At 63.4% G+C, this 56,037-nt stretch carries 53 protein-coding genes, 1 tRNA gene and 1 pseudogene (2 of these 55 running past the window's edge); 28 read left to right on the top strand and 27 right to left on the bottom strand.

What is annotated here, in order from left to right; translation table 11 throughout:
• The 11 genes from OGR47_RS12045 to OGR47_RS12095 all read left to right on the top strand — a co-directional run.
• Positions 1 to 64: the 3' end of a helix-turn-helix domain-containing protein gene (locus OGR47_RS12045; RefSeq protein ID WP_165051657.1), read on the top strand. The gene continues 269 nt to the left of window position 1, outside the view; the window shows 64 of its 333 coding nt (coding positions 270-333); the start codon falls outside the window, past its left edge; its stop codon occupies positions 62 to 64.
• Positions 65 to 228: 164 nt separating this feature from the next.
• Positions 229 to 381: a hypothetical protein gene (locus OGR47_RS12050; RefSeq protein WP_165051660.1), complete on the top strand. Its 153-nt coding sequence runs from the start codon at positions 229 to 231 to the stop codon at positions 379 to 381.
• A gap of 425 nt (positions 382 to 806) precedes the next feature.
• A complete protein-coding gene (locus tag OGR47_RS12055) occupies positions 807 to 971 on the top strand; it encodes a hypothetical protein (RefSeq protein WP_165051662.1) in 165 nt (54 codons plus the stop codon).
• 4 nt (positions 972 to 975) lie between these two features.
• Entirely contained in the window at positions 976 to 1,245 is a 270-nt protein-coding gene (locus OGR47_RS12060) for a hypothetical protein (protein WP_165051664.1), read from the top strand.
• Positions 1,242 to 1,481: a hypothetical protein gene (locus tag OGR47_RS12065; RefSeq protein ID WP_165051667.1), complete on the top strand. Its 240-nt coding sequence runs from the start codon at positions 1,242 to 1,244 to the stop codon at positions 1,479 to 1,481. The genes OGR47_RS12060 and OGR47_RS12065 overlap by 4 nt, the downstream gene beginning before the upstream one ends.
• Positions 1,478 to 1,765: a hypothetical protein gene (locus OGR47_RS12070; protein WP_165051669.1), complete on the top strand. Its 288-nt coding sequence runs from the start codon at positions 1,478 to 1,480 to the stop codon at positions 1,763 to 1,765. The genes OGR47_RS12065 and OGR47_RS12070 overlap by 4 nt, the downstream gene beginning before the upstream one ends.
• Positions 1,765 to 3,708 carry a ParB/RepB/Spo0J family partition protein gene (locus OGR47_RS12075; RefSeq protein WP_165051671.1) on the top strand — a complete coding sequence of 648 codons (1,944 nt, stop codon included), beginning with the start codon at positions 1,765 to 1,767 and terminating at the stop codon, positions 3,706 to 3,708. The genes OGR47_RS12070 and OGR47_RS12075 overlap by 1 nt, the downstream gene beginning before the upstream one ends.
• Positions 3,705 to 4,031: a hypothetical protein gene (locus OGR47_RS12080; RefSeq protein WP_165051673.1), complete on the top strand. Its 327-nt coding sequence runs from the start codon at positions 3,705 to 3,707 to the stop codon at positions 4,029 to 4,031. The genes OGR47_RS12075 and OGR47_RS12080 overlap by 4 nt, the downstream gene beginning before the upstream one ends.
• Positions 4,028 to 4,279: a hypothetical protein gene (locus OGR47_RS12085; protein ID WP_165051675.1), complete on the top strand. Its 252-nt coding sequence runs from the start codon at positions 4,028 to 4,030 to the stop codon at positions 4,277 to 4,279. The genes OGR47_RS12080 and OGR47_RS12085 overlap by 4 nt, the downstream gene beginning before the upstream one ends.
• A 158-nt stretch (positions 4,280 to 4,437) precedes the next feature.
• The gene (locus tag OGR47_RS12090; protein ID WP_165051678.1) at positions 4,438 to 4,647 is read left to right on the top strand and encodes a hypothetical protein; all 210 of its coding nucleotides are present in this window, start codon (positions 4,438 to 4,440) and stop codon (positions 4,645 to 4,647) included.
• A gap of 3 nt (positions 4,648 to 4,650) precedes the next feature.
• Entirely contained in the window at positions 4,651 to 5,724 is a 1,074-nt protein-coding gene (locus tag OGR47_RS12095; RefSeq protein ID WP_165051681.1) for a tyrosine-type recombinase/integrase, read from the top strand.
• 26 nt (positions 5,725 to 5,750) lie between these two features.
• On the opposite strand, the gene OGR47_RS12100 is transcribed toward OGR47_RS12095, so the two are convergent.
• The 3 genes from OGR47_RS12100 to OGR47_RS12110 form a co-directional block, all read right to left on the bottom strand.
• Positions 5,751 to 5,824, bottom strand: a tRNA-Cys gene (locus OGR47_RS12100).
• Between the two features lie 88 nt (positions 5,825 to 5,912).
• The gene (locus OGR47_RS12105; protein WP_165051683.1) at positions 5,913 to 6,626 is read right to left on the bottom strand and encodes an MgtC/SapB family protein; all 714 of its coding nucleotides are present in this window, start codon (positions 6,624 to 6,626) and stop codon (positions 5,913 to 5,915) included.
• An 18-nt stretch (positions 6,627 to 6,644) separates the two neighbouring features.
• Entirely contained in the window at positions 6,645 to 7,130 is a 486-nt protein-coding gene (locus tag OGR47_RS12110) for a cupin domain-containing protein (RefSeq protein WP_246729673.1), read from the bottom strand.
• Between the two features lie 105 nt (positions 7,131 to 7,235).
• Between OGR47_RS12110 and topA the strand changes: the two genes are divergently transcribed.
• A complete protein-coding gene (gene topA, locus OGR47_RS12115; protein ID WP_165051684.1) occupies positions 7,236 to 10,109 on the top strand; it encodes a type I DNA topoisomerase in 2,874 nt (957 codons plus the stop codon).
• A gap of 135 nt (positions 10,110 to 10,244) precedes the next feature.
• Here the strand turns inward: topA and OGR47_RS12120 are convergent, their stop codons facing one another.
• Both OGR47_RS12120 and OGR47_RS12125 read right to left on the bottom strand, forming a co-directional pair.
• Positions 10,245 to 10,451, bottom strand: a complete 207-nt coding sequence (locus OGR47_RS12120) for a hypothetical protein (protein WP_165051687.1) — start codon at positions 10,449 to 10,451, stop codon at positions 10,245 to 10,247.
• A 63-nt stretch (positions 10,452 to 10,514) separates the two neighbouring features.
• On the bottom strand, positions 10,515 to 11,738 hold the full coding sequence (locus OGR47_RS12125; RefSeq protein ID WP_165051689.1) for a GAF domain-containing sensor histidine kinase: 1,224 nt from the start codon (positions 11,736 to 11,738) through the stop codon (positions 10,515 to 10,517).
• A 349-nt stretch (positions 11,739 to 12,087) separates the two neighbouring features.
• Here OGR47_RS12125 and rnr point away from each other — a divergent pair, with 349 nt between their 5' ends.
• Positions 12,088 to 14,370 (top strand): ribonuclease R, encoded by a 2,283-nt coding sequence (gene rnr / locus OGR47_RS12130; protein ID WP_165051691.1) that lies wholly within the window; start codon positions 12,088 to 12,090, stop codon positions 14,368 to 14,370.
• Between the two features lie 171 nt (positions 14,371 to 14,541).
• On the opposite strand, the gene OGR47_RS12135 is transcribed toward rnr, so the two are convergent.
• The 6 genes from OGR47_RS12135 to glyA all read right to left on the bottom strand — a co-directional run bounded on the left by OGR47_RS12135 (position 14,542) and on the right by glyA (position 20,348).
• Positions 14,542 to 15,840, bottom strand: a complete 1,299-nt coding sequence (locus OGR47_RS12135; protein ID WP_165051693.1) for a TadE/TadG family type IV pilus assembly protein — start codon at positions 15,838 to 15,840, stop codon at positions 14,542 to 14,544.
• Positions 15,841 to 16,112: 272 nt separating this feature from the next.
• Positions 16,113 to 16,484, bottom strand: coding sequence for a hypothetical protein (locus OGR47_RS12140; RefSeq protein ID WP_165051695.1), 372 nt, complete (start codon positions 16,482 to 16,484; stop codon positions 16,113 to 16,115).
• A 156-nt stretch (positions 16,485 to 16,640) separates the two neighbouring features.
• Positions 16,641 to 17,246, bottom strand: coding sequence for a riboflavin synthase (locus OGR47_RS12145; RefSeq protein WP_165051698.1), 606 nt, complete (start codon positions 17,244 to 17,246; stop codon positions 16,641 to 16,643).
• Positions 17,246 to 18,370, bottom strand: a complete 1,125-nt coding sequence (ribD, locus tag OGR47_RS12150) for a bifunctional diaminohydroxyphosphoribosylaminopyrimidine deaminase/5-amino-6-(5-phosphoribosylamino)uracil reductase RibD (RefSeq protein ID WP_165051700.1) — start codon at positions 18,368 to 18,370, stop codon at positions 17,246 to 17,248. The genes OGR47_RS12145 and ribD overlap by 1 nt, the downstream gene beginning before the upstream one ends.
• The gene (gene nrdR, locus OGR47_RS12155; protein WP_165051702.1) at positions 18,367 to 18,849 is read right to left on the bottom strand and encodes a transcriptional regulator NrdR; all 483 of its coding nucleotides are present in this window, start codon (positions 18,847 to 18,849) and stop codon (positions 18,367 to 18,369) included. The genes ribD and nrdR overlap by 4 nt, the downstream gene beginning before the upstream one ends.
• A 221-nt stretch (positions 18,850 to 19,070) precedes the next feature.
• A complete protein-coding gene (gene glyA, locus OGR47_RS12160) occupies positions 19,071 to 20,348 on the bottom strand; it encodes a serine hydroxymethyltransferase (RefSeq protein ID WP_165051704.1) in 1,278 nt (425 codons plus the stop codon).
• Between the two features lie 239 nt (positions 20,349 to 20,587).
• Here glyA and OGR47_RS12165 point away from each other — a divergent pair, with 239 nt between their 5' ends.
• Positions 20,588 to 20,857 carry a DUF1778 domain-containing protein gene (locus tag OGR47_RS12165; protein ID WP_165051706.1) on the top strand — a complete coding sequence of 90 codons (270 nt, stop codon included), beginning with the start codon at positions 20,588 to 20,590 and terminating at the stop codon, positions 20,855 to 20,857.
• Between the two features lie 868 nt (positions 20,858 to 21,725).
• Here the strand turns inward: OGR47_RS12165 and OGR47_RS12170 are convergent.
• The 3 genes and pseudogenes from OGR47_RS12170 to OGR47_RS21895 all read right to left on the bottom strand — a co-directional run.
• Positions 21,726 to 23,477, bottom strand: coding sequence for a pilus assembly protein TadG-related protein (locus OGR47_RS12170; RefSeq protein WP_246729674.1), 1,752 nt, complete (start codon positions 23,475 to 23,477; stop codon positions 21,726 to 21,728).
• 18 nt (positions 23,478 to 23,495) lie between these two features.
• Positions 23,496 to 23,708: a hypothetical protein gene (locus tag OGR47_RS12175; protein ID WP_246729675.1), complete on the bottom strand. Its 213-nt coding sequence runs from the start codon at positions 23,706 to 23,708 to the stop codon at positions 23,496 to 23,498.
• A gap of 99 nt (positions 23,709 to 23,807) precedes the next feature.
• Positions 23,808 to 23,918: pseudogene (locus OGR47_RS21895) on the bottom strand (TadE/TadG family type IV pilus assembly protein); the annotation flags it as partial.
• Positions 23,919 to 24,132: 214 nt separating this feature from the next.
• Here OGR47_RS21895 and OGR47_RS12180 point away from each other — a divergent pair.
• Positions 24,133 to 24,948, top strand: a complete 816-nt coding sequence (locus tag OGR47_RS12180; RefSeq protein WP_165051713.1) for a lytic murein transglycosylase — start codon at positions 24,133 to 24,135, stop codon at positions 24,946 to 24,948.
• Between the two features lie 9 nt (positions 24,949 to 24,957).
• Here OGR47_RS12180 and OGR47_RS12185 read toward each other — a convergent pair whose 3' ends face one another.
• From OGR47_RS12185 to OGR47_RS12205, 5 genes are all read right to left on the bottom strand, one after another.
• Positions 24,958 to 26,544 (bottom strand): peptide chain release factor 3, encoded by a 1,587-nt coding sequence (locus OGR47_RS12185; RefSeq protein ID WP_165051715.1) that lies wholly within the window; start codon positions 26,542 to 26,544, stop codon positions 24,958 to 24,960.
• Positions 26,545 to 26,970: 426 nt separating this feature from the next.
• Entirely contained in the window at positions 26,971 to 27,561 is a 591-nt protein-coding gene (locus OGR47_RS12190) for a DUF3501 family protein (RefSeq protein WP_165051717.1), read from the bottom strand.
• A gap of 207 nt (positions 27,562 to 27,768) precedes the next feature.
• The gene (locus OGR47_RS12195) at positions 27,769 to 29,112 is read right to left on the bottom strand and encodes a heterodisulfide reductase-related iron-sulfur binding cluster (protein WP_165051719.1); all 1,344 of its coding nucleotides are present in this window, start codon (positions 29,110 to 29,112) and stop codon (positions 27,769 to 27,771) included.
• A 161-nt stretch (positions 29,113 to 29,273) separates the two neighbouring features.
• Entirely contained in the window at positions 29,274 to 29,693 is a 420-nt protein-coding gene (locus OGR47_RS12200) for a rubrerythrin family protein (RefSeq protein ID WP_165051722.1), read from the bottom strand.
• 137 nt (positions 29,694 to 29,830) lie between these two features.
• The gene (locus tag OGR47_RS12205; RefSeq protein WP_165051724.1) at positions 29,831 to 30,841 is read right to left on the bottom strand and encodes a methyltransferase; all 1,011 of its coding nucleotides are present in this window, start codon (positions 30,839 to 30,841) and stop codon (positions 29,831 to 29,833) included.
• Positions 30,842 to 30,875: 34 nt separating this feature from the next.
• Between OGR47_RS12205 and OGR47_RS12210 the strand changes: the two genes are divergently transcribed.
• Complete coding sequence (locus OGR47_RS12210; protein WP_165051726.1) at positions 30,876 to 31,463, top strand: poly-gamma-glutamate hydrolase family protein; 588 nt, start codon at positions 30,876 to 30,878, stop codon at positions 31,461 to 31,463.
• 370 nt (positions 31,464 to 31,833) lie between these two features.
• Here the strand turns inward: OGR47_RS12210 and der are convergent, their stop codons facing one another.
• Together der and OGR47_RS12220 are read right to left on the bottom strand one after the other, a co-directional pair.
• Positions 31,834 to 33,237, bottom strand: coding sequence for a ribosome biogenesis GTPase Der (gene der, locus OGR47_RS12215; protein ID WP_165051728.1), 1,404 nt, complete (start codon positions 33,235 to 33,237; stop codon positions 31,834 to 31,836).
• A 307-nt stretch (positions 33,238 to 33,544) separates the two neighbouring features.
• On the bottom strand, positions 33,545 to 34,852 hold the full coding sequence (locus OGR47_RS12220) for a UDP-glucose dehydrogenase family protein (protein WP_165051731.1): 1,308 nt from the start codon (positions 34,850 to 34,852) through the stop codon (positions 33,545 to 33,547).
• Between the two features lie 238 nt (positions 34,853 to 35,090).
• Between OGR47_RS12220 and OGR47_RS12225 the strand changes: the two genes are divergently transcribed.
• Together OGR47_RS12225 and OGR47_RS12230 are read left to right on the top strand one after the other, a co-directional pair.
• Positions 35,091 to 35,411, top strand: coding sequence for a DUF1778 domain-containing protein (locus OGR47_RS12225; protein ID WP_165051733.1), 321 nt, complete (start codon positions 35,091 to 35,093; stop codon positions 35,409 to 35,411).
• On the top strand, positions 35,399 to 35,911 hold the full coding sequence (locus OGR47_RS12230; protein ID WP_165051735.1) for a GNAT family N-acetyltransferase: 513 nt from the start codon (positions 35,399 to 35,401) through the stop codon (positions 35,909 to 35,911). Before OGR47_RS12225 ends, OGR47_RS12230 begins: the two co-directional genes overlap by 13 nt.
• A 45-nt stretch (positions 35,912 to 35,956) precedes the next feature.
• On the opposite strand, the gene OGR47_RS12235 is transcribed toward OGR47_RS12230, so the two are convergent.
• A complete protein-coding gene (locus OGR47_RS12235; protein ID WP_306792333.1) occupies positions 35,957 to 36,493 on the bottom strand; it encodes a DUF4180 domain-containing protein in 537 nt (178 codons plus the stop codon).
• Here OGR47_RS12235 and OGR47_RS12240 point away from each other — a divergent pair.
• Both OGR47_RS12240 and OGR47_RS12245 read left to right on the top strand, forming a co-directional pair.
• A complete protein-coding gene (locus OGR47_RS12240; protein WP_206527440.1) occupies positions 36,410 to 36,949 on the top strand; it encodes an AAA family ATPase in 540 nt (179 codons plus the stop codon). The two genes, OGR47_RS12235 and OGR47_RS12240, sit on opposite strands and share 84 nt — an antisense overlap.
• 148 nt (positions 36,950 to 37,097) lie before the next feature.
• Positions 37,098 to 39,674: a spermidine synthase gene (locus OGR47_RS12245; protein WP_165051740.1), complete on the top strand. Its 2,577-nt coding sequence runs from the start codon at positions 37,098 to 37,100 to the stop codon at positions 39,672 to 39,674.
• 26 nt (positions 39,675 to 39,700) lie between these two features.
• Here the strand turns inward: OGR47_RS12245 and OGR47_RS12250 are convergent, their stop codons facing one another.
• From OGR47_RS12250 to OGR47_RS12260, 3 genes are all read right to left on the bottom strand, one after another.
• Positions 39,701 to 40,324, bottom strand: coding sequence for a putative 2OG-Fe(II) oxygenase (locus OGR47_RS12250; RefSeq protein WP_165051742.1), 624 nt, complete (start codon positions 40,322 to 40,324; stop codon positions 39,701 to 39,703).
• A gap of 67 nt (positions 40,325 to 40,391) precedes the next feature.
• Positions 40,392 to 40,889: a hypothetical protein gene (locus OGR47_RS21800; protein ID WP_306792334.1), complete on the bottom strand. Its 498-nt coding sequence runs from the start codon at positions 40,887 to 40,889 to the stop codon at positions 40,392 to 40,394.
• A gap of 83 nt (positions 40,890 to 40,972) precedes the next feature.
• The gene (locus OGR47_RS12260; protein ID WP_165051744.1) at positions 40,973 to 42,967 is read right to left on the bottom strand and encodes a hypothetical protein; all 1,995 of its coding nucleotides are present in this window, start codon (positions 42,965 to 42,967) and stop codon (positions 40,973 to 40,975) included.
• Between the two features lie 336 nt (positions 42,968 to 43,303).
• On the opposite strand from OGR47_RS12260, the gene OGR47_RS12265 reads away from it, so the two are divergent.
• Genes OGR47_RS12265 through OGR47_RS12285 form a run of 5 tightly spaced genes read left to right on the top strand, consistent with a single transcriptional unit; the run spans position 43,304 to position 48,563 of the window.
• Positions 43,304 to 44,077, top strand: a complete 774-nt coding sequence (locus OGR47_RS12265) for a peptidylprolyl isomerase (RefSeq protein WP_306792335.1) — start codon at positions 43,304 to 43,306, stop codon at positions 44,075 to 44,077.
• A gap of 47 nt (positions 44,078 to 44,124) precedes the next feature.
• A complete protein-coding gene (locus OGR47_RS12270; RefSeq protein ID WP_165052012.1) occupies positions 44,125 to 45,054 on the top strand; it encodes a HupE/UreJ family protein in 930 nt (309 codons plus the stop codon).
• A 13-nt stretch (positions 45,055 to 45,067) separates the two neighbouring features.
• Positions 45,068 to 45,667: a HupE/UreJ family protein gene (locus OGR47_RS12275; RefSeq protein ID WP_165051749.1), complete on the top strand. Its 600-nt coding sequence runs from the start codon at positions 45,068 to 45,070 to the stop codon at positions 45,665 to 45,667.
• Positions 45,667 to 46,284 carry a HupE/UreJ family protein gene (locus OGR47_RS12280; protein ID WP_165051751.1) on the top strand — a complete coding sequence of 206 codons (618 nt, stop codon included), beginning with the start codon at positions 45,667 to 45,669 and terminating at the stop codon, positions 46,282 to 46,284. Before OGR47_RS12275 ends, OGR47_RS12280 begins: the two co-directional genes overlap by 1 nt.
• Before the next feature lie 53 nt (positions 46,285 to 46,337).
• On the top strand, positions 46,338 to 48,563 hold the full coding sequence (locus OGR47_RS12285) for a TonB-dependent receptor (protein WP_165051753.1): 2,226 nt from the start codon (positions 46,338 to 46,340) through the stop codon (positions 48,561 to 48,563).
• Between the two features lie 38 nt (positions 48,564 to 48,601).
• On the opposite strand, the gene OGR47_RS12290 is transcribed toward OGR47_RS12285, so the two are convergent.
• Both OGR47_RS12290 and OGR47_RS12295 read right to left on the bottom strand, forming a co-directional pair.
• Complete coding sequence (locus tag OGR47_RS12290) at positions 48,602 to 50,002, bottom strand: TolC family outer membrane protein (protein WP_165052014.1); 1,401 nt, start codon at positions 50,000 to 50,002, stop codon at positions 48,602 to 48,604.
• 178 nt (positions 50,003 to 50,180) lie between these two features.
• Positions 50,181 to 50,789: a TetR/AcrR family transcriptional regulator gene (locus OGR47_RS12295; RefSeq protein WP_165051755.1), complete on the bottom strand. Its 609-nt coding sequence runs from the start codon at positions 50,787 to 50,789 to the stop codon at positions 50,181 to 50,183.
• 86 nt (positions 50,790 to 50,875) lie between these two features.
• Between OGR47_RS12295 and OGR47_RS12300 the strand changes: the two genes are divergently transcribed.
• The 3 genes in view from OGR47_RS12300 to OGR47_RS12310 are tightly spaced (at most 50 nt apart) and all read left to right on the top strand, a layout consistent with a single transcriptional unit that may run on beyond the window.
• The gene (locus tag OGR47_RS12300) at positions 50,876 to 51,985 is read left to right on the top strand and encodes an efflux RND transporter periplasmic adaptor subunit (RefSeq protein ID WP_165051757.1); all 1,110 of its coding nucleotides are present in this window, start codon (positions 50,876 to 50,878) and stop codon (positions 51,983 to 51,985) included.
• The gene (locus tag OGR47_RS12305) at positions 51,982 to 55,113 is read left to right on the top strand and encodes an efflux RND transporter permease subunit (RefSeq protein ID WP_165051760.1); all 3,132 of its coding nucleotides are present in this window, start codon (positions 51,982 to 51,984) and stop codon (positions 55,111 to 55,113) included. The genes OGR47_RS12300 and OGR47_RS12305 overlap by 4 nt, the downstream gene beginning before the upstream one ends.
• Positions 55,114 to 55,163: 50 nt before the next feature.
• Positions 55,164 to 56,037, top strand: partial view of an alpha/beta fold hydrolase gene (locus OGR47_RS12310; protein ID WP_165051762.1) — the 5' portion only. It continues 107 nt past the right edge of the window; only the first 874 of its 981 coding nucleotides appear in the window; its start codon is at positions 55,164 to 55,166; its stop codon lies beyond the right edge, outside the window.

Raw genomic sequence — 56,037 nt, forward strand, 5'->3', positions numbered from 1 at the left:
GGCCCCGGCAGACGTCCGCGCGCGAGCGATCAATGTTCTCGAAGCGTTGCTGAAAGCCGGGTAGTAATCCGGTTAACCTTAAATATCAGCGCTGCCTTTACGCTCGCGACCTATGTCAGATTCCGATAATTCATTCGGAAGACGGCACGGCATGCCGCGCTTGTTTTGTTGCTTGCTCTTTCGTCTTTCCCTGCTGCAGCGGCGTAAACTTTCATTTCCGGTGAGCCAATGGGCTGGCGTGCACAACAGAACCGCGAGGACGATGAACAGCGTCAGCGGCGCAAGCTGCCGCTACGCGAGCGCTATGATTGGAGCGGATTAACGATTCTGGCCGCCATGCTCGTGACTGCTGCCGGAGCGATCATCTATTGGCGTCGCTGAATTCAGGCGGTTAACGGAGTGGTTTAATAAAAAATTAGCTCAGGTCTCACGGGGGTTTTCTCGTATTGCAGATACTCTATCGGCCGATCGAGGGAAGCCGTCTTAGTCGCTTCGTCTGCCACTCCCCAAGCCCTCGCTTTGATTGAGCCCAGCCTCGCGCTGGGCTTTTTGTTTATCCCGTCGTTTGGCGGGCAATATATATTCTTCCATAGAATATTTTTCTTGACAGGAATTATTCCGCACGAGAATATCCTCCCATCAGCCGCCACTAACGCCCCCCCTCGGGCGGCAAGGAGGACTCCATGTTCCACCTTCTCACCGAAGCCCAATTCGTCACCCTTCTCGTCGCCGCGCCCGGCCTGATCTTCTGCGCCGCCTTCGCCGGCGGCCGCTACTTCGCGCGCAACCTCATCGAGGCGTGAGCGATGGCGACCTTCTTCGCCTTCCTCTTCGGCTTCGCGCTCGCGCTGATCATCGGCTTTTTGCTCGGGTTCGCGGCGGCGGCGCAATCCGTCAAAGACGAGGCGGCGCGTGGCGTCATGTCCATCGGCGGCAACCATTATCGCTGCACGAAGATCGATGCGGAGTGACGCGATGCCTTTCAACCACAACACTCTTCTTTGGTGTTGCCATGTGCGCGGCCCAGACGATCTTTACGCCGCGAAAGATTATGAAGAAGCGCGGCAAATGGCGGACGACCTCAATTTTCTCTTCGCGCCCCGCAAAGGCGTCGAACGACATGAGTTTGACCCGATCATCATAGCAGCGCCGATGGTTTGGCCAGGGACCCGTGACGAGCACGCGAAGGATTTGATCCGCCTCATGGGCGAACGCGTGCGATTCGCTCAGCGAGGCCGCAAATGACGCAGCCGACGAAGCTCCGCACGCATCTCGAGTTGGAGGAGATTTTTACTTCTGTCGAAGAGCGCCTGCACCCGGACGAGGCGGCGGTCCTCGTCATCGCATCGCCAAAAGAAGGCGGCGGCACACATATCAGCCTTTCAATGAATTGCAGCGACGCGATCGTCCAGGCTGCCCTTACCCACGTCCTTCGCGGCTACGACGAAAAGGTGGAAATCGTCGAAGGGGGCACGCATTGAGCGCCGCCGTAATCGATTTCCGCACACGTGCGCAGGCCGGGCCCACCGAGCGCAGCCGCCTCACCACAACCTATCGCGAGATGCTCGCCGAGCCGCTCGAAGAATTCGAAATCGCCGTCGCCGGCGGCGACCTCTCGACCGCCCGCGACGCGCTTGCCGCCTTCATCGCTTTCGATCTGCCCGAGGGAACGCCGCTCGAGGCTCTCGAATGGCGCGGCGAACAAATCCGCACGCTCGCCGAGAAGCTTTGCGCGACCGAATGCGCGCCGAAAAGGACTCTCTAATGACCACGCTTCCCCTTGCCAGCATCACCCGCATTTCGCCGTTCAATCCCAACCAGGACATGGAAAGCGACGTGTCATCGCTCGCCGCGACGATCCGCGCGATCGGCATGGAATATCCCTTGAGCGTGCGCGAGCGGCCCGATGTCAGGGGCGAGTTCGAAGTTCTGGATGGCGGCCGTCGCTGGCGCGCGCTCAAGTTGCTTGCCGCGCAGGATTCTGGCTTCGAGGAACATTTTCCTGAGGTCAAGATTTTCAACGGCGACGACGCAGGGGCGCTCCAGCTCGCCCTTACGCTTTCCGTAACGCCTCGCGCGAAACATCCCGTCGACGATTTCGAGCGCTTCTCCCTTCTGGTCGAACAGCACGGCAGAACGATCGCCGACATCGCCCGAGACTTCGGCGAGACCGAGCGCCTTGTCCGCCAGCGCCTGGCGCTCGCTGCGCTGGCGCCGCGCGTGCGCGAGATGTGGCGCAAGGGCGAGATCACGCGCGAGGCCGCCGAGGCCTATACGATCGCACCGCTCGCCGCGCAGGAGGCGCTGCTCGACGATTGGGAAAAACGGGCGCCGGGCAAGATAAAGGACGCCTTCTTCATCCGCGCCGCCTTGCGCGGCGACACGATGGTCGCAGTCGAGCCCGTCGCGAAATTCATCTGCGCTGATCTTTCGCGTCTCGCCGTCTACCGCGATCGCGGCGGTCGTGTGCTGGAGGATTTGTTCTCCGAGCAACCGGGGCTGCAAGACCCTCCGATCGCCGTTGCGCTTGCCAATGATCTGCTGCGCGACGAGGCGCAATGGGTCGCCGATGCGGAGGGCTGGGGCCACGCCTTCGCGGGCGAGGACGAGGGCGGCTTCGAGGAATGCCTTCTCTCGACCGATGATGAGGAGCGGCTCAACACGATCGCACGCGAGCTCGCCGGTGAATGCTCGAAGGCAAAGCGCAAGAAGCTGATTGCCGAGCGCGAGGCGATCATGGCGGCGGTCGACGATCGCGCCGCCTATGGCGTGCGCGCCGACCTCGATGCGGCAGGCGAGATTTATTTTACCCGCGGCGTCGCGCTCCCCGACGAAGCCGCGCAAAGGCCCGGCGGCGACGACCAAGAGTCGCCGCCGGGCGAGAGTGAAGATCAGTCTTTCGCGACATGTGAACGCCCGGAGCAGGGCGATGTTCCGAAGCCTCTCGGTGATCCCGGAAAGCAGCTTCGCGCCGTCATCGACGCCGGCGCGACCCTGGCATTGCGCGACGCCGTGCGCCAGCGGCCTGACATCGCCTTGATGCTCGCCGTGGCGGCGCTCGGGTGCCAGTGGGGCGCCTTTGGCCTCGGCCTGCGTCCCGTTCAATCGCAGGAGCCAGAAGACGACGATCTCCTGAAGCGCATCCGGCCGCTCTATTTCGCCGATGCGCTCGCCGCATGCGCGGAGGCCTCGACGAACGATCTCACCGTCGCTTTCGCACGTATCGTCGCAGTAGGGATGGAAGCGCAAGGGATCGGCTTCGATGCGATCGGTAAGCTCTTCCAAGCCATCGCCGCGCGCGGCGGCGACGTGACGGGCGCGATCTTACGGGCCCACGATCACCGCGCCTTTTTCGAGGCCGCCGAGAAGGAGCGCACGCTGCGCATCATCGGCGCGCTGATCGGCCCCGCCGAGGCCGCCCGCGCCAGCCGGATGAAGAAAGACAAGCTCGCAGCACATGCCGCGACGCTCGCCAAGGAAAAGGGCTATCTCCCGCCGCCCTTCGGCAATTGGGTTTCCTTCCCCACGCGCTCCGGCGCGCTCGACGAGGCGATTTATTCTGACCGCGATACGCCGCTCGCCCAGGCGATGCGCGAGGCGATCGACAAGGATGAGGCAGGCGAGAGCACCGGCAAGGGGCGCAGGCGCGGCCCGCGCAAGACGCCGATCGAGAAGGCAATTGCTAAGACGAAAGGAGCCGCGGCGTGAGCGAGGAGACAACCAATTCAGACCTCCCGCGCGCTGACAGCGGCGGATGGGAGTGGGCGATCGTCGAGATCTTCGGACATCGCCGCCACGCCGAGCGCACACGCGAGGAAGAGCGCTTCGGCGCGAAGATGCTGCGCATCGACGTGCCGAACAAAGGCGATCCCCAGCAGCATGGTTGGACGACGCATTACTACGGCGGCTCGGCGATTTTTTCTTTCTCGCTGACGGACGAAGCGACCGCGCAGCGCGCCAACAAGCCCTATGAGCCGCCGTCACGCCTCACCTATGTTGCCGATGAAGACGAAGAGAAGTTGGAGCAATGACGGAGCGGCTCGCCCTTCAATATTCCGACAATTCTTTCGGCGTTCTCGCCGAAGGCGTGACGCTCGAAAAGGCCCATGAGGAACGCCGCCTTATCGATGAAAACGAGAGACGCCCCGAGCATCTCACGCGCATCGTCCGCGTTTCGCTCACCCTCGTCGAGACGCTCTTCGATCCGACGATCCCGCCGGCAGCCAAGAAGCCAGAGCGCTACGCGCAGTGCAAACGTCTTGTCCCGGAAGAGCCGTGATCCGGCTCGCCCGCTTCGTCGCGTGGCGCCAGGTCTGAAAGGACCAATCGACGAGGTCTGCGATGGCTGAGCTGAAATCGAACGTTTTGAAACGTGGCGCGATTGCCGATTGGAACAACGGCGACTGCGCTCTCCCAGATAACTATGAGGCCTGAAGTATGTCGCGCCGCCCTGCCCTCGTCACCAAGACCGATTTGCGCATGGCCGTCGCCGCCGCTGCGACAGCCCCATCTCCCATGGCCGTCAGGATCGACAAGGCCGGAAATATCCTCATTCTGCCGGTAAACGGGAAGCTAGACCAATCCTCCCTGAAAGCGCCCTTTGTCCTGCCGCAGGATAACGCCGACGAGAACGAGCCCGACCTTTAAGCCATGCCGCGCCGCCGCCCGATATACCTGCACAAGGAGACGACCCGCCACGGGCGCACGGTCTATTACTTCCGGCGCGACAAGGACGCGCCGCGCATTCGAATTAATGGCGAGTATGGGTCGGAGCAGTTCATGGCCGAGTATATGGCCGCGCTGGCCGGTGAACCGGTCGAGTCGGCCCCGGCAAAGACTGCACAAGGCACGCTCGCCTGGCTGATCGAGCGCTATCGGGACAGCGCCGAATGGGCAAAGTTCTCTCCCGCCACCAAGCGCCAGCGCGAAAACATCCTAAAGCAGGTCATCAAAAATGGTGGCGACTCGACGCTGACCTCGATCAAGCGTTCGACAATCGCGAAGGCTCGGGACAAGCGCGCCAATACGCCCGCTCAGGCAAACCACTTCCTGAAGGTCATGCGCTCCCTGTTCAAATGGGCGCACGAGGCCGGGCTTGTCGCCGATAATCCGACCCTCGGCGTCTCATTCGCCCGCAGCAAGACGGACGGGCACCACGTCTGGACGGAGGAAGAGGTTCAGCAGTTCAAGCGCCGCTGGCCGGTCGGGACGCGAGAGCGGCTCGCGCTTGCCATCCTGCTCTACACCGGCCTGCGCCGCGGCGACGCGGCCCGGCTCGGGCGCCAGCACGTCCGTGACGGCGTTATCATGCTGAACACAGAAAAAACCGGCACCCGGGTCGAGATCCCCATCCTGCCGGAGCTCGCCGAGATTATCGACGCGTCGCCTACGGGAGACTTGGCATTCATCGCCAAGCTAGATCGCGCCCCAATGGACAAGAACAGCTTTGGGAACTGGTTTCGAGACGCCTGCGTTGCCGCCGGCGTCCCCGGGCGCGCTCACGGACTCCGTAAAGCTGGCGCGACCCGGGCTGCTGAGAACGGGGCGACCGAGAAGGAGCTTGAGGCGATATTCGGTTGGACGGACGGCGGCAGGACGGCCGCGATCTATACGCGCGAGGCTGACCGGAAAAAGCTCGCCCGGGCGGCCGTTGGGAAGCTATCGCGACGAAAATCCAATACCCGCACCACTCTATCAGGTGCGGGGAATTTTCGAGAAAAGTAAGGTTTTACAGATACTTATAAACGGAGTGGAGGCCTCGGAGGGAATCGAACCCCCGTACAAGGATTTGCAGTCCTCTGCGTAGCCACTCCGCCACGAGGCCATCCGGCAAAGCGCTCAGCGCTTCGCGTGAGCCGCTCTTACAGGAGGGCGGCGCCGCGAGCAAGGGGATGTGACGTAAAAGCGAAGGATCAGTCTGAGGCGCGCGAGGACCAGGCGGCGTGGGCGACATTGGTCAGCCGGGCGAGCTCCTCGGCGATGGCGTCGAGCTCCTCGGCCTCGACGCTGGTCGCCGCGAGCGTGGCGACGATTTCCACGCCATCCTCCCGCTCCATTTCCCGAATTTCGCGGGCCGGATATTTCGCCGCCTCCAGCCGCTCGTCGAGCAACTCTCGCAGCGCGTCGCGGCTCTGCTCGTCGGTCGTCACGCGCATCTCGAAGATCGACTCGGTGCGGCTTTCGTCGATGGGCGCGCGCTCGATGAGATTGACGAGCGGCCGCAGGAAGGTGTTGCCGGCCAGCACGAATCCGCACAGCAGCGCCGCCTCGGCCGGATGGTCGGCCCCGGCGAAGGCGCCCGTCACCGCCGAGCACCAGACCGTCGCCGCCGTATTGAGGCCGCGGATGTTCATCCCCTCTTTCAGGATCACGCCCGCGCCCAGGAAGCCGACGCCCGAGGCGACATAGGCGAGCACCTGGGTCGCGCCCTGATTGCCCATGAGCCGCATGCCCAGATCGACGAAGGCCGAGGCGCCCAAAGCCACGAGGGCGTTGGTGCGCAGCCCGGCGTTGCGCTGGCGATATTGCCGCTCCGCGCCGATCAGCGTGCCCAGAAGCAGCGCGACGAGGAGCGAGACGAAGGTGTTGACGAATTCGACGCCATTGAAGCTGAAGATGCCGGCCATAGGCTCACATTTCTTAATTTAATAGGGACGGCCGTCCTTGTGGAAGAATCGCCAGCGCCCGTCCCGATCGAGGCGCGCCGCGAGGTCGTCCTCGGGATAGTCCGCGCGATCCCCTGCGGTTCGGTCGCCGATTTCGAGATAGACCGCATCTATGTCAGTTCGGTTGACAAGATGATGGGCAAGGCCGCCGGCCGGGAAGCCGGCGCACATGCCGGGATGAAGCGCTGTCTCGCCCGATTCGGTGACCAGCGTCGGCGCGCCTTCCAGAACATAAATGAACTCGTCCTGCCGGCTGTGCCGGTGCATCAGCGCCGAATGCGCGCCTGGCGCGAGCCGCGTGAGATTCACGCCGAAATTGCTCAATCCGAAGAGATCGCCGAGCACGCGCTTCTCGCGCCCGGCCATTCGCGCGGCGAAAGGCTCGGGGTAGATGGAGGGGCGACTGCGCGGGGCGACCGCTGCCGCCTCGACCACGGCCGGAAGCTTTTTCTCATCGTCGGCCACCCGGTCTCCCCCTTCCCGTGATTCCTCCAATTTGACAGGCGCCGCTCATTCTGCCCATCTTCGCGCCCCGTGCGCCAGAGCGGCGCCTTGTGGGATCGCGCTGAAATGAACGTCGTCATCGTCGAGTCGCCGGCCAAAGCCAAGACCATCAATAAATATCTGGGCCGCGATTTCCACGTCATCGCCAGCATGGGCCATGTCCGCGACCTGCCCGCCAAGGACGGCTCGGTCGACCCCGAGGCCGATTTCGCCATGGTCTGGGAGATGGACGCCAAGGGCTCGAAGCGCGTCACCGAGATCGCCCAGGCGGTGAAAGACGCCGACAAGGTCATCCTCGCGACCGACCCGGATCGCGAAGGCGAGGCCATCTCCTGGCATCTGATCGAGATCCTGAACAAGAAGAAGGCGCTCAAGGACAAGAAGATCGAGCGCGTCGTCTTCAACGCCATCACCAAGGACGCGGTGCGCGACGCCATGGCGCATCCGCGCCAGATCGACCAGGCGCTGGTCGACGCCTATCTCGCCCGCCGCGCGCTCGACTATCTCGTCGGCTTTACCCTCTCGCCGGTGCTGTGGCGGAAGCTCCCCGGCGCGCGTTCCGCAGGCCGCGTGCAATCGGTGGCGCTGCGCCTCGTCTGCGACCGCGAGCTGGAGATCGAGAAATTCATCTCGCAGGAATATTGGTCGCTCGTCGCGCATCTGAAAACCAAGGCGGGCGAGCCCTTCACGGCGCGGCTCGTCGGCGCGGACGGCAAGAAGATCACGCGCCTCGACATCGGCAAGGGCGAGGAGGCCGAGGACTTCAAGAAGGCCCTGCTCGCGGCGAATTTCACCGTGCGCTCGGTCGAGGCGAAGCCGGTCAAGCGCCACCCTTACGCGCCCTTCACCACCTCGACGCTGCAGCAGGAGGCCTCACGCAAGCTCGGCCTCGCGCCGGCGATCACCATGCGCATCGCGCAGCGGCTCTATGAGGGCGTCGACGTCGGCGGCGAGACCGTCGGCCTCATTACTTATATGCGAACCGACGGCGTCGACATGGCGCCCGAGGCCGTGGCGAGCGTGCGCAAGGTCATCGCCAAGGAATATGGCGACCGCTTCGTGCCCAACGCCCCGCGCAAATATACGGCCAAGGCGAAGAACGCGCAGGAAGCCCACGAGGCCATCCGCCCGACCGACGCCTCGCGCCTGCCCAAGCATGTCGCCAAACATCTCGAGCCCGACCAAGCCAAGCTCTATGAGCTGATCTGGACCCGCACCATCGCGAGCCAGATGGAGTCCGCCGAGCTGGAGCGCACAACGGTGGATATCGACGCGAAAGCCGGCGCCCGCACGCTGGACTTGCGCGCGACGGGTCAGGTGGTGCGCTTCCCGGGCTTCCTGGAGCTGTATCAGGAAGGCCGCGACGACGACGGCGACGAAGAAGGCGGCCGCCTGCCGGCGATGAAGCAAGGCGAGCCGGTGACGCGCGAGAAGATCGACGCGACCCAGCATTTCACCGAGCCGCCGCCGCGCTACACGGAAGCGACGCTCGTGAAACGCATGGAGGAGCTCGGCATCGGACGCCCTTCGACCTATGCCTCGACGCTCGCGACACTACGCGACCGCGACTATGTGCGGCTCGATAAAAAGCGTCTGGTGCCGGAGGACAAGGGCCGCCTGGTCGTGGCCTTTCTGGAAAGCTTCTTCTCGCGTTACGTGGAGTTCGACTTCACGGCGTCGCTCGAAGAAAAGCTCGATCTCGTCTCCAATAATGAGATCGACTGGAAGCAGGTGCTGCGCGATTTCTGGCGCGACTTCTCGGCGGCCGTGAACGAGACGAAGGATCTGCGCACGACGCAGGTGCTCGACAGCCTCAACGAGCTTCTCGGGCCGCATATCTTCCCGGCCAAGGAAGACGGCTCCGATCCGCGCCTCTGCCCTGCCTGCAGCGCCGGGCAATTGTCGCTCAAGGTCGGCAAATTCGGCGCCTTCATCGGCTGCTCGAACTATCCCGAATGCCGCTACACGCGCACGCTCTCGCCGCCGACCGGCGACGCCGCGGCGGACGGCCGCCCCGGCGTGAAGGTGCTGGGCCAGGACCCCGAGACCGGCGCCGAGATCACGCTACGCGACGGCCGCTTCGGCGCCTATGTGCAGGAGGGCGAGCAGGAGGACGGCGGCGAGAAGCCCAAGCGCGCTTCCCTGCCCAAAAACATCAAGCCCGACGATCTCACTTTGCAGCAGGCGCTGGCTTTGCTTTCGCTGCCGCGCGAGGTCGCCAAACATCCGACGACAGGCGAGCCGATCATCGCCAATATCGGCCGCTTCGGGCCCTATGTTCAGCACGGCAAGACCTACGCCAATGTCGGCCGCGACGACGATGTGCTGACGATCGGCGCCAATCGCGCCATCGACCTCATCGTGCAGAAGGAATCCGGCGGCGGCGGCTCGCGCTTCTCGCGCGCCTCGGAGCCCGGCCGCACGCTCGGCGACCACCCCGAAGGCGGCGCCGTGACGGTGAAGTCCGGCCGCTTCGGTCCCTATGTGAATTGGAAGAAGGTCAACGCCACCCTCCCCAAGGGCGTCGACCCGGCGAGCGTGACGTTGGCGCAGGCGCTGGAGATGATCGCTGCAAAATCGGCGGGCGGCGGGGGCGGCTCGGCCGGCGGGCGCGCGCTCGGCGAACATCCGGACGGTGGAACCATCACCGTGCGCGCCGGGCGTTTCGGGCCTTACGTCAATCTCGGCAAGGTGAACGCCACTCTGCCAAAGAGCATGTCCGCCGAGGACGTGACGCTCGAGGACGCGATCAAGCTCATCGAGGAAAAGGGCGGCGCGCCGAAGAAGAAAGCCCCGGCCAAGAAGGCGCCCGCCAAGACGAAGAAGGCCATCGAGGACAGCGACGAGGCGCCCTTCGACGACGCCAAGCCCGTGAAGAAAACGGCGGCGAAAAAGGCGCCGGCAAAGAAGCCCGCGACGAAGAAACGAGAGACAGCTTAGGCTCGTCCGTCATTCCCGACGGGCCACAGCCCCGATCGGGAATTCAGAGCCGCAATAGCCAACTTTGCTCTGGATTCCCGATCGCTCGCTCACGCGAGCGTCGGGAATGACAAGCCCATTGCGATGATTTCCCGTTCAGTAATCCCCGCTGCCGACCAGCGGATGGATTCCGCTGGACGCGCTGCTCTTTTGGCGGCGCGGCGGCGCGCGCGTCTTCTTCGCGACCGGTGTGATCGCCTCCGCCTTCGACATCTCTAGGGATTTTGAACCGATCGTCGGCAGGGCGAACGCCGCAGGCGCGCCGATCGTGCAAATGAGAACAGCGGCAAGGATATAACGCATTTAAGTCACTCCTTCGGGCTCTCTGGCGGCTTGGATGCTAACACAGTTTGCCGAAGTGTCGCCCTAAGGCGCCCACAAAGGCAGGCGAAGCGAAAATTCGCTCCCACGGCCGAGCCCTTCGCTCCTTGCCTGCAATGTCCCGCCATGCATTTCGATGATGCGCCGCGACAGGTTCAAGCCAATGCCGAGACCGCCGCTATAGCCCTCGATTTGCTCGAACATCATGAAGATCGACTCCAGCCTCTCCGCCGGAATCCCGACCCCATTGTCGCGCACTCTCACAACTGCTTCCCTGCCCGCCCACGTCGCCGCGACGTCGATTTCTCCGTTGGAGGACGTATATTTCGCCGCATTGTCGATCAGATTGGCGATGGCCTGAACCAAACGCACCGGATCGCCGCGCACATGCAGAGATTCCGACGGAAGAGATAACGCCAGCGTGTGATTTCTCGACGTCAAAGCGAATTCACAGGCCTCGATCGACCGATTTACCACCCCGGTGAGATCGATCACCTCCATCTTGACTTCGATCTTGCCGGTCGCGATCCGTCCCATATCCAAGAGATCGTCGACGAGGCGAACCATGTGCGAGAGCTGCCGTTCGATGATCGGCTGCAATACCGGCATCGCTTCGTCGCCGATCCTGGCCATCGCATGAAAGCCATGGTGGATCGCTGCGAGCGGATTGCGCAGCTCATGCGCAAGCGTTGCGATAAACTCGTCCTTGCGCCTCGCGCACTCGCGCAGCGCCTGTTCCATATGCGACCGGGCGACCGCTATCGATACGAAATGGCTCAGGGTTTCCATCAGCATTATCTCGGAATCGTCGAACGACTGACGCGTCTGCGATCCGAAGGAGAGCGTGCCGATGATCCGGCCGTAGCTTGTGAGCGGGAAGCAGCAATAGCCGGTAAGGCCGTAGGCGCTGGCCAGCGACTCGCGCAAAGCGCGCGCGGGGCACGAATTTTGACATTCGCAGTCGCGGATCGCGCAGCCGCGCAGGGCTATATTATAGTCGAGGGTCTCGAATTTGCGCGCTTCCTCTTCGGGGAGCCCGGCGAAGGCGTTCAGCCGCAGCCCATGCGTATGCTCGTCGAAAAGGAAGTTGAAGAAAAACTGACAATCGAGGTCGGTCATCGCTGCTCTGCAAATATCCGCGATAACGTCTTTTGGATTGTCTACTTGCAGGAGCTGGCCTGCGGCATGAGACAGAAACGCGTTGCGGCGCGCGCCCGCTCGCAGGGTGTCGTCAGACTCGCAGCCATTGCCCACCAAGGCATCGAACACTTGCTGCCCCATCGATATTACCTTCAACGCACGCGCTTAGATCGATAGGGCAGCCTATCGATCGTTCCTTGAGTCCGCCATTTCAAGAAATTTAACCTAGGCGGCGCCCGCCTTTTAGCTTGGAGGATCACTTAGGACATTGCGCGCTTATCGAGCAATACGTAAAATTACCTAAACTTTTCCGTTGTTTCACTCAACGCAACATGGCCAGATTCTACTTTGACGTGCAACGGGAAACCGCGTCGGCGCATGCCCGGCGAATTTCAACCACGATGGCGCGCCGGCGTATTTGCCAATATTATGAAGAGGCATTGCATTGTCGCGCGCTGCCCTTATCTTGAGCCATATCTTGACAACTAAGAAAACACCCCAACAACCCTCCCGCGAGGACATCCTCGCCTTCCTTCAGCGCGAACGCGAAGCCACGGGCGCCCGCAAGATCGGCGTGCGCGAGATCGCCCGCGCCTTCGGCGTCAAGGGCGAGGACCGCGTCGCCTTGAAGCGCATGATTGCGACGCTTGCCGACGAGGGCGCGATCGAGAAACGTGGTCGCCGCGTCAACAAAAAGGGCGCCCTGCCGCCCGTCGTGCTGGTCGACATTACCGGTCGGGACCGTGACGGCGAGCTAATCGCAACGCCCGTTGAGTGGGACGAAGACGAGCTCGGCCCCGCCCCGCGCATCCTCATCCGCTCCGGACGCGGCGTCGCCTTCGGCAAAAAGCTTTCCGGCGAGCCCGTGGGCGGCGTCGGCGACCGCGCGCTGGTGCGGGCCGAGCCGGACCACGACGCCGAAGCCGGCGAGCCGCCCTATACCGGCCGCGTCGTCAAACTCCTCTCTCGCGCGCGCAACCGCGTGCTGGGCGTGTTGAAGATCGAGCCCAACGGCAATGGCCGCATTCTGCCAATCGACAAGAAACAGGCGGGCCGCGGCGAGCTTTCGGTCGCGTCGGCCGACATCGGCGAAGGCAAGGACGGCGATCTCGTCTCAGTCGATGTCGCCGGCAAGACGCGTTTCGGCGCGCCGCGCGCCCGCGTGCGCGAGACGCTTGGGTCAGTCACGAGCGAAAAGGCCGTGAGCCTCATCGCGCTGCGCGCCCATGACATTCCCGACGTCTTCCGCCCGGAAGCCATCTCGGAAGCCGAACGCGCCAAGCCCGCGACCATGCATGGCCGCGAAGATTGGCGCGACCTGGCGCTCGTCACCATCGATCCGCCGGACGCGAAAGACCATGACGACGCCGTGCACGCCGCGCCGGATTTGGCGCCCGATAATGACGGCGGATTCATCCTCACAGTCGCCATCGCGGACGTGGCGCATTATGTGAAGCCGCATTCGCCCTTGGACAAAGACGCGGTGGAGCGCGGCAACTCGGTCTATTTCCCCGACCGCGTCGTGCCCATGCTGCCCGAGCGCATCTCCAACGATCTCTGCTCGCTGCGCGAGAACGAGGACCGGCCCGCCATGGCCGTGCGCATGCGCGTGACAAGCAAAGGCAGGAAGATCGGCCACAGCTTCCATCGCGTCATGATGCGCTCGCGCGCGAAGCTCTCCTACCAACAGGCGCAGGCGGCGATCGACGGCGCGCCCGACCAGAAGACGAAGCCGCTTCTCGAAAATGTGCTGCGGCCGCTCTACGCCGCGCATGAAGCGCTGCAACATGCGCGCAATCTACGCGCGCCGCTCGATCTCGATCTCCCCGAGCGCAAGATCTTGTTGAAGCCCGACGGCGGCTTCGATCGCGTCGTCATTCCGCCGCGCCTCGACGCGCATCGGCTGATCGAGGAGTTCATGATCCTCGCCAATGTCGCCGCCGCCGAGACATTGGAGGAGCATCGCCAGCAGCTCATCTATCGCGCCCATGACGAGCCCTCGAAAGAGAAAGTGACGGCGCTGGGCGAGTTCCTCGCCACCATCGGCGTGAAGCTCGCCAAGGGACAGGTGCTCAAGCCCGAGCATTTCAACGTGATCCTGGCGCGCGTGAAGGGGCTGGAGCACGAGAACATCGTTAATGAGATCATTCTGCGCACACAGGCGCAGGCCGAATATACGCACGAAAACTATGGTCACTTCGGCCTGAACTTGCGCCGCTACGCGCATTTCACCTCGCCCATCCGGCGCTATGCCGATCTCATCGTGCATCGCGCGCTCGTCCGCGCTTTGAAACTCGGCGACGGCGCGCTGCCGGAAATGCCCGTGGGAGAGCTCGCGGAAATCGCCGCGCGCATTTCGGCGGCCGAGCGTCGCGCCATGGCGGCGGAGCGCGAAACAGTGGACCGGCTGATCGCGCATTATCTTGCGGATCAACTCGGCGCGCGTTTCGGCGCGCGCATTTCGGGCGTCACCAAATCGGGGCTGTTCGTGCGGCTGATCGAAACGGGCGCCGATGGCTTCGTGCCGGCCGCGACGCTCGGGCGCGAATATTATTCCTATGATGAAGCGAGCCATTCGCTCACCTCGCGCTCAGGGATGAGCTATCGGCTCGCGGACATTATCGAAGTGCGGCTCGTCGAGGCCGCGCCCATCGCCGGCGCGCTGCGCTTCGAGGTGGTGGGCGGCGGCGAGCGGCGAACGCCGCCGCGCAATCCCAAATCCTTCAAGCCCGGCCCGCGCGGCGGCCGCTCGAAACGGTGAGCCGGGCGTAAGCGGCCTTTGTCATTCCCGACGCTCACGAAGCGAGCGATCGGGAATCCAGAGCAACTATTGCTATTTTGGCTCTGGATCCCCGGTCGGGCTTTCAGCCCGCCGGAAATGACATGCGACAATGCGAGCTGTTCAACGGTATGTCGCCCGCCCGCGGCTGCCTCATTTAACGAGCCTCGTCACGGCGCTCGACTGAAGAATCGACGTAAAGGCCGATTGAATCGACGACACGCTGGACGCCGAGATAAAGAGGTTTCCGGCGCAGCTCTGCAAATAGGGCGCGATATCGTCGCGACGCGTCGCCCCAATCGTCCCTGGCTGGCCGAGAGTCGCATTGTAGCCCCAGTCCCAGCTCATCGGAAGATAGGGCGTGTTGATGATGCCGACCTGCACATTATTGGCCTTCAGCGTATCGCAGAAGCTCACGTCGAAGCTTTTCACCTGCGATTGAAGCCAAGTCTGGTAGGTCCATTGGCGGCCGGGATCCTCGACCCCGTCGGTGGCGATGATGAGCAGTTTTTTCGGGTTGGTCGAGGTCGAGCCGTCGCCGCCCTTCCCGATCGCCGTGACGACCGACGAAATATTCTCGTTGAACCATGTCGCGCCATTCGTGTCGTTGCTGTCGATCGCAGGGGCCGGATAGTTGCTCATGATTTGCGACCAGTTGCTCGACAACGGACTTACGACCGTGAGCGACTGGTCGAACGTATAGAGAGCCATTTTGAACTTGGAGCCGGCGGGATCGAGCCCCTTCATGTAGTTCACGAGTTGCGACACGCCGGATTGGACGACCTGATAGCGCGTCGTGACATTATTGAGTGTCGCCCATTGATACGCGTCGCCGAAGTAAGAGCCGTTCCAGACGGTATTTGATCCGTCATGACAGGCGAAGACGCAGCCGAACTTGGAGCTGAGCGTGTTCATGTCCGCCTGAGTGGCGCCGATCAACATCGAACCGGAGATGTCGACCATCACATAGACATTCACATAGGAGGAGGCGCTCACCGCTCCGGCTTTCAGCGCGATTTGCACGAATGGCAGACGCGCGAGCTGCAATATGTACGTCGGCGCCTGAAGAGTGACCGAGGGATTGAAAGCGGCGGTGGTGGAGGTGACGTTTGCCCCCGTATTCAAGCTGACGACGCTGACATTGCGGCTGGCGATGCCGGCGCCAAGATAGGTCCTGAGGGTATTCTCTCCCGCTGTCGTGGCCGCGGCGACCGTTCCCCCGGAGCGCAATACGGCCGCTGCGGCGTTCGAAGCCGCGAGCGCCGCCTCGTCCAGCGCCGCCTGGCCATAGGACCGCGCCCTGGCGATGTTGTAAAAGTCGATTGCGCCGCCGACTGCCAGCATGAGGCAGAGGAAGACGACGCCGAATATAATAGCAACGGAGCCGTCACGGTCAGAGGCCAGGCGCTTGAGATCAGGGAGCGGGAGCTTTACTCGCGACCAGGACGTCATTTTATTCCCTCAGCCAACGGCCCGCGCTGCATCCCCGCATCTGGATGCTAGGCGAGGGGTGAGACGACCGCCGCTGCAGCGATCGTTTTCGCCCGCTAATAGCCTCGGCCGGAGGGGCGAAGGCTCAGCCGTCAGGACCCGACTTAAGCCTAGAGTCCCTAACAATTTTTTGTCTGAAATTGCCTAAATTTCAGCCGATCGCGGGCAACGTTTGGCGCGAGACGACCGTCATGGCGGGGCTTGTCCTCGGCGCCCTCGCTGGATAGGCCGGCTCAAAACTGAAATTTAAGCCCGACCCCGCCGCCTATGGGTTGCTTCAAGTTCGGATCGTCGATGATATTCTGGCCTGGGCCTTTTAAGAACAGCTTCGGCGTCGTGGCGTTGTCGCCTGCTCGCCCGCCGCCATAGCCTTTGACCCGCGTCGGCGAAGCATTGAGATCGCTGGCGCCTAAACAGATCGGATCGTCCTTCTGTTGTCCGCCGCGTGGACAAGGCGGTGCAGCCTCTTTGGGTTTGGTTTTCTTCGGCTTACCGACGGGCTGCATCGATGGTTGTGCGGCCGGCGCCAGGCCTTCCTCCGAAGCGGCGGCGCAGGACGTCGCAATCGTCAAACAGGACAGAAAGATCGCGAGTTTCGAAATCATAACGGCGCTCCTAAAATAGTGGGCGCATTCCGGGGTTATCTTGATTGGCCAAATTAGTCGAAGACGCTTCCTCGAGCGGCGTGGCGAGCGTCAGCTTGCCCGAATCCCACAGGGAAAGAAAGTGTCGGGTCGCCTGTTCTGCAACGCGCGGAACAACTACCGGGCGGCCTCGCTCAACCGCGCCGCATAGCGCGCCATCAAATCGACTTCGATATTCAAGGCATCCCCTGCCCCGCGCGTCCCGAAAGCCGTGACGGCGAGCGTATGCGGGATGAGCAAAATGGAGAAACGGTCGCCTTCGACCTCATTCACCGTCAGCGACACGCCGTCGAGTGCGACGGAGCCCTTTTGCGCGACGAAGCGCGACAGCGCGTGCGGCGTCTCGATCCAGAAGCGCGCCATACCGTCGAAGTCGTCCCGCGAGACAATGCGCGCGACGCCGTCGACATGGCCGGTGACGATATGGCCTCCGAGCTCGTCGCCGATCTTCAGCGCGCGTTCGAGATTGACGCGCGTTCCCGCTTTCCAGCTCCCCACGGTCGTTTTCGCCAGCGTCTCGGCGGCGGCGTCGACGTCGAAAACCGTGCGCGAGCCTTCTTGCGCCACAGCCACCACGGTCAGGCAGACTCCGGAATTGGCGATGGAGGCGCCGAGCGCGATCGTCTCAGCGTCATAGGCGCAGGCGATGCGCAGCCGCCTGAGATCGCCGCGCGGCTCGACCGAGATGACCTCGCCAACATCCGTGACAATGCCTGTAAACATCAGTCCATCCTCGCATAGCGCGTCATCTGGTCCGCGCCGAGCATGCGGTTTTCGATCATGCGGTAGCGGCTTTCCAGCGCCGCGCGCGCGGCCGGGGTGAGCGCCGGCCGGCCAGGACGTCCCAACGGCTTGAAGCCGGTGTGGATGATGACCTCGTCGGCAAGCCCCGCCGCCAGCAGGCTCTCCGCCACAAGCGGCCCGCCTTCGCTGAAGACGCGCGTGATCCCGCGATCCGCCAGCAAGCGCAGGGCCGCGAGCAGATCCAGCCGGCCGTCGATCGTCGGAATGCGCGCCACATCCGCGCCCGTGGCTTCCATGAAGGCGCGCGTCGCCTCTTCGCTCACATTCTCGCCGGCAATCACGAGCACAGGCGTCTCCCGCGCGGTCGCGGCGAGACGCGACCGCGGCGAGAGCGTCAATCTTCGGTCCAGCACCACGCGCAGCCGCTTGGCGCCGTCGAGGCCCGGCAGCCGCACGGTCATCAGCGGATCGTCCTCGCGCGCCGTGCCGGAGCCGACCATGATGGCGTCATGGAGCGAGCGCTGCACATGGGTGAAGGCGTCGGCGATGGGGCCGGTGATATGCAGGCGCGGGTCATGCGCGGCGCCGGCGGCGTAGCCGTCCGCCGTCTGCGCGAGTTTCAGCGTCACCGTCGGCCGATGCTTGGTGACGCGCAGTATATGGCCGAGATGGTCGCAGCGCGCGGCCGCCTTCTCAGGGCCGACAACGACCTCGATCCCCGCCTCGCGCAGCAGCGCATGCCCCCTACCCGCGACGCGCGGGTCCGGGTCTTCGATCGCCGTCACGACACGGGCGATCCCCGAAGCGATGATGGCGTCGACGCAGGGCGGCGTACGGCCGTGATGCGAACAGGGCTCCAGCGTGACATAGAGCGTCGCCCCGCGCGCTTCGGCGCCGGCGGCGGCGAGCGCGATGGTCTCGGCGTGCGGGCGCCCGCAGTCCGCCGTATAGCCCCGCGCGATGATCACGCCGTCCTTGACCACCAAGGCGCCGACGGCCGGATTGGGGGCCGTGCGGCCCATATTGCGGCGCCCGAGCGCCAGCGCCGCCGCCATATAGGCGCCATCGGTCGGGGCGAGCAGGATCTTTTCGTGGAGGCTCATTCGTCTTCGGCCGCGTCGGCCGTTTCGGCCCCGCTTTCCAATTCGTCGATCAGGGCGTTGAAATCGCGCGCCTCGCGGAAGTCGCGGTAAACGGAGGCAAAGCGCACATAAGCCACGGCGTCGAGCGAGCGCAAGCCTTCGATGATGAGCTCGCCGATGCGCTGGCTGTCGATCTCCGCCTCGCCGAGGCTCTCGAGCTGGCGGACGACGCCGGAAATCATCTGCTCGACGCGCTCGGGCTCCACGGGGCGTTTGCGCAGCGCGATCTCGACCGAGCGGGTGAGCTTGTCGCGATCGAAAGGCGCGCGCTTGCCGGATTTCTTGACGACGATGATCTCGCGCAGCTGCACGCGCTCGAAAGTGGTGAAACGTCCGCCGCAGGTCGGGCACACGCGCCGACGCCGGATGCAGGCGGAATCCTCAGCCGGGCGCGAATCCTTCACCTGGGTGTCGAAGGAGCCGCAATAGGGACAGCGCATCTTATGCCCTCGACAAGGCCCGGTTGGGTGGTCATCACCCGGCTTTTCTAACCGTCATTGCGAGGAGCAAAGCGACGAAGCAATCCAGAGCCGTGACCGCTGCCCTGGATTGCTTCGCTTCGCTCGCCATGACGAAAAAGCGCAGGGACGCAGATGAGAATCACCGCACCCCGCGCCTTTGGCGCCCCTCCCCCTAAGGGGAGGGTGTAAGCATCGCCCGATTAGCCGTAGATCGGGAACTTGGCGGTCAGCGCGTGAACCTTTTCCTTCACCGCCGCTTCCGTCGCCGCATTGCCCTCTTCGCCCTTCGACGACAGGCCGTCCAGAACCTCGACGATCAGGCCGCCAACTTCCTTGAACTCGGCCACGCCGAAGCCGCGCGAGGTCGCCGCCGGCGAGCCGAGACGGATGCCGGAGGTGACGAAGGGCTTCTCCGGGTCGAAGGGGATGCCGTTCTTGTTGCAGGTGATGTGGGCGCGGCCGAGCGCCGCTTCCGCCGCCTTGCCGGTGATCTTTTTCGGGCGCAGGTCGACCAGCATCAGATGGTTGTCGGTGCCGCCCGAGACAATGGCGAGGCCGGCGTCGACGAGCGTCTTGGCCAGAACCTGCGCGTTGTCCTTGACCTGCTGCTGATAGGCCTTGAACTCCGGCTTCAGCGCCTCGCCGAAGGCCACCGCCTTGCCGGCGATGACATGCATCAGCGGGCCGCCCTGCAGGCCGGGGAACACGGCCGAATTGATCTTCTTGGCGATGTCCTCGTCGTTCGTCAGCACCATGCCGCCGCGGGGGCCGCGCAGCGTCTTATGCGTCGTGGTGGTGACGACATGGGCGTGCGGGAACGGCGAGGGATGCAGGCCCGCCGCGACGAGGCCGGCGAAGTGGGCCATGTCGACCATGAAGTAAGCGCCGACCTCGTCGGCGATCTTGCGGAACGCCTCGAAGTCCCAAATGCGCGAATAGCCCGAGCCGCCGGCGATGATGAGCTTCGGCTTATGCTCGCGGGCGAGCGCGGCGACCTGCTCCATGTCGATGCGCTGGTCGTCCTTGCGCACGGTGTAGGGGATCGGCTTGAACCACTTGCCCGAGAGGTTCACGGGCGAGCCGTGGGTCAGATGGCCGCCGGCGGCTAGGTCGAGGCCCATGAAGGCGTCGCCCGGCTGCGCCAGCGCGAGGAAGACCGACTGGTTGGCCTGCGAGCCGGAGTTCGGCTGCACATTGGCGAAACCGCAGCCGAAGAGCTGCTTGGCGCGCTCGATCGCCAGATTCTCGGCGATGTCCACATACTGGCAGCCGCCGTAATAGCGCTTGCCCGGATAGCCTTCGGCATATTTGTTGGTGAGAACCGAGCCCTGGGCCTCCATCACCGCCTTGGAGACGATGTTCTCCGACGCGATGAGCTCGATCTCGTGGCGCTGACGGCCGAGCTCGAGCTCGATCGCCTTGGCGAGCTCCGGATCGGACTGCGCAAGGGAGGTGGTGAAGAAACCGGACTGGCTCATTGAATGTCCTCTAGCCTAAGGGGCGCGAGAGTAAGCGAAAAAACCGGCCTCCCCGTCTCGAGCGGCGAACCCGGCCCTCCATATCGCGCATGGTTGAGGCGTTCGCCTTATCACGGCCCGGGCGGGACGGGAAGAGCGGGGGTGGACGGCTGAGAAGCGTTGGGCGCGAGGAAATTCCTCTCCGCGCGCCAGATTTTCTTTGCCGGACTTAATCCGTATATCAAAGAAAGAGGTGAGCAATGCCCCGCGAGCATGTCGAAAATGGCCGAGTTGAACTGCGGCTGAAGCCCGAGGACAAGGCCGTGCTGGCGCGCGCCGCCGCCCTTGAACGGCTCGACTTGACCGGCTTCATCCTTCGCGCCGCGCTGCCGCGCGCGCAAGATGTGATCGCACAAGCCGAGCGACTGCAGCGGTCGGAACGCGACTCGTTGCGCGTGCTCGATCTTTTGGAAAACCCGCCGGAACCGACCGCACGTCTGATGCGTGGCAAAGGCCGGTTTTGCGCTTGAATGACGGCGCTGATTTGGGAGGAAAGTCCCCTCGCCAAAAACCATAACCGCAATGCATTTGACTGCGGCGAAATCGAACTCAACGCATACCTGAAAAGACGCGCGCCAGAAACAAGCAAACTGATAGCTACTCGCGACCATTGCTTTTAACGCGACGCTCACCGGCGAGACCGCGCCAGTCATCGCCCTTAATTTATCCCCACCCTCCAAACCTCCCCTATACTCCGCCTTGCCTCGCCAACTTGCAGGGGCGTCGTCAGGGTCGGCGGCGCCGGCGGGGTCGGTTAAGCGCGGGACGCGACCCTCGTTCCGCGCGGGAGTCCGGCGCCGCCCGCCGGGTCTCTCCTTCGTGGGGAGATTGCGTGGCGCAAGTCACGCAAAGGCTGGGCATAGTTTTCGCGCCCGCGACACGCGGCCGATTACCGAAAGGGAAAGCGCCGGCGGGCCGGAGGCGGCGCATGTTGACCCCTTGCGACGCGCTCGAAGGCTGATCGAGCCTTCGGGAAAGAAGCAGCCGCCGTCTGGCGGCTGCGCCGGACGAAGGAACCGCCACAGGATGGCGCTACTTCGGCCCGGAAAGGTGCGCGCGAATAAAGACCGCAGCCGGGACGCTCTGGTTCCGATGCGCTTATTTTCTCACGCTACCGGCCGAACGGGGCGGGGGCGTCCCGGCTTCCTGGATCAACCTGCGTCGGGAATCGGCGGCGGGAATTGTGGCGCTGGATCGCCCCCTCCCCGACCCTCCCCCGCTTCGCGGGAGAGGGAGCGGGTTGTCGCCTTCACGGAGAATGCCGATCGCGAGCGTCCCCTCTCCCGCTTGCGGGGGAGGGACAGGGAGGGGGTCGTTTCAGTAATGAGTCTGACGTCGTTAATTCACCAACACTCCAGCGCCGCATTTCACGCCGCTAACCCAAGTATCCGCCTGGCCAAGTCCGACGCCGAGTGTCTGGAGCAGTTGCGACAGCGTCTGATCGATGGGCGTTGTGGCGCTCGCCAGCGTCGTCGCCACGGTCTGGTCCAGGCCCGGGGGGACCAGCAGGCTGAGCCCCAAGGCCGTTACGGTCAACTGCAAATCGCCGAACAGATTGTAGAGGAGCGAAGAAATGAAGTCCGTCGTCGAGGTCGTCTTCTTCGTCGCCTGCAAAATGTCGGAGTAGGAAAAGGAAACCGGCGTGGGCTGCAGATTTGTGATCGTCGCATGGGCGAGACCAGTCACCTTGGCGATATTCGCCAAATTGAGCAGCGTCGCCGCGCCAGGATTGGGCGCGCTGGTGAAATTGCTGAACTGGGCGCCCGAGACATTCCCGATCCAGGCGTCCACGACCGCCGGCGTAACGCCCAATGTGACCGAAGCGCTTGTCGGGTCTCCAGAGCCGCATTGGACGCTGGAAAGCTGCGCGGTTCCCGAGGCGAGCTCGACATAGAGAGGCGCATGGACTGTTGTCGACAGGCCCGGAACAGTGAGTTCGAGCGTCAGCAGAAGACGCGTCTGCGCCGTGTGAACCGACGCGCCCGCGGCGCCGACCGCGACCCAGCTTGTCCCGACCGGCCGCTCGCCGATGGCGAGCTGCAGGGACGCCGAAGCGACGCCGGGAAGACCGAGGTTGAGGCTCAGCTGGATCTGATGCTGTCCATTGGCGATCTGGGCGATGGCGGAAACGAGGTCGAGGGCCGAGACGCTGACGGAAATCGGCGCGGGGGAGCCGACCGTCATCGAACCATAAGGGCCGTAAGAGAGCAGCTGACTGATCGGCGCCACTGCATTCGGCGCGATAGCGACAATCTGCGACAGCGCGGCGATCGCATTCGATCCGATCGCCGAATTGGCCTTGGCGGCGTCGAGCGTTGCGCCCAGAAGATCGCTCGCCTTGAAGCTTCCCGCCACAAGTTGGTCATAGGTGACGGCGGTCAGGCTCGCCCGTGTCGCAAGCGCATTGGAAAAAGTGAAGAGGTCGATGTTGGCGCTTGCGAGCGCTTGATAGTCCATAAGGGAGAGGGACAGATTGCCGCCGAGCAGCGCGCCGAGCAGAGCATTTTCGATACCGCCGTTCAGACCGAGAAGCCGCGATCCTATGGCGAAGGAGGCCAGCGCGTTCTGCGCGGCCGTGGCCTGAGCGGAAATCGTCACGCCCTGCTGCGACGCCCCGCCTGCAGCCGCGCCGCAAGGAGAAGCATTGGCGCAAGGATCAGAAATAGCGGCGGCCGTCGCGGGCGGCATGATCGTGAAAATGGCGCTGAAAATACGCGGCGCCGTGATTTGCGTCCTGAGCCGCACGCCATTCGCCGTCGCGAGCGGCTGCAACGTAAAGCGCTTGTCTGCAGGCAGGGAGGGGTCCGCGACATAGGCTCCGGTTTCCAGCGTCTGCAAAGCGTCGGCCGAAAATCCATTGAGCGCCAGCGTTGCGACGGCCGCGTCTCTCGCCTTTGCGAGATTGCCCGCCGCCGCCACGGCGGCGAGATCCGTCGCCGCCTGGAGGCGTCGCTTTTGATAGAAAAAACTGCCGAGATCGACCGCCAATGCGGCGACGCCGACGATGACCAACATGGCCAGGGCCGTCAATAAGGCGACGGAGCCCTTCCTGTCGGAAAGGAAGCGCCTGCTGCTGGGCGAGTTAGCCATGCGCCTTCCTCCCATCGTTCAGAACCCGCCGTTCTGGACCGCTGCGGAGCGGGCGATGGTCGGCGACGCCGAGGCAAGAACATTGTAGAGCTTGAATGCAGGGGAAGCCGACATGTCGTAGGTGAGCGTCACCTGAAATGTCCCGCCCTGCGAATTGGTCGCGACCGAAAGCTTTTGCGGATCGAGCATCCCATAGACGCCGACGTTTTTCGTTACATAGCTCTTTGCCAATTGGTCGCGCTCCGCCGCGCTGAGCCCGCTGACTGAGGCGCGCGCCGACTCCGCGGCGAGCTGCTGCACAGAATTGTAGACGCTGAATACCAGGCCAAAGCATATGATTCCGCATAGGATCAAGAATAGGACTGGAGCAATAAAGGCGAACTCTACCGCCACGACTCCCGAGCGGTTTTCAAGGAACCGCCGATCCAGCCGTTTAGCCATTGAACTTATTCCCGAATTTTTGCCTTGCCATCGTCGATCAAAGGTGGCGGCAAATTCCTAAGAAATGGATTATTCGGAAAAGCTTATTTCGAGATATCCTCGCAAAAAGAACTACTGCAACTAAAGCTGAAACATAGCCATTAGGGTAGCGCGGTTGCTCGAGAGTTGAACGCAACCTTAGACTAGATTTCCTCACAACCGCGGGAACAGAAGAATGCGCGCGTTATTCCGACTTGCCCTCCTCCTTCTGCTGACCTTCGCCCTTCCCGCGCGCGCCGCCTCATGCGGCGACTCGGCCGCCGGCTTCGAGGCTTGGCTTGACGACTTCAAGCAAGAGGCGACTGCGAAGGGGATTTCGCAAAAGACGCTCGACTCGGCGCTCGCCGACGTCGCCTATGATCGCGCCATCATCTCCCGCGACCGTAGCGGGCAGAAGGTCTTCAAGCTCAGCTTCGACAAATTTGCCGCCCGGCTGATCACGCCATCTCGGCTTGCGCGCGGTCGCAATCTGCTCGAGCGCCATGCCGATCTCTTGCGCCGGATCGAAGCCCGCTACGGCGTGCCCGGTCCTGTGCTGATTTCGATCTGGGGTCTGGAGACGGGCTTCGGCGACAGGAACGGTAATTTCAAAACCCTGCAGGCGCTTGCGACGCTCGCCTATGACTGCCGCCGCTCGGCGCAATTCACGCAGGAACTGAACGACGCCCTCAGGATCGTCCAATCGGGCGACATGTCGCCTGCTAGGATGCGCGGCGATTGGGCGGGCGAGATCGGGCAGACGCAATTCATGCCCTCCTCCTATCTTAAATACGCCGTCGATTTCGACGGCGATGGCAGACGCGATCTCATTCTCTCAAACGCCGACACCCTCGCGTCGACCGCGAATTTCCTGCGCGGCAGCGGCTGGCAGGCCGGCGCCGGCTGGGCCGAAGGCGAGCCCAACTTCCCCGTCTTTCTCGAATGGAACCAGTCGCGGGTCTATGCGCGAACGCTTGCCCTTTTCGCCACGAAGCTTGCAGGCGAGCGATAAGGCGTAGGATTACACTACGCTCTTCTGATAGTCCTTCACATCGGAGAACTTGATCGCCGGATTGCGCTCCGCGTCGTAATTGAGCTGAAACGCCGAGGTGCTCATGAACACCGGCGCGCCGTCGAGATCGTCGGCGATGCTGGAGCCATTCGAGTCGATGAAGCTTTTGAGCTTCGCGGGCTCGTCGGAAGTGATCCAGCGGCAGATGGTGAAGCGCGAGGTTTCGTAGCGCGTCGTCAGTCCATATTCGGCGCCGAGCCGCGTCGCCAGCACGTCGAGCTGCAGTGCGCCGACGACGCCGACGATGGAGCCGGCGCCGTCATGCGGCGTGAAGACCTGCACCACGCCCTCCTCCGCCAATTGCTGCAAGGCTTCGCGCAGCTTCTTGGCCTTCATGGCATCGGAGATGAGAATGCGGCGCAGAATTTCCGGCGCGAAGCTCGGCACGCCGCGGAAGACGATATCCTCGCCTTCGGTCAGCGTATCGCCGATGCGCAATTGACCATGGTTCGGCAGGCCGACGACATCGCCTGCATAAGCTTCGTCGGCGATCGAACGGTCGCGCGCAAAGAAGAACTGCGGCGCGTTGATCGGGATGTTCTTGCCGGTGCGGATGAGCTTCGCTTTCATGCCGCGCGTGAGTTTGCCGGAGCAGACGCGCATGAAGGCGATGCGGTCGCGGTGGTTGGGATCCATATTCGCCTGGATCTTGAAGACGAAGCCGGTCATCTTTGGCTCATTCGCCTGCACCACGCGCTTGTCGGCCTCCTGCGCGCGCGGGCTCGGCGCATATTCGGCCATGGCGTCGATGAGATCGCGCACGCCGAAATTGCGCAGCGCGCTGCCGAAGAAGACGGGCGTGAGATGCCCCTCGCGAAAGGCCGCGAGATCGAAAGGTTTCGACCCCTCCTCCGCGAGCATCGCCTCCTCCCGCCAGGCGTCGGCGGCGTTGGGCAGGAGCGTATCGAAGATCGGATCGTCGAGGCCGTTCGTTTGCAGCAGGTCGGCGTCCTTGTCGATCTGGCGCACCGTTTTGGTCGCGAAACGATAGGTGCCCGCGAAATTCTTGCCGCCGCCGATGGGCCAGGTGATCGGCGTCGTATCGAGCGCCAGCGTCTTCTCGATCTCGTCGAGCAGCTCGAAAGGATCGCGGCCCTCGCGGTCGAGCTTGTTGACGAAGGTGACGATGGGGATGTCGCGCAGGCGACAGACTTCGAACAGCTTGCGCGTGCGCGCCTCGATGCCCTTGGCCGCGTCGATGACCATCACCGCCGCATCGACGGCCGAGAGCGTGCGATAGGTGTCTTCCGAGAAGTCCTCGTGGCCGGGCGTGTCGAGCAGATTGAAGACGCAATCGGCATATTCGAAGGTCATCACCGAGGTCACGACCGAAATGCCGCGCTCGCGCTCGATGCTCATCCAGTCCGAGCGCGTCTGCTGGGCGTTACGCTTGGCCTTCACCGCGCCGGCAAGCTGAATGGCGCCGCCGAAGAGCAGGAGCTTTTCGGTAAGCGTGGTTTTGCCGGCGTCGGGGTGCGAGATGATCGCGAAAGTGCGTCGCCGCGAAACGGGGTCGCGGGTGGTGGCGGTGGTCAAGCGTGGCTCGTTTCTAGAGGAACTGGTTTGGAGATGGGATTAACGGCAAGCGGCCTGCCTCGCAATCCCGAAGAGGCGCAGGTCAATCAGGCGAACAGCGATCCAGCGTCATTAGCCGCAGATACCTCCCCTTTACGGGGAGGTCGGCGGCCCCAGGCCGCCGGGTGGGGTCCGTGCAGGAGCGGCAGGGTTGGGGCTTTACCCCACCCGACCCCGCTTCGCGGGGCCACCCTCCCCGTAAAGGGGAGGGATTGGCTCACGCCCAGCGGGGCGCTCCCTGATAGGAGGCGCATGCCGGCTCGGCGCGGTCTCCTCACTCTTCGCGATAATCCAGACCGAGAAAGTCGCGACTCATAATTTTTCAGCCATTTGAGCCTCGCATAAAGCGCGCCTGACAGCTGGTCGATCGTAAAAAAACTCCTGCTCTTACGCGAAATCCCCCCCGAGCGCCTCGCGCGTCGCCTCCGACATCACCGCCATATGGCTGTAGTTCGGATGCGAGAGCCCCAGGATCGCCCGTGCATTCAGCTGCCGGAAGGCCTCGACCTGCGCGTCCGTGAAGAGAAAATGCACGAATTGCACGCTGCTCGCCTTGCCGTCGGCCGTGGTGCGGTCCTGGTCGGTCTCGGCCTTGCCGATCACGCGCTCGGAGCCGATCTCGATAAAGGCGGCGTCCTCGACGCCGCCTAGCCCGGCCAGCACGCGGGCGCGGCGCAGCGGATCGTCGATCTCGATCATAAAGGTCGCGACAAGTTCGCGCCCCTTCGGGATGAGCGGGTTATAGGCGGCGAGTTCTTCGGGGATCTGCGCGTCGCCGCCGCGCTCGATGTGCAGCATCTCCTGCACTTGCAGCCACATCGTGTCGAAGCTCTCGAAATAGAAGGTCACGAAAGGCCCGACCTCGACGCGGCGGTTGCGCTTGATCGCCGTGATGCGCTTGCGGTGCTCCGCTCGCGTCTTGGCGTATTCCGCCCAGGGGAGAATGTCGGCTCGGGTGATTTCGGTTTTGCTTGACATGAGACTCTCTCGAACCCTCACCCTGGGTAAATAGCTAATCTGTCGTCGTTGACCCCAAATACTTCCCCTTTACGGGGAGGTCGGTCGCCGAAGGCGGCCAGGTGGGGTTCGCGCCGCAACGGTAGCGGTGGGGCTTTACCCCGCCCGACCCGGCTTCGCGGGGCCACCCTCCCCGTAAAGGGGAGGGATGAGTCGCCCGACGCCGCCCTATTCGCTCGCGACGCCGTAAGCGCGCGCCATCAGCACGATCGGGTGGCTCACCCGCTCGTGCTTCGGCTTGTCGCCGGCGAGCGTCTCGATCCCCTGCTCGATGTGAATGCCCGCGAGCGGGCACTCCGACACCACATGCTTCTTGCCGGCGGTATCGAGCTGGCGCATGGCCGGCTTGCCGACCTTCATCGCGGTTTCGAAATTGCCCTTCTTATAGCCCCAGGCGCCGCCATGGCCCGAGCAGCGCTCGACAACTGCGACGTCGGCCTGAGGAATGAGCCTCAGTAGCTCCGCGCCCTTCTGGCCGAAGTTCTGCGCGCGAGAGTGGCAGGACATATGGAAGGCGACGCCGCCGTCGACGGGCGCCATGCCTTCGGCAAGCCCCTCTTTCTTGGCGATGTCGACGATATATTCGGACAGGTCGAAGGTCGCCTCGGCGAGGCGCTTCACGCTTGCGTCATTCGGCAGAATAAGCGGCCATTCGAATTTCAGCATCAGCGCGCAGGACGGCACCGGCGCGACAATGTCGTAGCCTTCGTCGATATAGGGCGCCAGCGCCGCCGCGACCTTGCGCGCCCCATCGGCGACCTCGTCGAGCAGCCCCTGCTCCAGCTTCGGCATGCCGCAGCAGCCCGGATAGGCCACCTTGGTCTCGACGCCATTTTTCGCGAGCACCGCAATCGCCGCTACGCCGATCGAGGTGTCGTTGTAATCGCCATAGCAGGTTGCGTAGAGAGCGACCTTGCGGGCTTTGGCGGGCGCCGCCTCGTCGCGGGCGGGCGGATTGGCCTTGGCGCGCGCCTCTAGCGTCTGGCTGGCGTATTTCGGCAGCTCGGCCTTCGTGTCTATGTCCGCAAATTTTTCTTCGAGCGCGCGCAACGGGCTGCCGCGGCGCGTCGCCCAATTGACGGCGCCCGAAATCAGAGTCGCCCATTTGCCGTTGCGGTCGGTCTCCGTCAGCGCGCGATCGGCGGCGCCGACGCCATTCTTTTTCGCCTCGACCGCGCGGTAACGCAGCAGCAGATGCGGGAAGTCGAGATTGAACTCGTGCGGCGGAACATAGGGGCACTTCGTGAGGAAGCACATGTCGCAGAGCGTGCAGGCGTCCACGACCTTCTTGAAGTCTTTGCTGTCGACCGTATCGAGCTCGCCGCTTGCCGATTCGTCGACAAGATCGAAGAGCCTCGGAAAACTGTCGCAGAGATTGAAGCAGCGGCGGCAGCCATGGCAAATGTCGAAGATGCGGCGCATTTCCGCGTCGAGCTTCGCCTCGTCATAGAAATCGGGATTTTCCCAATCCAGCGGGAGTCTGGTTGGCGCCTCGAGACTGCCTTCTCTCATGATCGTCCTGCTTCAAGCCGCGCTTTGGCCTCTCCCCATAAAAACGGGGAGAGGCTGGTCGTCAGGGGCCAGCGAGAGGAACTGGGGCTAGCCCGGCCCCTCACCCCCGCCGCACAGCGTCTTTCAACGCCTTATCGCGCGACGGGGGAATTCCGAAAAACTTACTTCAGCTCGTCGAGCGCCTTCTGGAAGCGGCCAGCGTGGGAGCGCTCGGCCTTGGCGAGCGTCTCGAACCAGTCGGCGATTTCCTCGAAGCCCTCTTCGCGAGCCGAGCGGGCCATGCCCGGATACATGTCGGTGTATTCGTGGGTCTCGCCGGCGACGGCGGCCTTGAGGTTGTCGGCGGTCTTGCCGATCGGGAGGCCGGTGGCCGGATCGCCGACGACCTCGAGGAATTCGAGGTGGCCGTGGGCGTGGCCGGTCTCGCCTTCCGCGGTGGAGCGGAACACGGTGGCGACGTCGTTGTAGCCTTCGACGTCGGCCTTTTGAGCGAAATAGAGATAGCGGCGGTTCGCCTGCGATTCGCCGGCGAAGGCGGCCTTCAGGTTCTCTTCGGTCTTGCTGCCCTTGAGCGTTGCCATTTATTGCCTCCAAGGAGAAATTTCGTAACGGAGCCTCTAGGGCTCCGTGACGCATTATTAGAATAATTCAAAACTGAGCGGCAGTCCAACTGAAATATGATCGAGCGCGCCGCCTTTCCGCCCGTTCTTGCACACGCCTATTTGATCCCCACTACCATGGAGTCCGGCCCGACGAGATGCTCGACGCGGGTCTCGCTGAAGCCCGCGTCCTTCATCCAGCCCTGGCAGTCGGCGCCGGTATAATCGAAGCCGCCCTGGGTTTCGATCAGCATGTTGAGGCTCATCAGCAGGCCGAAAGCGTTCTGGCGGCGGTCGTCGTCGATGAGCGCCTCATAGACGATGAGCGCGCCGCCGGCGGGCAAGGCCTCATGAGCCTTCTTCACGAGGAGGCGTTTCTGCTCGAGATCCCAATCGTGCAGGATGTGTCCCATGATGATCACATCCGCTTGCGGCAGCGCGTCTATGAAAAAATCGCCCGCGTGGAACTGCAGCCGCTCCGACAGTCCGTTTGCGGCGACGAATTCGTCGAAGATCAGCCCGACGGGCGGCAGGTCGAAGCCCCCGCCGCTCAAATGCGGATGGGCGCGCGCGATGGTGACGGGAACCATCCCCTGGGCGACGCCCACATCGACGAAGCTCTTATAGTTCTTCCACGGAAATTTGCCGGCGATGGCGTTGGCGGCTCCGGCGCTCACCCCGCTCATCGCGGCGAGGAAGCCGCGCAGCCGCGCCGGATCGGCATAGAGCGCGGCGAAGAAGTCGCCCTCTTCCTTGTTCTCGCTCTGGCGTTGGCCGGTCTTCAGCGCCTCGGTGAGATGGCCCCAGCTTTCGTAAAGCCGGGTGTTGGCCATCTCCAAAAGCCCGCCGACATAGCTGGGCCGGGCGCGCACGAGGAAGAAATCGGCGTCGGGCGCATTGCGGTAGTTGCCGTCCTGACGCTCCAGCAGCTTCAGGGCGACCAGCGCGTCGAAGAAATCCCGCGCCGAGCGCTCATGGAGGCCGAGCCGCTGGCGTAGCGATTCGAGATCGGCGGGGCCTTCCGCCAGCGCGTCGAAGACGCCGAGCTCCACGGCCGAAAGCAGCGCTTTGGCGTTCCAGAAAGACATGCCGAGGACGAGGAGCTTTTCGGGCGAGGGCCGCACGGTCATGACAAACCTCTTCTCGAAAAGCTAATTCCTTTTCATGGCCGACCAATATCACAGCTTCACGGCGCTCGCCGCGCGCGAGGTCAAGGATGTACACTACCGCATCCGGCTCACGGCGCGTCCTTCTCCGATCGCCATCGTCGCGCCGCATGGCGGCTTCATCGAGCCGGGCACGTCGGAGATTGCCGCGGCGATCGCCGGCGAGACGCATTCGCTCTACTGTTTCGAGAGCCTGATGATGCGCGCCAAAGGCGACGGGTTGCATATCACCTCGACGCGTTTCGACGAGCCGCAAGCCTTGCTGCTGGCGGCGCGTTCGGAAATCGTTGTCGGCGTGCATGGCCGGAAGAATGGCGCGGACCCGGCGGCGGTCTGGGTCGGCGGCCTGCACGAGGAATTGCGCGACGCCATCTGCGCCGCGCTGACAGTCTGCGGATTTGGAGCCAAAGCCGTCGGAGAGGGGCATCCGCTCGCGGGTCGCGATCCCGCCAATATTTGCAACAAGGGGCGCCTCGGCGCCGGCGTGCAACTGGAGCTGCCAAGAGCGCTCAGGATCGCCTTTGCGAAGGACGCGGCAAATAGCCGCGCCTTCGCCGAGGCTGTGCGGGGAGCGCTGCGAAGCTGAAGGGATTTTCGAAAAATATCCCGGGGATGGCGCAGCATGCCGCTTATTTTGGCGCGGTCTCAGATTTACTTCCAGCGCCCTTTAGCCTAGCCGTGCTGTGTGCTGAAAAGACGCACGGTCCAAAAATGCGGCCAAAGGAAAAAAACGATGTCGCTTCCCAACCAGCCTTCCAAAATGAAGCCCCTGTTCATCGCTCTGGGCGTCATTGCGCTCATTGTCGCGCTCATCACCCAGGCTCCGCACCTGGTTCGGGCGCTGTCCGCTTAAGTTAGATCAGAATGCTTCGGGCTCGAGCTGGAAGCGCTTCCGGGGTCGCCATGGCGACCCCGTTTTCGTTTGGCGTCCAGCTCTGCGGCTGAAGGACTGGCGCTCAGCCTCTCCGCTTCTTCCCTGCAAAGGGATTATCCCCCGCCCGCTTCGAGATGCGGATCGGCACGCCCGGCAGATCGAAGGTCTTGCGCAGCCCGTTGATCAGGAAGCGCTCATAGCTTGCCGGCAATTCCTCGAGCTGATTGCCGAACAGCACGAAATGCGGCGGGCGGGATTTGGCCTGGGTCATATAGCGGATCTTGATGCGCCGGCCGGAAACGGCGGGCGGCGGCGTCTCTTCCACCGTCTGCAGCAGCCAGCGGTTCAAGCGCGCCGTGGCGATGCGCCTGTTCCAGACCTCATGGGTCGCGACGATCCCCTCCATGAGCCTGTCGAGCCCCTGCCCCGTCGCGCCGGAGACCGGCACAACCGGACAGCCGCGCACCTGCGGCAGCAGCCGCTCGGCGTCTTCGCGCAGCTTTATCAGCGTCGCGCCCTTGTCCTCGATCAAATCCCATTTGCCGAGGCCGATCACGAAGGCGCGGCCCTCGCGCGCGGTGAGATCGGCGATGGTCAAATCCTGCTTCTCGAAGGGGATCGTCGAGTCGATCAGCAGGACCACCACTTCCGAGAAACGCACGGCGCGCAGCGCATCGGCGGCCGAGAGCTTTTCGAGCTTGTCGATCACCTTGGCGCGCTTGCGCAGGCCCGCCGTGTCGAAGAGTTTGATCTTGCGGTCGCGCCACAGAAAATTGACGCCGATGGAATCGCGGGTGATGCCCGCCTCTGGCCCGGTCAGCAGGCGCTCCTCGCCGAGAATGCGATTGATCAGCGTCGATTTCCCGGCATTGGGCCGCCCGACGACGGTGATGCGCAGCGGCTTGGTGACGTCGAGATCGCTGCCGTCCTCCTCGTCGTCATAGAGGTTTTCGTCCTGCTCTTCCTCTTCCTCGGCAGGCTCGGCGGTCTCTTCGGGCAGCGCCTCGCGCAGCGCAGAGTAGAGCTCACTCATGCCCTCGCCATGCTCGGCGGAAAGCGGGACCGGGTCGCCGAGGCCCAGCGAATAGGCCTCGAAAGCGCCCGCCTCACCCGCCTTGCCTTCCGCCTTATTGGCGATGAGGATCACCGGCTTGGCGGCACGGCGCACGAGATCGGCGAAATATTTGTCGTCCGGCGTCACGCCGACGCGGGCGTCGATGACGAAGAGAATGGCGTCCGCGGAGAGGATGGCGCTTTCGGTCTGGGCGCGCATGCGCCCTTCGAGGGTCGCGGCGGCGCCCTCCTCCAACCCGGCTGTGTCGATGATGGTGAAGCGCAGATCGGCGAGCTTGGCCTCGCCCTCGCGGCGGTCGCGGGTGACGCCAGGGCGGTCGTCGACCAGCGCCAGCTTCTTGCCGGTCAGCCGGTTGAAGAGCGTCGACTTGCCGACGTTGGGCCGGCCGATGATGGCGAGCGAGAAGGACATTTCTTCAGTTTTCTCCGGAAGACCAGCGGGCATAACACAGATAAGCCGGCGGACGACCAGTTTACCCAAAAAAATGGCCCCCTCCCCAACCCTCCCCCGCTTCGCGGGAGAGGGAGCAGATTGTGGCCTTCATCGACAATGCCGATCAGGAGCGTCCCCTCTCCCGCGCAGCCCGTCGAAAGACGGGCGTCCTTCGGACGCCCTATGCGGGGGAGGGACAGGGAGGGGGTCGCGGGGATCATAAGCCGGTCCGCGCGCTGCGCCGAGCCGGACCGATCGAAGCCCCAGCGGCGTCCGTCCCCTCAACTCAGACCGGCCGGCCGATGCTGACGTAACGCAGGCCGTAACGCTCCGCTTCTCCGACCGGATAGACGTTACGAAGATCGACCAGGATCGGGTCGGCGACCAGTTCCTTCACCCGGCCGAGATCCAGGGCGCGGAACTCGTCCCATTCCGTCACCAGCGCGACAGCATGGGCGCCCGTCACGCAATCATAGGCGTTGCCGGCGTATTCGATCGTCGGCATGAGCGCCTTCGCCTGCGACATGCCTTCGGGATCGTAGCCGCGCACGGTCGCCCCCGCGTCGAGCAGCGCCTGCACGATCGCCAGCGAGGGCGCGTCCCGCATGTCGTCGGTATTGGGCTTGAAGGTCAAGCCCAACAAGGCGATCGTCTTGCCGCGCACCGAGCCGCCGCAGGCCGCGATGATCTTGCGGCCCATGGCGCGCTTGCGCTGATCGTTGATGCTGACCACGGTTTCGACGATGCGAACGGGCGCCTCGAAGTCGTGGCCGGTCTTGACCAGCGCCAGCGTATCCTTCGGGAAGCAGGAGCCGCCATAGCCCGGCCCGGCGTGCAGGAACTTGGAGCCGATGCGCTTATCGAGGCCGATGCCGCGCGCGACATCCTGCACATTGGCGCCCGTCGCCTCGCACAGATCAGCGATCTCGTTGATGAAGGTGATCTTGACGGCGAGGAAGGCGTTGGCGGCGTATTTGATCAGCTCTGCAGTCCGACGCTCCACAAAGACCATCGGCAGGCCGTTGAGCGAGAGCGGGCGATAGATCGCCGCCATGACCTCGCGGGCGCGCTCGCTCTCGACGCCGAGCACGACGCGGTCAGGCCGCTTGAAATCTTCGATCGCGGCGCCTTCGCGCAGGAACTCCGGATTGGAGACCACGTCGATCTGCAGGCCCGGGCGCGTCTCACGCACGATGCGCTCGACCTCGTCGCCGGTCCCCACCGGCACGGTCGATTTATCGACGACGACGAGCGGCCCGGTGGCGGCGCGCGCAACTTCAGCCGCAGCCGCGAAAACATAAGAAAGGTCCGCATGGCCGTCGCCGCGACGTGAGGGCGTGCCGACCGCGATGAAGACCGCATCGACGCCCGCCACGGAGGCTTTCAGATCGGTCGAAAAGCTCAGACGTCCGTCGCGAACGTTGCGCTCCACCAGTTGCTCGAGACCCGGCTCATAGATCGGCATCACGCCCGCTTCGAGGGCTTTGATTTTCGCCTCGTCGAGATCGACGCAAACGACCGTATGGCCGAAATCCGAAAAGCACGCCCCTGACACGAGACCCACGTAACCACTGCCAATCATTGCAATGCGCAAAATCCACTCTCCCTCGGTTCGTGGGGGCGTTCGGCCGACAGGCTCTCGCAGCGGAAGGAGTTCCGCACAGGCGGGTTAGCTACCCAGTATTACAGATTCTTGTCAGCGATCTCTGGCAGGCTTCCTTACAGAAGGGAGGCGGGAAAGTCGACTTGGGCGTTGGGGTGTGGGGCGAGGCCGGGGCTCTTTGGACCCGAATCGTATTGACAATGTAGATACAACCCACCATCTTTCCCCCATGTCTCGTTCCTCCTCTTCCGATAGCTTGGAAGCTGCCGCGCGCCCATCGACGGCCGATGCGAAAGCCAGCATCAACCTGCGTATCGAAGCGAATACGCGCCAGCTTATCGACGAGGCTGCGGCGGTCCTCGGAAAGACGCGCACGGAGTTCATGATCGAGAGCGCCCGAAGGCAGGCGATCGACGTGTTGCTGGATCAACGGCTGTTCGCGCTCGACCCGGACCGTTACGACGCCTTCATGCGCGCGCTCGACAATCCGCCGGCGCCGGGACCGAAGCTCGAGTCGCTGCTGCGCCGGGTTCCGGCATGGGGGAAGTAGCGCGCGCCGCGCTTTCGGCGCCCGTTCCACTTACCGCCGAACATGATCTCTCCGATTTCGACTGCGGCGAACCCGTCCTGAACGATTGGCTGCGGCATCGCGCGCTCAGAAACGAAAGCCGCTTTTCGCGAAACTATGTGGTCTGCGCGGGCAAGCGTGTGGTCGCCTATTACTGCGTTTCGGCCGGGGCCGTGGAACGCGCCGCGGCGCCCGGCAAGATGCGCCGCAACGCCCCCGACGCCATTCCGGTCTCGGTGATCGGGCGTCTTGCCGCGAGCCGGGAGCATGCGGGCAAAGGACTCGGCGCCGATTTGCTATCCGACGCCCTGCGCCGCATCACGGCGGTATCCCAGAGCATCGGCGTCGCCGCCGTGCTGGTGCACGCCAAGGACGAGGCGGCGAAGCGGTTTTATCTGCGCTGCGCGGAGTTTATCGAGTATCCGGCGGATAGCGGGATTTTGTTTTTGCCGATTGAGACGGTGATTCGGTCGCTAGTTTAGGAGTCGGCCGCCCGGTTAAGCTTCGACCATTAGATCAAAACCTCTTCAGGTCGAAGACCGCTCGGTTCGCCGCAGTTTATCCCCCAAACCGCCAACGTCCTCGAAGAACCAACATGTTGTCCCCCTATTTGACTCATAAACGAAGTTTCGCAGCGGCTCACTTCGAGCCAAGGCGCTTTCTATGTCGCCAATGATCGCAAGACAAAGCCGGTAGTTGACGAATTTTTGGATGAGCAAACCGGCAAACCCGGTTCTCAATCGGAGGAAATCTTCCGTAAGGCGTTCGATGGGCAAAACGACGACATCGGCTCGCTGACCAAGAGCCTCGCTTACGAGATCGTTGACCTCTGCTTCGGCGGAAATTCGAGGGCCCTCCGCGCCGCAACTGAATACGCGGACCCCGCTAATGAGCAAAACGTTACCATTCATAGAACCGTTCTTTCTGTCAGCCGCGTAGAAAATCGAACACGATCTCGCGATGCAAAAGAGGATATTTCGTTGAACAATCGTTTCGTATTGATCTCCGGCTGTTCCGGCGGGGGCAAATCGACCCTGTTGGCCGAACTGAGCGCTCGCGGCCATGCCGTTGTCGAGGAACCGGGCCGTCGCATCATAGCCGAGGAACTGGCAACCGCGGGAAAAGCTCTCCCTTGGGTCGATCAAGCGGCGTTTCTTCGTCGCGCCATAGATATGGCTTTGGCCGATCGCATTTCTGCAGCGGCTCATGAAGGGTGGGTGTTCTTCGACCGCGGTCTTGTGGATGCTGCGTCCGCGTTGGAGACTCTTACGGGAGAGCCGGTGCTGCGTCCTCTTTGCACAAGCCAGCGCTACCATCGCCGAGTCTTCATGGCTCCACCGTGGCCCGAAATCTATGTGACGGACCCCGGCCGCCAGCACGGATTCGAGGCTGCAACGGCGGAGTATCATCGCTTGATGACGGCGTTTCCCGCCCTGGACTATGACGTGATCAACTTGCCGCAGACTGCGATATCGGCGCGCGCCGATTTCGTGCAGGCGTGTCTCGGGAACGTCGCCTAGCCAAGGCAAACCGCTAAAAGCGGATAGCCCGCCAAACGCGAAACCACCTCATTTCATTCCCACTCTATTGTTTCCAACCCGTCATCAAAGCGTATCATCCCGTCGATAGCTCCTGTTTTTGTAGGACTTTTCAACAGGGGCAATAAGCATGGAGACTAATCCGCCGGAGCGAGCCAGGGGGCGGATCAGCAGGTTTTATCTCCGATGGGCGCTGGTCCCGATTGTCTTGGCGTCGGGTTTCGCCGGCCTTGGATATGAAATCGTTTGGACCCGCATGTTGAGCCTTGCGCTCGGTAGCGAGATGATGGCCGTGCTCGGGGTCGTCGCAGGGTTTTTCAGCGGATTGGCTCTGGGCGCCTTCGTTCTCGATCCGTTGATCAGGAAAGCGCGAGCGCCCTGTCGCGCCTATGCGGCTCTCGAAGCCGCGATCGGGACTTGGGCTGTCGTGAGCGCCTGGCTGCTTCCGGGCGCCGCTCGGATCATGCCGGAGTTGGTTGGCGCCGAGCCGTCGCCGCTTGCGCTGTGGTTCGCCAGCTTTGCCCTGCCGGCGCTGGCGCTTCTCCCGGCGACGGCGGCGATGGGCGGAACGCTGACCGCGCTCGACCGTCTTACCGCGACGATCGAGGGCGACGCCCATGCGAGCGCCGGCGTCTATGGAGCCAACACCGCCGGCGCCGTCGCGGGCGCCCTGGCCTGCGCATTTCTTCTCGTGCCGCAACTGGGCTTGTCGAACACGCTCTTTGGCCTTGCCGGATTGAACGCGCTCTGCGCTTTCGGCGCCCTCGCCTTGCAAAGAGACACCGACGAAGCGGCGGAGCCGACGATCTTGCGGCCGGCGCCGGACGGTGCGCGGCGCCTGACGATCACCTTGTTTGCGACGGGCTTGCTTGGGATCGCCTTCGAAACGCTCGTCGTTCGGCTTGCGGCGCAAATCCTTCAGGATACCGTCTACACTTTTGCCGCCCTGCTTGCCGCCTACCTTCTTGGCGTCGCGGCCGGCGGGCTGCTGTGGCAAAGGTTCGGGCGGCAAGGCGATCACTCGAGCCTCGGCTGGCTTTTGGCGGCGAGCGCTTTTTCCTGCCTTTTGACCGCAGCTTTCGCGCCCTTTGGCACACCCCTTGCCGAAGGCGCCGCGGCAAGCGGCGTCATTGGCGAATTTGCGGTTGCGATCGCGTTTTTCTTGCTCCCATCATGCGCAATGGGCGCTCTGTTCGGCTATTTGGCTCAGCAAGCGCGTGACGCGCGTGGTTCGCTGGGCTGGGCCGTCGGCGTCAATAGCCTCGGGGCCGCGCTGGCCCCGCTGGCGACCGCGCTCATTCTCATTCCCAGCTTCGGCGTCTGGCGTGCGCTGGCGCTGGTGGCGCTCGGCTATCTGCTGTTGCTTCCACTACGCCAGGCGTCGCTTATCGCTCTTGCCGCGCCCGCTCTGCTCGGCGTGTTTTTATTCATAAGGCCCGAGCCGTCCTTGATACGGCCGCCCAATGGCGGCGCCGTGCTGGCGACACGCGAGGGGCCGATGGCGACGGCGAGCGTCGTCGATGATGCAGCGGGCGTGCGCTATCTCGATATCAACGGTCATTTTCGCATGGGCGGCACGAGCTCCGCCCGTTCGGATTATCGGCAGGCGATATTGCCGCTGCTTCTACATCCGGCGCCACATCGGGCCCTGTTCCTGGGCGTCGGCACGGGCGCGACGCTCATAGGCGGCGCGATGATGCCCGGCGTCGAGGCGCATGGGGTGGAGCTTCTTCCCGAAGTGGTGGAGTTGCTGCCCTGGTTCGCCAATGAGACGCAAAGCGTCGCGCTTCCCAAAGTGACTGTCGCCGATGCGCGTCGTTACGTCACCGCCGATCGCGAACATCACGATGTCATTATCGCCGACCTCTTCCACCCCGCTCTGGACGGCAGCGGCGCGCTCTACACCACCGAGCATTTCGCCGCGGTGCGAGAGAGATTGGCCCCCGGCGGGATTTTTTGCCAGTGGCTGCCTTTGTATCAACTCGATCTGCCCTCGCTACGCGCCATTATTCGCAGCTTTCTGGAAGTCTATCCGGGCGGCTCAGCTTGGCTCAATCATTATAGCGTGCGAACGCCGATGCTGGCCCTCGTCGGTCCGCGCGACGCGGGTGCGCCCGCGTTCGACACGCTTGCAACAAGACTCGACGAACCTTCGCTCGCTGCTGTCGTCAGACCGCTCGGGTTTATCGCGCCAATCGACCTCCTCGGGCAATTTTTAGGTGGACCGCGCGCTTTGGCGGCTTTCGCTGGGGACGGGCCGCGTAACACTGACGACAGGCCTTTCGTGACCTTCGACGCGCATCGCAATGTGGCTGCATTGACCGCCCCGCCGTGGAAGACTCTGCTCGCCGTCTCGCGCGGGATGATCACTGACGCTGGCGAGCTATTGCCTGCCGGAAGGCAAGACGCTTTTGCCGCGCGTCTCGCCTCCTATTGGCGCGCGCGCAATCGCTTTCTGGAGGCCGGCGCGGCCTTGCCGGGAGAACCGCGCGGGCGCGCTCTGATCGACGCCGCATCGCAAGGGCTACTCGAGACGCTCCGGCAGAGTGAAGAGTTCGAGCCGGCTTACGGCCCTCTGATCAGCATGGCGCGAGCGTTGATTGCGTCGGACCGCGCCGCAGGCGTCGCGCTGCTGCGCGAGATCGACGCCGCGGCGCCTATGCGCGGCGCCGCTCGCGAACTGCTGGCAAGGGACGCCAGCCGGTGACGCCTTGCGAATGACGGACAAGACTCTCACGGCGTGAATTTGATCTCGTAGCCCCAGCAATCCAGCCTGTCAGGGATGGCGTTGAGCGCCACTGTGACTCTGACGTCGCCCTGGTTCTTCGGAACCTCGTGATAGAGGTAGCTTGGGAACAAAATCAGGTCCCCCGGCTCGGCCTCGGGCACCACATATTTTCCGGCGTTGAACGGCCCCACTGCCGCCGAGCGCGTGTGATGCCGAAAAGAAAATTCGAATCCGCCCGGCGGCCGGACAAACGCCGTGCGGCTGCCGGGATGCGACGGCGTGAGATAAAAAACGCCCGACGCAAAACTATTGGCGTGCGAATGAAGCGCCTGGCTGCCGCCGGGCTCCAGCACATTCGTCCACATTTCCTTGATGGTCCACTGCAGCCGCTCGCCAAAGAGGAGCGCGCCGAAGTCGGCGAGCTTGGGAATCGCCAGCTCGGAGAGCTGCTCGAACAGCTTATTGTGGCGCGGGTCGGAGATCTGGGTGTGAAAGAGTTGATCCGACCGTAGATTTTTCTCGATCGGCGCGTCGCGAATTGCGGCGACAGCCGCGGCCACCAACTCCGGGCTCAACACGCCCGGACAACGCATGAGCGGAATGGGAAAGAGCGGTTCGACTTGATCCATGGCTGAGTGACTCTGCGCTGCTTGATCGCCGTTTATGAACGCTTATGCGAAGATTGCACAAGGGGCGTCAGTGGCGAGATTTCTCATGCGCGTGTTTGCTCTCCGCAGCTTTGGAGCGCTCCGGCTGTTTCGCTGGCAATTGATCGGGCCGAAGGACGTCGATCTTGTCGTTTGCGGCGTGACGCTGCTCGCGAACCTCATCCGCAGCGCGCTCCGCCCAATAGAGGCAGTCGTCGAATTCGCCATTTCCGGCTTCGGCCATCGACTGATGCAGGTGTCGCTCAACGATATAGCGGGACGGATGATCCGCAGGCAAAGGGTTAGCCAAGGCCCGCGCTTTGTCGACAGCGGCCACGCAATCTTCCTTGGTCGGCTCGTCATCGGCTGCGCTTGCTTCTGTCGCGGTTGGCGCGACTGCCAGGTCCGCGGCCGCCTCGACAGGAGCCGGCGCCGCTTGCGTGACTTTGGCTGCAACATCCTCTTCGGGCGCAAATCGCCACAAGGCGGCAGCCAGGACGCCGATCGCCAAGGCGAGGAGAAGGGGGAGAAGAGACTGGAGGCGCAAAATTCAGGAACCCGGTTAGCAGAATGGAAAGCCGGCGGCGCACACGACGCCGCCGGCATTAGTTTCGTTCTCGAGCCGCGAGATTAGTCGCGCTCGGCGTGCTGCTCGTCGTCGTGATCGTCGTGATCGTGCTTGCCGAGACGCTTCGCGAGTTCCGCATTCTTCTCGACGAGGAGCTTGGGCGAGCCCGCGGGCCGGAAGAAGATCGGGTTCGCATAGAACCAGAGGTTCGACCACGCCTGAACGTCGTGAGTCACCTTCTTCACGCCGCCAACGGATTCGAGATGGGCGGGGCAAGCGGGATCCGCGCAATCGACGAGAGCGTTGTTCTTGTCGAGCAGCGGATTGCCGGCGGCGTCCGTCACATTCGGGGTCGCAAGCGGGATATTCGTGCCGCGCGCGCGAATATAACCCGGCTCCGATCCCATTTTCAGGGTCGCCTCGAAGGACAGGCGGACCGAACCGTCGGCCAGCTTCTTCGACTTCATGTCCTTGGAGACGATCTGCTGATAGAGCTTCGCGTTCGGATTGTAGACGATGTCGGCGCCGGCGACGCCCGCGGCGTTCGAGACCGCGTAGCCAGCATCGCCCGGCTGGAGGACGCCGGTGATCTTGCTGGTGATCAGATCGACGTGATCGAGCGACGGCTTGTCGAGCGGCTGCTTGAGGCCGACCTGCGCCAACAGCGGGTTAGCGAAGCTATAGGGGCTGTTGTTCTTGGCCGGGATGGTCATTTCCATCTCGATCTTGATCGTCTCGCCGGGCTTGGCGACGATGGTTTCGCCCATCGTCTTCCACTCGCCCTCCGGGCCCTTGGCGCGGAAGACCAGATCGGGGCCGACGACGTCGCCGCCCACCGAATAGGAATTGCCCCTCCGCATGCCGTCGACGATGGACTGATTACGGAAGCCTTCGGTCTTGGGGACATAGAGCTTCGAGTATTCACCCGGAATAAAGTCCGCCGTGGTGGCGCGGTCACGCGCGCCGAAGGCGCCGCGCGAATGCCAGTCGGAGCTGATGAACATGAAGAAGTTGCGGCCCTCGCCCAGCATGCCGTCCCAGAGGCCGCCGATCTTCGCGTTGTAAACGCCGACCATGCCGTAAGTGCCGCCGCCAACCGCGTTGGGGCCATAGGAGCCCGAGCCGCCGGTGAGTCCGCCCTCGGCCATATGGCCGGGCGATTCGATGCCGAAGGCGACCGTCGGCCCCGCATTGTTGAAGTCGCGGAAGTGCTCGATGTTATAGCCCTTGCTGGCGGTCGCCGAGAACGGGCCCTGGCGTTCGGTATGCGTGGGGACCGCATAGGACTGCAGCGGGAAATTCGCCTGCAGCCACTTGACGCCCTCGAGCGCCTTGCCATGGCCGGCGACGCCGCTGTTGTTGACGGTGTCCTTGCCGGTCCAGATCGGATTGCCATTGGCGTCGACCGGGCCGATGGCGTCGCCGTCGTTGCGGTCGAAGCGGAATTCGAATTCGGCCATCTTGTCGGCGTTGCCGCCGCCGTTGCGCGGGCGCTGACCCGCGATCACCGCGACGTCCGTATGCTCATGGCCGGGCACGACCCATTCCAGGCCTTCCACGAGCACCTTGTTGTACTGCGCGGTGCGATCGATGATGACCGGATATTCCAATTCCTTGATCGACTGCCAGCGCCACATCTGCGCGCTGGTCCCCGTTCCATTCGGGGTGCCCTTGAGGCTGGTGATCGTGATGCCCTGGATCGTCTGGCCGAGCGTCTGCGACCAATAGGTCGTGGTTTCGCCCGGCAGATTGGCGCTCGTGTCGGCGAAGCGGCAGTCGCGATTGCCGGAGCCACCATGGTTGCCGAGCGTGAACCAGTCGAGATCGAAATTCACGCCGCCAGCAGGCGCCGCGCCCTTGCCGACCGCGCGATCGATCGTATAGCCCGCGGCTACCGAGCCGTCGGTGCAGGTGTTGTGGTTGTGCATGTCGCCGGCGACATACGGATTGTTCTTGCGGTGGCCTTCGTTGCTTTTTTCAGCCGTGGCGGACGAAGCGCCAAAAGCGAGCGAAACAGACGCCGCCGTCAGCAAGAGCGCCTTTGTGGAACGCTGCATGATAACCCCTCGATAAAATCGACCCAACCCCGGGCGAACGCCCGTGGATGGCGCGGCAAGTAAGGGGTGAAAACAACAGACGTGTGAATGTTTTTTTACAGTGGGGCTGGTTTTAGCCCTTGATCGAATAAATGAATTTTTCGTTCGCCCCGGTGACAGAACGTTTGTGGCGATGCATAAGGAGCCCCGTCAACTCGGCGCAAGAACTTCTACGTCGAAGACGAAAGAGAGAGCCGCCCCCTGTCACAGGTCGGCAATAAAACATTACAGGGCGAAGCGAGCGAGGAAAGGATGTCGACCCCACAATCGACTGGTTCAGCGTTAACGAGAACTCTTTTGCGCGAGCCTTTGCTTCATTTTGCCGTCATCGGGGCTCTGATCTTCGCACTGGATGCGGCATTGCATCCGCCGCCGAAAGACGAACGCGTCATCACTGTATCGAAGGCGCTACGCCAGTCCTTCATCGACAGTTTCGACGAGGACAAGGAGCGCCAGCCCACAGACGCCCAGTTGCAGAAAATGATCGACAGCTGGGTTGCAAGCGAAATTCTATATCGCGAGGGAAAAGCGCTCGGCGTGGATCGCGGCGACGACACGATCCGCGATCGGATCGCCTATAAGCTTCAATTGCTCATTTTCGATCAGATCCGACTGCCACAGCCAACCGAAAAAGATTTACGCGACTGGTTCGAGAAGAACAGAGACCGGTTCGACGAACCGGAGCGCGTCGGCTTTTATCTGACGCCTGCGGCCGACGAGGTCACGGCGCGCCGGCAGCTGGAAGAAATCCGCGGCCAGCACGAGTCGGAAGAGCTTCAAAAGCAGACGCGCGCAATTCTCGCGCGCCCGATCGGCAGCATTGCGCCGGCGTTCGGCGAAAAATTCCGCGACGCGCTTCTCGAGCTCCCGCAGGGAGAATGGGCCGCGCTCCAATCAAAGGAGGGATGGCATGTCGCGCGGCTCGACTCGCGCCGTCCTGGTCAGCGCGCAAATTTCGACGATTTCCGCGACGAAACCCTGCGCCTGTGGCGCGCGGATGAAACGCGCACGCGCGCCTGGGAGGCCGTCAACCGATTGAAGGCGTCCTATACAGTGCGGATAGAGCAGTGAGCGCCTTGCTGAGACGTCTTGCCGCCCTACTGGTTTTCGCGGGGACAATGCTTCCTCTTGCGCTTCACGCCCATGAAACGTCGTTGGGCGTGCTCGAATTTCGCGAGGTGCGCGCTGGCGCCTTCGTCGGCCGCTGGACGATGGAGCCCTCGATCGGCGCGGCGCGCGTCGATCTTCGCGCGCCCGCTCACTGCTTTCTGCGATTGCCGGAATTGAACTGCGGCGAAAAAGGCCTCGTCGGCCCGATCACGATCGGCAACCTCGGCGCGAACATGTCCGCGGCGCTGATCAAGATCATTCCCATCGCGGGCGAAGAGCGCAGCTACACGCTTACCACGGCCAATCCCACCGTCACCGTTCTCGGTCAGGGAGCGCCAACGCTTCAAAGCTGGATCGAGCTCGGCGTCACTTACGTCAACTACGGTATCGATCACATCCTGCTCGGCGCCGATCATTTGCTGTTCGTTCTCGGTCTGATCTGGATCGTGGGCGGCGGCTGGCGGCTGGTGAAGACCATCACCGCCTTCACGGTCGGCCATAGCGCCTCGCTGGCCGCCACGGCTTTCGGGCTGATCGGCGTGCCGGAACGGCCTTTGAACGCCTGTATTGCCCTCAGCATCGTTTTTGTCGGCGTCGAAATCGTAAAGAAGCAACGCGGCGAAACGAGCCTGACCGAGCGCTACCCCTGGGCCGTCGCGGGCGCGTTCGGACTCGTCCATGGCATAGGTTTCGCGAGCGCGCTTGCAGCATTGGGGATCGAGCGCCGCCTGCTGCCGGCGGCCCTCGCCTTTTTCAATGTCGGCGTCGAGATCGGGCAGCTTGCATTCGTTCTCTTGGCGCTCGCTCTCATTTGGGCGCACCGTCGTCTCGGCGCCTTGCTGCCGGAAAGGGCCGCCTTCGTTCCGGCTTACGCGGTCGGTTCCGTTGCAATGTTCTGGTTCATCGGCCGCTTGTTGCGCGTTCTGGCAATCGGCTGAGTGGAGCGTCCTCATGTCCCATTACCGTCGGTCCGTTTTTTCGATCCTGATCTATTGGGGGATCGCCTCTCAGGCCGTCGCACATGAGCAGGCAGGCGTCGAGGGCGGTCTCGCCAGCGGCTTGCTCCACCCACTGAGCGGGGCCGATCATCTGATCGCCATGGTCGCCGTCGGCCTGTGGGGCGCGCAACTCGGCGCGCCGGCGATATGGCTGCTGCCGATCACCTTTCCGCTGGTCATGGCGATTGGTGGGGTTCTCGGCGTTTTGCATATTCCGCTGCCCGCCCCTGAATTGGCGATCGCGCTTTCCGCTCTTGTTCTTGGCGCGGTCGTTGCGACCCGCTTTCGCGCGCCGCTTGCTGCTTCCGCAGTTCTCGTTGGGCTCTTCGCGATCTTCCACGGACATGCGCATGGCGTTGAGCTTCCGAGCGCCGCGCATCCCCTGGCCTATGGCGTGGGCTTCGTCACGGCCACCGGCCTGCTTCATCTGTGTGGAATCGTTATCGGCGCTTTGTCGCGCTGGCCGCTGGGCGAAAGGCTGATCCAGGCGCTCGGCGCCGCAATCGCCGCGCTCGGCTGTTACTTTCTAGCGCTCAGCGTGGGAGCCGCCTGATGGCAAGCTGGCGAACAAAGGCCTTTACCGCCGCAGCGGCGCTGCTCCTTTGGGCAGGGCCAGCGGACGCGCACATCATCGGCGCGCGGCTCGGCGATTTTTACGCGGGCGCGGCGCATCCTTTGTCCGATCTTCAAGACGTCCTTCTTTGGGTGGGCCTGGGCTTACTTGCGGGCGCGCAGGGGCCATCGGCGGCGAGGCCGCTCGTCTTGTTGTTCCCACTGGGGCTTCTCGCCGGCTTGGGCCTGCATATGGCCACGAATGTCTCGTTCGACGACGCATTGGCGGCCGCGGGAACGCTTGTGGCGCTCGGCCTACTGTTAGCGACAGAGCTGCGCATTCACCGGGTCCTTCTCGCCGCAATGGCGATCGGACTGGCCGTCATGCGCGGCGCGTCCAACGCCAGCGGCATGACGCAAGAGACCAACGCCCTTCTCTTTGCCGCCGGATTAGCGCTCGCGGGCTATGTCACAATCACGCTATTTATGGCTGCTACAGCCGAGTTCAAGAAAGGGGACGCCAACTCCCCAGCCTGGCGACGTATCGCATTGCGCGCTCTTGGCAGCTGGATCGCCGCCATTGGACTGATGATGGGCGGGCTTGCCTTCGCGCCTTGACCGGCGAAGCCCGAATCTCGGGCCGCGTCCAAGAATGGGCCCCGCAAAGTCCGATGCAGCACCTTCGCGTTCCTGGTTTAGCGTTCCTTTCAGCTGCGCTCTGCCTCACCGGCGGACAAGGGTCCGCAATCGCGCAGCAGGCCTTGCCCACGATCCAGATCGGCGCCGCGCATCGACAGCGCGCGACGGCTCCGCGCCCTGCAGCGCCAACCACCCGTCCCGTCGTAACGCGCGCCAATCTGCCTCCCCCGGCGCCGCAAGCCAGCCCTGCCCCGGCGCCGCAGCCCGAGCCAGACGCCCAGCGCGCCCGGCTCGACCGGCTGCTGCCGAAGATCGGCTCCAATGTTTACACGCTGGATCGCCGCGCCATCGAAGCGCTGCCGCAAGGAAGCCAGGCGACGCTCGATCAAATTCTGCTGCAGACCCCGGGCGTGACGCAGGACTCGGCGGCGGGCGGCAGTTTCCATATCCGCAACGAGCACGGCAATGTGCAGTATCGCGTCAATGGCGTGCTGCTGCCCGACGGCGTCACGGGTTTCGGGCAAGTCATGGACACCGGCTTTATCGGCTCGGTGTCGCTGCTGACCGGCGCTCTGCCCGCCCAATATGGACTTCGCACGGCGGGCGTCGTCGACATCGTCTCGCGCCCGCCGCCGCCAACGCCCGGCGGCGCTGTCGGCATTTACGGCGGCAGCCATGCGACGGGGCAGACCACCTTCGACTACGGCGCCAAAACGGGCCCCTGGCAGGTCTTCGCCTCCGGCCGCCTGAACATGAACAATCTTGGCCTGCAAAACACCACGCCGAGCCATGAAGCCTTGCATGATCGTGCGCGGCAAGAGCGGTTTTTCGGCTTCGCGTCCTATGAGATTGACGCCGCGACCAAGTTGAACTTCCTCACAGGCTCGTCGGTCGCTCATTATCAAATTCCCAACACGCCAAACCAGCCGCCGCAATTTGCTGTCTGCGGGTTTGATCAATTCAACTCGGGGAAGCTCAACGAGAACCAGATCGAACGCACTTTCTACAATGTGCTGGCTTTATCGAAGTCCTATGAAAACCTCGAGGCGCAGGTCTCGTATTTCTCACGCTATTCGACGGTCCATTATCTTCCTGACCAGCTCGGCGATCTCATTTTCAACGGCGTCGCATCGGACGTCTATCGTGGCAGCCTCGTCAACGGCCTGCAGGGAGACGCCGCTTACCGTATCGATGAAAGCCACACGTTGCGCGGCGGCTTCATAGGCTTCGCCGAGAAGACGAATGTGGTGAATTCGTCGTCGGTTCTGGCGCTCGACGGCAATGGCGATCCATCGGCTTTGCCCGTCCTTGCCTATGACCCTAACAGGAAGGTCGGCTGGTTCGCGGGTGGCTACGTCCAGGACGAATGGAAAATCACCGATAAGCTCACATTGAACGCCGGCGTCCGCTACGACAGCATGTGGCAATATGTGCGAGCCGATCAGCTGAGCCCGCGCGCATCGGTTGTTTTCAAACCCACTGCCGATACGACCTTCCACGTGGGTTACGCGCGTTATTTCACGCCGCCCTCGCAAGTGCTCGCCGCGCCGAGCAACCTCTTCGCCTACAACAACACGGTCGCTCAGCCGACCGTTCCTCGGTCGAGCTCGGTTCGGCCGGAACGATCGCATTATATCGATGTGGGGATCACCCAGAAGCTGACTCCGGAGCTCGAAGCGGGGGTGGACTTCTATTACAAGCGCGCGCGCAACCTGCTCGATGACGGACAATTCGGCCAGGCCTATGTGCAGACCGCTTTCAACTACGAACGCGCCTATAACAGCGGCGTCGAACTGAAGGCGCTCTACCAGCGCGCCGACTTCAGCGCCTACGCCAATCTCGCCTGGGCCCGCCAGCGCGCGACGCAGGTCACCTCGAACCAGTATCTCTTCGACCAGGAGGAAATCGACTATATCGCACGCCATTACATCTATACGGATCATGCGCAGACATGGACAGGTTCAGCCGTCGCGTCCTATGTCTTCGAGGGCGTGCGGGGCTCCATCAACATGATCTATGGCAGCGGCGCCCGCAGCGGCTTCGCCAACACGACCCACGTTTCGCCCTATACTCAAGTGAATCTGGGGCTCTCGCGCGAGATCGGGACCGTTTTCGGCAAGCCCCTGACCCTGCGCTTCGACATCGTCAATCTCCTCGACCACGCCTATCAGCTGCGCGACGGATCGGGGATCGGCGTCTTCGCCCCGCAATATGGGCCCAGGCGCGGGTTTTTCGTGGGGCTAAAGCAAGGGTTTTGACGCCTGGGATTGACCTGCACGCTTCATGCGCAGGCACGCTATCGCCTGTCGGGCGTATCGACGCCGAACCACTTGGTTTTTACCTGCTCGAAATGGACGCCCGGATCATGGAGGGCGACGTCGAGCTGCAATTCCTTCGCCGAGAGGCGACCAATCGAGCCGAGCGCGGCATAAGAGGCGACGACGCGGTCTCGTTGCGACACCACCAAACTCACGCGCGCATTGAGCAGCGCTTGCTGCGCATTGAGCACGTCGAGCGTCGTGCGCTGGCCGACCTTCGCTTCTTCACGCACGCCGGTGAGCGCAGTTTCCGCTGCTTTCACCGCCGCCCGGCTGGAGATGATCGAGGCTCTGGCGGTTTCCAGCAGTCCGTAGCTCGACACCACGCTCGCGCGCACGCTATCGCGCTGCAAATCTGCGTTGAGCCGCGCTTGGCTCAATTGCTCTTTTGCCTGACGGATCGAGGCATATTCCGAGCCGCCCTGATACAGCGGCACATTGAGCTGAGCGAAGGCGGCGGCGGCGAACTGACGCGATCCTGGAACGCCGAGAAAGGAATCCCATTGTTGGGAAACCTGGGCGTTTACTGACAGGGTGGGCGCCAGCGCGCTCTCGGCGACCTTCACCGCGGACTCCACCGCGTCCGCCTGATGCAGCGCTGCAACGACGCCCGGATGTTCGACGAGCGCAATCTCGATCGCTTGCTGGAGCGAGCGTGGCAGAAGAGGTTCGAGCGAGCGTCCCGGCTCCAAATGCATGGGCTCGACGCCGATGATCTGACGGTAATTGGCGATGCTGTTTTTCAGTTGCGCTTGCGCGGCGTAGAGCTCCGATCGCGCCTGGGCGACGGAGGCCTCCGCCTGCGCCACGTCGGTGCGCGTCACCTCGCCGACCTGAAAACGGTCCCGGGTCTGCTTGAGCTGTTCCTCCAGCACGGCGATGTTGTTCTTGCGCAGATTCACGACCGCAGTGTCGCGCAGCACATTCATATAGGCGGTGGCGCCATTTTGCAGGGTCGCTTGCTCGGTGAGCCGCATGGTCGCGCGCGCGGCGAAGACGCCCGACTCGGCCTGTCTCACCGAATTGCTCGTGCGGCCTGCGTCGAAGATGCTTTGCGAGATGTTGAGCGCCGCGCCGCGCGGATAGCCGGTATATTCCTCCTGCGTGAACTGACGCTGGCCGGTCATTGCGTTTCGCCCGGCCGGTAAGCGCAAATTGCCATAATAGGGACCGGCGGAAGCCTGGATATTGACTCTGGGCCGCATCCCGGCGGCCGCCTTGGGCATGTCCTCGTCCCGGACGCGGACGGCGGCGCGACTCTGGTTGAGGTCCGGATTGCCGGCATAGGCGCGCGCCAGCGCGGAGAGAAGCGTTTCTGCCGAAAGAGGTTCCGTCATCCCAAGCGACAAACCGCCGAGCGCCATCACGAAGAAGCACATCCGCTCGCGGTGGACCAAACGGGAAATAGACCCTGCGGTCGCTGCCCCAGTCTTCTTGAACATATTTTTCCCTAAAAGTTTCACTTGAGCGGCAAGGTGACTCCCGAGGCGGAAGTCGTTGGCAGTTTCGTCGGAGCGAGTTCAGAGGCGGAACGGGGCGGTCACGACGCGCCTGCGATCAGCGCCCGCGTTCCGGCGCAGCAACGACTTCGCGAATCTGTTTGGCCGCCGCATCCAAAAAGGCCTGAGCGAGATCGGGGTCGTTGACGACGCGCGATAGCGTCAGGGCGCCAACCATCGTCGAGAGAACGGCCATGGCCTCGCTCTTGGGGTCCGAGGCGTTGGGCTCCGATCCGTTGGTCTGGGCGATCGCGTGGTCGAGGACGTCGAGAATCGCCTTCACGCCGGCTTCGAATGACGCCTTCACTTCGGCGCCCTGTCTCGCGGCGTCCGAGCCGAGCGCCACAAGCGGGCAGCCGTCCATCTTTTCTTCGCGGTGGCCCATGCTGAGGTAGAACGCCATCACCGCGCCAAGCGGATCCTCTGGTTCGGCCGCGACCGCCGCCGACCATCGGTTGAAGGCGCTTTCCCAGGCCCGCCTGGACGCCTGCGCGGCCAAGTCCTCCTTCGACGCGAACTGCTTGTAAAAGGCGCCTTGGGTCAGGCCGGCGCCCTTCATCAGATCCTTCAGGCCGATGCCGTCAAAGCCGTGCTCCCGAAAGAGGCGGCTCGCCACATTGATTACTGTCTCGCGGTTCTCCGCCGCCTGAGTGCGACTCACGCGCATCCCCGACCTCCATTTTTAGATTGCACTCGAAATCTATACGAGATAGAGTTCGAGCACAATCTAATTTTTGTTTGAGGAGACGGGCAATGAAAAAGAGACCCGCTGTTGTGCTGGGGGGCCTTCTCACGGTGTCGGGGGCGGTCGCGCTCGCCACAGTTTCCATGCGCACGCAGGTCGCCTCCGCCATGAGCGACCCGAGGCAGGAGCCTCCGATCGTCAGGCTGGAGACGGCGACGCGGGTGACCGGATCCGAACGTGGCTTTACGGGCGTCATCGGGGCGCGGGTGCAAAGCAATCTCGGCTTTCGCGTCGCCGGTAAGATCGTGGAACGGCTTGTGAATGCCGGGCAGCAAGTCAAAGCCGGCCAACCGCTGATGCGGATCGACGAAACCGACCTTCGCCATGCGCTCACCGCGAAGCGCAACGCCGTCGCAGCGGCGCGCGCCTCCGTCAGTCAGTTGGTCCCGGATGAGCGGCGATACGCCAAATTGCTAAGCGAAGGATGGGCTACCCGACAGCGCTACGAGCAGGCAAAAGCCGCGTCGGATTCAGCCAAGGCGCAACTCGCCGCCGCCGAAGCCGAGGCGCGGGTCTCCGAGAACGAGGCGGCCTATTCCGTCCTGGTAGCGGACGCCGATGGAACGGTAATGGAAACGCTCGGCGAACCGGGACAGGTCGTCTCCGCCGGCCAGACCGTCGCTCGACTTGCCCAAGCCGGCCCCCGCGAAGCGGTGGTCGCGCTTCCCGAAACGATCCGACCGGCGATCGGCTCGGCGGCCGAGGCCAGCGTGTATGGGGGCGACGGGCGCCGCTATACGGCGCATCTGAGGCAGTTGTCGGATTCCGCCGACGGTCAGACCCGTACTTACGAGGCGCGCTACGTGCTCGACGGCGCGGCTTCGGCGGCGCCCCTTGGCGCGACGGTGACCATTCGGTTGGCGAGCAAGGCTACTCGGCCGGAAGTCCAGGTGCCGCTGGGAGCCGTGTTCGATGACGGCCGGAAGACCGGCGTTTGGGTCTTCGACAGCGCCACCTCGACCGTACACTTTCGACCCGTCAAGCTTGTGCGCGTGGCCAGTGAAACCGCTGTGATTTACGGCCTGAGCTCTGGCGACCCGGTTGTCTCGCTCGGCGCGCATCTTTTGCAAGATGGCGCGCGCGTCCGGACTGCGTCTGAAAGCAGGGGCGCCCAATGAACTTCAATCTCTCTGCGATCGCCGTTCGCGAACGGGCAGTCACCCTCTTCTTCATTCTCCTGCTGGCGGCTGCGGGCGCCTACGCCTTTGTCATGCTCGGGCGGGCGGAGGACCCCTCCTTCACCATCAAGACCCTGACGGTCACGACGGTATGGCCGGGCGCGACGGCGCGCGAGATGCAGGACCTCGTCGCCGAACCGTTGGAGAAGCGGCTTCAGGAGTTGACCTGGTACGACCGCGTGGAGACGACCACGCGGCCAAGTTATGCCTATATGACGGTCACGCTGAAGGACAGCACGCCGCCGTCGCGCGTGCAGGAGGAGTTCTACCAGGCCCGTAAAAAGCTCGGCGATGAAGCCCGCAAGCTGCCGTCCGGCGTGCTCGGCCCCTTCGTCAACGACGAATATTCGGACGTGAGCTTCGGCCTTTACGCTCTCAAGGCGAAGGGCATGCCGATGCGCGAGCTCGCAAGGCAAGCCGAGACCATTCGCCAGGACCTCCTGCACGTGGCTGGCGTCAAGAAGATCAATATCCTCGGCGAACGTCCTGAACAGATATTCGTTGAGTTTTCCTACGCCAAACTGGCGACCCTCGGCGTGTCGGCGCAGGATATCGTCGCCGCTTTGCAGAGGCAGAACACTGTCACGCCGGCAGGCTCGATCGACACAAAGGGGCCGCAGGTCTTCATCCGGATCGACGGGGCCTATGACAGCGTGCAGGCGATCGCCGACACGCCGATCGTGGCTGCGGGGCGGACTTTGAAGCTCTCCGACGTCGCCGAGGTCCGCCGCGGCTACGAGGATCCGCCCACCTACCTCATTCGGCATCAAGGCGAGCCCACCATCATGCTCGCGGCGGTTATGCAGGAGGGCTGGGATGGTCTCGCGCTCGGCAAGGCGCTGGAGGAAAGGTCCGCAGCTATCGCGCAGACGCTGCCGCTCGGGATGACGCTCGCCAAGGTCAGCGACCAGGCCGTCAACATCACCTCGGCGGTTGACGAATTCATGATGAAATTCGCGATGGCGCTCGGCGTGGTGCTGCTGGTGAGCTTGCTCAGCCTCGGCTGGCGCGTCGGCATCGTCGTGGCGGCCGCCGTGCCTCTGACGCTTGCCGTCGTCTTCCTGATCATGCTGGAAACCGGCCGCTTCTTTGACCGCATCACGCTCGGCGCGCTCATCCTGGCGCTCGGCCTTCTCGTCGACGACGCCATCATCGCCATCGAGGTGATGGTGGTGAAAATGGAAGAGGGCATGGACCGCATCAAGGCGGCGGCCTATGCGTGGAGCCATACTGCGGCGCCGATGCTGTCCGGCACGCTGGTGACGATCGCCGGCTTCCTGCCGGTGGGCTTCGCGCTCTCGTCAGCCGGCGAATACGCCGGCAACATCTTCTGGGTCGTGGGGTTCGCCCTCATCGTCTCCTGGATCGTCGCGGTGGTCTTCACGCCCTATCTCGGGGTCAAGATGCTGCCCGCGTTCAAACCAATCGAAGGCGGCAGCCACGCGATCTACGACACGCCGAACTACCAGCGTCTGCGACGGCTCATCATATTCGCCGTGCGCCACAAGTTCGTAACCTGCGGCATTGTCGGCATCGCCTTCGCGCTTGCCGGCGCCGGCATGGGCGCCGTCAAACAGCAGTTCTTCCCGACATCCGATCGCCCCGAAGTTCTGGTGGAGGTTCGCCTGCCGGACGGCGCCAGCATCGAGACGACGACCGCCACGGTCGAGAAGCTCGAACATTGGCTGAGCAGCCAGCCCGAGGCCAAGATCGTCACGAGCTATGTCGGTCAGGGCGCGCCCCGCTTCTTCTTCGCGATGTCGCCGGAACTGCCCGATCCCGCCTTCGCCAAGATCGTCGTGCTGACGCCGGACGCAGAGGCGCGCGAGGCGTTGAAGCGCCGGCTGCGAGCGGCGGTGTCGCAGGGGCTGGCGCCTGAGGCCCATGTGCGCGTCACTCAGCTCGTGTTCGGACCCTACACGCCCTTCCCGGTCGAGTTCCGGGTCATGGGGCCTGATCCGGCGCAATTATACGCGATCTCCGAAAAAGCCCTCGGTCTCATGCGCAGCGTGCCTGACGTGCGGCAAGCGAACCGCGATTGGGGCAATCGCACGCCCGTGCTTCGCTTCATCCCGGATCAGGACCGACTGAACCTCATCGGTCTCTCGCCAGCGGAGGTGGGCCAGCAGCTCCAATTCCTCCTCACCGGCATCTCCGTCACGCAGGTCCGCGAGGATATCCGCAATGTGCCCATCGTGGCGCGCAGCGCCGGCGGCGAGCGGTTGGACCCGACGCGTCTGGCGGATTTCTCACTGATGAGCCGGGACGGCCGCCAGATTCCCCTCGATCAGATCGGTCACTCGGAAATTCGTCTGGAAGAGCCGATCCTAAAGCGCCGCGATCGCACGCCCGCGATCACGATCCGCTCCGACGTCAATGAGGCGAACCAGCCTCCAGAGGTGTCCAAACAGATCATGACGGCCCTTGAGCCGCTGATCGCATCTCTTCCGTCCGGCTACCGCATCGAGACCGGCGGTTCGATCGAGGAGGCGACCAAGGCCAATGTCGCGCTGGGCAAGATCTTCCCGGCCATGATCGCCGCCATGCTGATCGTCATCATGCTCCAGGTGCGATCTTTCTCGACGATGGGCATGGTCATGCTGACCGCGCCGCTGGGACTCGTCGGCGTCGTGCCCATGTTGCTCGCCTTCAACCAGCCATTCGGATTCAACGCTATTCTCGGCCTGATCGGACTGGCGGGCATACTGATGCGCAACACGCTGATCCTGACCGAGCAAATCAAGGAGAACCGCGCCGCCGGCCTCGACGACTATCACGCCGTCATCGAAGCCACGGTGCAACGCACGAGGCCCGTGGTCCTGACCGCGCTTGCCGCCGTGCTGGCCTTCATCCCCCTCACGCACTCCGTCTTCTGGGGATCGATGGCTTATACGCTGATTGGCGGCACAGCGGTCGGCACGGCGCTGATCCTGTTGTTCCTGCCTGCGCTCTACGCCGCGTGGTTCCGGATCGAGCCAAGTGCAGACGACGTCCAGGCGCACGCCTCTTCGGGCAAGCGAATCGACCTGCAAATGACGGACGTCGAGCCTGCGCTCGATGGTCGCTAGCATTCGGTGACGCAGGAGAGAAACCGCGTCGTCTCTCATAGGAGAACGCCATGTTGAACGATGTGATCTTCGGTCTGCTCGGTTTCGTTGTCGTGTCGGCGGCGATCGTGCCTCTTTCGCTCCTCGTCGAGGAGATGCGGCCTGTCCCGCCAACTCCGGCGCGCCTCTCCTGGGCGCCGGACATCCCGATCCGGTATGTCAGCGTCAACGGCGTCCGCCTTCGCTTCATCAAGACGGGCGACGGCCCTGCGCTAGTCCTTTTGCACACGCTGAGGACGCAACTCGACCTCTTCGAGAAGGTCGTTCCCGATCTTGCAAAAAGTTTCACCGTCTATGCGGTGGATTATCCCGGTCACGGCTACTCCGACATACCGGCCGCAAAATACGACGCGGACTATTTCGTCGAGACGATCGAAGGCTTTCTGGAAACTTTGGATCTACATGACGTGGCGCTCGCCGGCGTTTCGATCGGCGCCTCGATCGCTCTCATTCTCGCGGCGCGCAACAATCCGCGGGTGTCGCGCGTCGTAGCGATCAATCCCTATGATTACGCCAAGGGGCGCGGGATGGCGCGCAGCTCATTTCTCGCGCGCCTTTTCGTCGCCTTGGCGGATGTGCCGATCCTCGGCGACACAGTGATGCGTCTGCGCCAATTCGTGATCATGAAATCAGCGCTCGAGGGTGGCGTCGCCAAGCCGGAACGGATTCCGCCGGAGCTGCTGAAGGAAATGTATCTCGTCGGCAACCGCAAAGGCCATTATCGCGCCTTCCTCGCTCTGCTCCGCAACGCCGAAAGCTGGGAAACGGCGACCAATGCCTATTCGAATATCAAGATCCCTGTGCTGCTCCTCTGGGGCGCCCGCGACTGGTCGCGGCGTGACGAACGCGAACATGATCGTCAAATCGTGCCCGGCGCAAAAATGG

It is taken from the genome of Methylocystis sp. MJC1, from assembly GCF_026427715.1.
Lineage (GTDB): Bacteria > Pseudomonadota > Alphaproteobacteria > Rhizobiales > Beijerinckiaceae > Methylocystis.

What these genes read in the sequence shown, in the direction of transcription:
- OGR47_RS12230 (WP_165051735.1), top strand. Translation starts at nt 35,399, where the DNA reads ATGGGGGAAGTAGCGCGCGCCGCGCTTTCGGCGCCCGTTCCACTTACC.
- OGR47_RS12060 (WP_165051664.1), top strand. Translation starts at nt 976, where the DNA reads ATGCCTTTCAACCACAACACTCTTCTTTGGTGTTGCCATGTGCGCGGC.
- OGR47_RS12090 (WP_165051678.1), top strand. Translation starts at nt 4,438, where the DNA reads ATGTCGCGCCGCCCTGCCCTCGTCACCAAGACCGATTTGCGCATGGCC.
- OGR47_RS12285 (WP_165051753.1), top strand. Translation starts at nt 46,338, where the DNA reads ATGCAGCACCTTCGCGTTCCTGGTTTAGCGTTCCTTTCAGCTGCGCTC.
- nrdR (WP_165051702.1), bottom strand. Translation starts at nt 18,849, where the DNA reads ATGCGCTGTCCCTATTGCGGCTCCTTCGACACCCAGGTGAAGGATTCG.
- OGR47_RS12190 (WP_165051717.1), bottom strand. Translation starts at nt 27,561, where the DNA reads ATGTCAAGCAAAACCGAAATCACCCGAGCCGACATTCTCCCCTGGGCG.
- OGR47_RS12145 (WP_165051698.1), bottom strand. Translation starts at nt 17,246, where the DNA reads ATGTTTACAGGCATTGTCACGGATGTTGGCGAGGTCATCTCGGTCGAG.
- OGR47_RS12300 (WP_165051757.1), top strand. Translation starts at nt 50,876, where the DNA reads ATGAAAAAGAGACCCGCTGTTGTGCTGGGGGGCCTTCTCACGGTGTCG.
- OGR47_RS12270 (WP_165052012.1), top strand. Translation starts at nt 44,125, where the DNA reads ATGCTTCCTCTTGCGCTTCACGCCCATGAAACGTCGTTGGGCGTGCTC.
- OGR47_RS12250 (WP_165051742.1), bottom strand. Translation starts at nt 40,324, where the DNA reads ATGGATCAAGTCGAACCGCTCTTTCCCATTCCGCTCATGCGTTGTCCG.
- OGR47_RS12210 (WP_165051726.1), top strand. Translation starts at nt 30,876, where the DNA reads ATGGCCGACCAATATCACAGCTTCACGGCGCTCGCCGCGCGCGAGGTC.
- OGR47_RS12180 (WP_165051713.1), top strand. Translation starts at nt 24,133, where the DNA reads ATGCGCGCGTTATTCCGACTTGCCCTCCTCCTTCTGCTGACCTTCGCC.
- OGR47_RS12200 (WP_165051722.1), bottom strand. Translation starts at nt 29,693, where the DNA reads ATGGCAACGCTCAAGGGCAGCAAGACCGAAGAGAACCTGAAGGCCGCC.
- glyA (WP_165051704.1), bottom strand. Translation starts at nt 20,348, where the DNA reads ATGAGCCAGTCCGGTTTCTTCACCACCTCCCTTGCGCAGTCCGATCCG.
- OGR47_RS12225 (WP_165051733.1), top strand. Translation starts at nt 35,091, where the DNA reads ATGTCTCGTTCCTCCTCTTCCGATAGCTTGGAAGCTGCCGCGCGCCCA.
- OGR47_RS12055 (WP_165051662.1), top strand. Translation starts at nt 807, where the DNA reads ATGGCGACCTTCTTCGCCTTCCTCTTCGGCTTCGCGCTCGCGCTGATC.
- topA (WP_165051684.1), top strand. Translation starts at nt 7,236, where the DNA reads ATGAACGTCGTCATCGTCGAGTCGCCGGCCAAAGCCAAGACCATCAAT.
- OGR47_RS12075 (WP_165051671.1), top strand. Translation starts at nt 1,765, where the DNA reads ATGACCACGCTTCCCCTTGCCAGCATCACCCGCATTTCGCCGTTCAAT.
- OGR47_RS12280 (WP_165051751.1), top strand. Translation starts at nt 45,667, where the DNA reads ATGGCAAGCTGGCGAACAAAGGCCTTTACCGCCGCAGCGGCGCTGCTC.
- OGR47_RS12085 (WP_165051675.1), top strand. Translation starts at nt 4,028, where the DNA reads ATGACGGAGCGGCTCGCCCTTCAATATTCCGACAATTCTTTCGGCGTT.
- OGR47_RS12050 (WP_165051660.1), top strand. Translation starts at nt 229, where the DNA reads ATGGGCTGGCGTGCACAACAGAACCGCGAGGACGATGAACAGCGTCAG.
- OGR47_RS12195 (WP_165051719.1), bottom strand. Translation starts at nt 29,112, where the DNA reads ATGAGAGAAGGCAGTCTCGAGGCGCCAACCAGACTCCCGCTGGATTGG.
- OGR47_RS12140 (WP_165051695.1), bottom strand. Translation starts at nt 16,484, where the DNA reads ATGATTTCGAAACTCGCGATCTTTCTGTCCTGTTTGACGATTGCGACG.
- OGR47_RS12065 (WP_165051667.1), top strand. Translation starts at nt 1,242, where the DNA reads ATGACGCAGCCGACGAAGCTCCGCACGCATCTCGAGTTGGAGGAGATT.
- OGR47_RS12120 (WP_165051687.1), bottom strand. Translation starts at nt 10,451, where the DNA reads ATGCGTTATATCCTTGCCGCTGTTCTCATTTGCACGATCGGCGCGCCT.
- OGR47_RS12305 (WP_165051760.1), top strand. Translation starts at nt 51,982, where the DNA reads ATGAACTTCAATCTCTCTGCGATCGCCGTTCGCGAACGGGCAGTCACC.
- OGR47_RS12095 (WP_165051681.1), top strand. Translation starts at nt 4,651, where the DNA reads ATGCCGCGCCGCCGCCCGATATACCTGCACAAGGAGACGACCCGCCAC.
- der (WP_165051728.1), bottom strand. Translation starts at nt 33,237, where the DNA reads ATGTCCTTCTCGCTCGCCATCATCGGCCGGCCCAACGTCGGCAAGTCG.
- ribD (WP_165051700.1), bottom strand. Translation starts at nt 18,370, where the DNA reads ATGAGCCTCCACGAAAAGATCCTGCTCGCCCCGACCGATGGCGCCTAT.
- OGR47_RS12295 (WP_165051755.1), bottom strand. Translation starts at nt 50,789, where the DNA reads ATGCGCGTGAGTCGCACTCAGGCGGCGGAGAACCGCGAGACAGTAATC.
- OGR47_RS12290 (WP_165052014.1), bottom strand. Translation starts at nt 50,002, where the DNA reads ATGTGCTTCTTCGTGATGGCGCTCGGCGGTTTGTCGCTTGGGATGACG.
- OGR47_RS12205 (WP_165051724.1), bottom strand. Translation starts at nt 30,841, where the DNA reads ATGACCGTGCGGCCCTCGCCCGAAAAGCTCCTCGTCCTCGGCATGTCT.
- OGR47_RS12260 (WP_165051744.1), bottom strand. Translation starts at nt 42,967, where the DNA reads ATGCAGCGTTCCACAAAGGCGCTCTTGCTGACGGCGGCGTCTGTTTCG.
- OGR47_RS12165 (WP_165051706.1), top strand. Translation starts at nt 20,588, where the DNA reads ATGCCCCGCGAGCATGTCGAAAATGGCCGAGTTGAACTGCGGCTGAAG.
- OGR47_RS12135 (WP_165051693.1), bottom strand. Translation starts at nt 15,840, where the DNA reads ATGACGTCCTGGTCGCGAGTAAAGCTCCCGCTCCCTGATCTCAAGCGC.
- OGR47_RS12235 (WP_306792333.1), bottom strand. Translation starts at nt 36,493, where the DNA reads ATGGCCGCGAGCGCTCAGTTCGGCCAACAGGGTCGATTTGCCCCCGCC.
- OGR47_RS12245 (WP_165051740.1), top strand. Translation starts at nt 37,098, where the DNA reads ATGGAGACTAATCCGCCGGAGCGAGCCAGGGGGCGGATCAGCAGGTTT.
- OGR47_RS12170 (WP_246729674.1), bottom strand. Translation starts at nt 23,477, where the DNA reads ATGGCTAACTCGCCCAGCAGCAGGCGCTTCCTTTCCGACAGGAAGGGC.
- OGR47_RS12275 (WP_165051749.1), top strand. Translation starts at nt 45,068, where the DNA reads ATGTCCCATTACCGTCGGTCCGTTTTTTCGATCCTGATCTATTGGGGG.
- OGR47_RS12105 (WP_165051683.1), bottom strand. Translation starts at nt 6,626, where the DNA reads ATGGCCGGCATCTTCAGCTTCAATGGCGTCGAATTCGTCAACACCTTC.